Origin of the sequence: Streptomyces albiflavescens (assembly GCF_014645835.1) — a bacterium.
Taxonomy (GTDB): Bacteria; Actinomycetota; Actinomycetes; order Streptomycetales; family Streptomycetaceae; genus Streptomyces; species Streptomyces albiflavescens.
The window spans coordinates 1-56944 of record NZ_BMMM01000017.1; the positions used below are offsets into that span (position 1 = coordinate 1).

Annotated in this window: 52 protein-coding genes, 1 pseudogene and 1 riboswitch (1 of these 54 cut by a window edge); of the genes and pseudogenes, 19 read left to right on the forward strand and 34 right to left on the reverse strand. The window is 69.8% G+C overall.

Annotation, left to right across the window (positions count from 1 at the left end; all coding sequences use genetic code 11):
• Positions 1 to 301: 301 nt before the first annotated feature.
• The 3 genes from pknB to IEY95_RS36115 all read left to right on the forward strand — a co-directional run bounded on the left by pknB (position 302) and on the right by IEY95_RS36115 (position 4013).
• Positions 302 to 2245: a Stk1 family PASTA domain-containing Ser/Thr kinase gene (pknB, locus tag IEY95_RS36105; protein ID WP_189190414.1), complete on the forward strand. Its 1944-nt coding sequence runs from the start codon at positions 302 to 304 to the stop codon at positions 2243 to 2245.
• Between the two features lie 234 nt (positions 2246 to 2479).
• Positions 2480 to 3349, forward strand: coding sequence for a deoxyribonuclease IV (locus IEY95_RS36110; protein ID WP_189190415.1), 870 nt, complete (start codon positions 2480 to 2482; stop codon positions 3347 to 3349).
• 88 nt (positions 3350 to 3437) lie between these two features.
• Positions 3438 to 4013, forward strand: a complete 576-nt coding sequence (locus IEY95_RS36115) for a DUF4396 domain-containing protein (protein WP_189190416.1) — start codon at positions 3438 to 3440, stop codon at positions 4011 to 4013.
• Between the two features lie 19 nt (positions 4014 to 4032).
• Here the strand turns inward: IEY95_RS36115 and IEY95_RS36120 are convergent, their stop codons facing one another.
• Positions 4033 to 4665: a sulfite oxidase-like oxidoreductase gene (locus IEY95_RS36120; RefSeq protein WP_189190417.1), complete on the reverse strand. Its 633-nt coding sequence runs from the start codon at positions 4663 to 4665 to the stop codon at positions 4033 to 4035.
• A 155-nt stretch (positions 4666 to 4820) separates the two neighbouring features.
• Between IEY95_RS36120 and bfr the strand changes: the two genes are divergently transcribed.
• A complete protein-coding gene (gene bfr / locus IEY95_RS36125) occupies positions 4821 to 5300 on the forward strand; it encodes a bacterioferritin (protein ID WP_189190418.1) in 480 nt (159 codons plus the stop codon).
• Here bfr and IEY95_RS36130 read toward each other — a convergent pair.
• The 3 genes from IEY95_RS36130 to IEY95_RS36140 all read right to left on the reverse strand — a co-directional run bounded on the left by IEY95_RS36130 (position 5297) and on the right by IEY95_RS36140 (position 8441).
• On the reverse strand, positions 5297 to 5551 hold the full coding sequence (locus tag IEY95_RS36130; RefSeq protein WP_189190419.1) for a (2Fe-2S)-binding protein: 255 nt from the start codon (positions 5549 to 5551) through the stop codon (positions 5297 to 5299). The genes bfr and IEY95_RS36130 overlap by 4 nt on opposite strands.
• A 150-nt stretch (positions 5552 to 5701) precedes the next feature.
• Positions 5702 to 7054, reverse strand: coding sequence for a class II 3-deoxy-7-phosphoheptulonate synthase (locus IEY95_RS36135; protein ID WP_189190420.1), 1353 nt, complete (start codon positions 7052 to 7054; stop codon positions 5702 to 5704).
• Between the two features lie 130 nt (positions 7055 to 7184).
• Positions 7185 to 8441, reverse strand: a complete 1257-nt coding sequence (locus tag IEY95_RS36140) for a glycoside hydrolase domain-containing protein (RefSeq protein ID WP_189190421.1) — start codon at positions 8439 to 8441, stop codon at positions 7185 to 7187.
• 148 nt (positions 8442 to 8589) lie between these two features.
• Here IEY95_RS36140 and IEY95_RS50865 point away from each other — a divergent pair, with 148 nt between their 5' ends.
• Positions 8590 to 8646: a trp operon leader peptide gene (locus IEY95_RS50865; protein ID WP_076973970.1), complete on the forward strand. Its 57-nt coding sequence runs from the start codon at positions 8590 to 8592 to the stop codon at positions 8644 to 8646.
• 95 nt (positions 8647 to 8741) lie between these two features.
• The gene (locus IEY95_RS36150) at positions 8742 to 10679 is read left to right on the forward strand and encodes an anthranilate synthase family protein (RefSeq protein ID WP_189190423.1); all 1938 of its coding nucleotides are present in this window, start codon (positions 8742 to 8744) and stop codon (positions 10677 to 10679) included.
• Here IEY95_RS36150 and IEY95_RS36155 read toward each other — a convergent pair.
• The 5 genes from IEY95_RS36155 to IEY95_RS36175 all read right to left on the reverse strand — a co-directional run bounded on the left by IEY95_RS36155 (position 10631) and on the right by IEY95_RS36175 (position 15812).
• Positions 10631 to 11626 carry a 2-hydroxyacid dehydrogenase gene (locus IEY95_RS36155; RefSeq protein WP_189190424.1) on the reverse strand — a complete coding sequence of 332 codons (996 nt, stop codon included), beginning with the start codon at positions 11624 to 11626 and terminating at the stop codon, positions 10631 to 10633. The two genes, IEY95_RS36150 and IEY95_RS36155, sit on opposite strands and share 49 nt — an antisense overlap.
• Before the next feature lie 71 nt (positions 11627 to 11697).
• Complete coding sequence (locus IEY95_RS36160) at positions 11698 to 12726, reverse strand: 6-phosphofructokinase (protein ID WP_189190425.1); 1029 nt, start codon at positions 12724 to 12726, stop codon at positions 11698 to 11700.
• A 143-nt stretch (positions 12727 to 12869) separates the two neighbouring features.
• A complete protein-coding gene (locus IEY95_RS36165) occupies positions 12870 to 13517 on the reverse strand; it encodes a response regulator (protein WP_189190613.1) in 648 nt (215 codons plus the stop codon).
• A 242-nt stretch (positions 13518 to 13759) separates the two neighbouring features.
• The gene (gene macS, locus IEY95_RS36170) at positions 13760 to 14962 is read right to left on the reverse strand and encodes a MacS family sensor histidine kinase (RefSeq protein WP_189190426.1); all 1203 of its coding nucleotides are present in this window, start codon (positions 14960 to 14962) and stop codon (positions 13760 to 13762) included.
• 43 nt (positions 14963 to 15005) lie between these two features.
• Positions 15006 to 15812: a lysophospholipid acyltransferase family protein gene (locus IEY95_RS36175; RefSeq protein ID WP_189190427.1), complete on the reverse strand. Its 807-nt coding sequence runs from the start codon at positions 15810 to 15812 to the stop codon at positions 15006 to 15008.
• A gap of 172 nt (positions 15813 to 15984) precedes the next feature.
• Here IEY95_RS36175 and IEY95_RS36180 point away from each other — a divergent pair, with 172 nt between their 5' ends.
• The gene (locus IEY95_RS36180) at positions 15985 to 16794 is read left to right on the forward strand and encodes an alpha/beta hydrolase (RefSeq protein WP_189190428.1); all 810 of its coding nucleotides are present in this window, start codon (positions 15985 to 15987) and stop codon (positions 16792 to 16794) included.
• Complete coding sequence (locus tag IEY95_RS36185; RefSeq protein ID WP_189190429.1) at positions 16787 to 17440, forward strand: hypothetical protein; 654 nt, start codon at positions 16787 to 16789, stop codon at positions 17438 to 17440. The genes IEY95_RS36180 and IEY95_RS36185 overlap by 8 nt, the downstream gene beginning before the upstream one ends.
• A gap of 7 nt (positions 17441 to 17447) precedes the next feature.
• Here the strand turns inward: IEY95_RS36185 and IEY95_RS36190 are convergent, their stop codons facing one another.
• From IEY95_RS36190 to IEY95_RS36215, 6 genes are all read right to left on the reverse strand, one after another.
• A complete protein-coding gene (locus IEY95_RS36190) occupies positions 17448 to 18212 on the reverse strand; it encodes an endonuclease/exonuclease/phosphatase family protein (protein ID WP_189190430.1) in 765 nt (254 codons plus the stop codon).
• Between the two features lie 161 nt (positions 18213 to 18373).
• Positions 18374 to 19327: an ROK family glucokinase gene (locus tag IEY95_RS36195; protein WP_189190431.1), complete on the reverse strand. Its 954-nt coding sequence runs from the start codon at positions 19325 to 19327 to the stop codon at positions 18374 to 18376.
• 54 nt (positions 19328 to 19381) lie between these two features.
• A complete protein-coding gene (locus tag IEY95_RS36200) occupies positions 19382 to 19867 on the reverse strand; it encodes a DUF5304 domain-containing protein (RefSeq protein WP_189190432.1) in 486 nt (161 codons plus the stop codon).
• Between the two features lie 90 nt (positions 19868 to 19957).
• Positions 19958 to 21127, reverse strand: coding sequence for an ArsA family ATPase (locus IEY95_RS36205; RefSeq protein ID WP_189190433.1), 1170 nt, complete (start codon positions 21125 to 21127; stop codon positions 19958 to 19960).
• Positions 21128 to 21316: 189 nt separating this feature from the next.
• Entirely contained in the window at positions 21317 to 21760 is a 444-nt protein-coding gene (locus IEY95_RS36210; protein WP_189190434.1) for an SRPBCC family protein, read from the reverse strand.
• 125 nt (positions 21761 to 21885) lie between these two features.
• A complete protein-coding gene (locus tag IEY95_RS36215) occupies positions 21886 to 22683 on the reverse strand; it encodes a metallophosphoesterase family protein (RefSeq protein WP_189190435.1) in 798 nt (265 codons plus the stop codon).
• A 296-nt stretch (positions 22684 to 22979) separates the two neighbouring features.
• Here IEY95_RS36215 and IEY95_RS36220 point away from each other — a divergent pair, with 296 nt between their 5' ends.
• The gene (locus tag IEY95_RS36220) at positions 22980 to 24776 is read left to right on the forward strand and encodes an AMP-dependent synthetase/ligase (protein ID WP_189190436.1); all 1797 of its coding nucleotides are present in this window, start codon (positions 22980 to 22982) and stop codon (positions 24774 to 24776) included.
• A 171-nt stretch (positions 24777 to 24947) separates the two neighbouring features.
• Here the strand turns inward: IEY95_RS36220 and IEY95_RS36225 are convergent, their stop codons facing one another.
• Positions 24948 to 26090: a glycosyltransferase family 4 protein gene (locus IEY95_RS36225; protein ID WP_189190437.1), complete on the reverse strand. Its 1143-nt coding sequence runs from the start codon at positions 26088 to 26090 to the stop codon at positions 24948 to 24950.
• Positions 26091 to 26233: 143 nt separating this feature from the next.
• Here IEY95_RS36225 and IEY95_RS36230 point away from each other — a divergent pair, with 143 nt between their 5' ends.
• On the forward strand, positions 26234 to 27475 hold the full coding sequence (locus IEY95_RS36230; RefSeq protein WP_189190614.1) for a glycosyltransferase 87 family protein: 1242 nt from the start codon (positions 26234 to 26236) through the stop codon (positions 27473 to 27475).
• Here the strand turns inward: IEY95_RS36230 and IEY95_RS36235 are convergent.
• Complete coding sequence (locus IEY95_RS36235) at positions 27436 to 28746, reverse strand: MATE family efflux transporter (RefSeq protein ID WP_189190438.1); 1311 nt, start codon at positions 28744 to 28746, stop codon at positions 27436 to 27438. The genes IEY95_RS36230 and IEY95_RS36235 overlap by 40 nt on opposite strands.
• A 118-nt stretch (positions 28747 to 28864) precedes the next feature.
• Here IEY95_RS36235 and IEY95_RS36240 point away from each other — a divergent pair, with 118 nt between their 5' ends.
• Entirely contained in the window at positions 28865 to 29395 is a 531-nt protein-coding gene (locus tag IEY95_RS36240) for a PadR family transcriptional regulator (RefSeq protein ID WP_189190439.1), read from the forward strand.
• A gap of 22 nt (positions 29396 to 29417) precedes the next feature.
• On the opposite strand, the gene IEY95_RS36245 is transcribed toward IEY95_RS36240, so the two are convergent.
• The 5 genes from IEY95_RS36245 to IEY95_RS36265 all read right to left on the reverse strand — a co-directional run bounded on the left by IEY95_RS36245 (position 29418) and on the right by IEY95_RS36265 (position 34846).
• Positions 29418 to 30614 carry a hypothetical protein gene (locus tag IEY95_RS36245; protein WP_189190440.1) on the reverse strand — a complete coding sequence of 399 codons (1197 nt, stop codon included), beginning with the start codon at positions 30612 to 30614 and terminating at the stop codon, positions 29418 to 29420.
• Between the two features lie 32 nt (positions 30615 to 30646).
• The gene (locus tag IEY95_RS36250; protein WP_189190441.1) at positions 30647 to 31669 is read right to left on the reverse strand and encodes a C40 family peptidase; all 1023 of its coding nucleotides are present in this window, start codon (positions 31667 to 31669) and stop codon (positions 30647 to 30649) included.
• 216 nt (positions 31670 to 31885) lie between these two features.
• A complete protein-coding gene (locus IEY95_RS36255) occupies positions 31886 to 32917 on the reverse strand; it encodes a C40 family peptidase (RefSeq protein WP_189190442.1) in 1032 nt (343 codons plus the stop codon).
• Positions 32918 to 33222: 305 nt separating this feature from the next.
• Positions 33223 to 34572: an NYN domain-containing protein gene (locus IEY95_RS36260; RefSeq protein ID WP_189190443.1), complete on the reverse strand. Its 1350-nt coding sequence runs from the start codon at positions 34570 to 34572 to the stop codon at positions 33223 to 33225.
• 34 nt (positions 34573 to 34606) lie between these two features.
• On the reverse strand, positions 34607 to 34846 hold the full coding sequence (locus IEY95_RS36265) for a hypothetical protein (protein ID WP_037624014.1): 240 nt from the start codon (positions 34844 to 34846) through the stop codon (positions 34607 to 34609).
• Between the two features lie 154 nt (positions 34847 to 35000).
• Between IEY95_RS36265 and IEY95_RS36270 the strand changes: the two are divergent.
• A pseudogene (locus IEY95_RS36270) lies at positions 35001 to 35799 on the forward strand (rhomboid family intramembrane serine protease).
• Complete coding sequence (locus tag IEY95_RS36275; protein ID WP_189190445.1) at positions 35796 to 36077, forward strand: Lrp/AsnC family transcriptional regulator; 282 nt, start codon at positions 35796 to 35798, stop codon at positions 36075 to 36077. Before IEY95_RS36270 ends, IEY95_RS36275 begins: the two are co-directional and overlap by 4 nt.
• Positions 36078 to 36191: 114 nt before the next feature.
• Here the strand turns inward: IEY95_RS36275 and IEY95_RS36280 are convergent, their stop codons facing one another.
• The 6 genes from IEY95_RS36280 to ctaE all read right to left on the reverse strand — a co-directional run bounded on the left by IEY95_RS36280 (position 36192) and on the right by ctaE (position 43380).
• Complete coding sequence (locus IEY95_RS36280) at positions 36192 to 37553, reverse strand: aminotransferase class V-fold PLP-dependent enzyme (protein WP_189190446.1); 1362 nt, start codon at positions 37551 to 37553, stop codon at positions 36192 to 36194.
• A gap of 190 nt (positions 37554 to 37743) precedes the next feature.
• A riboswitch (SAM riboswitch) is annotated at positions 37744 to 37860 on the reverse strand.
• Positions 37861 to 37987: 127 nt separating this feature from the next.
• Complete coding sequence (gene trpD / locus IEY95_RS36285) at positions 37988 to 39052, reverse strand: anthranilate phosphoribosyltransferase (protein ID WP_189190447.1); 1065 nt, start codon at positions 39050 to 39052, stop codon at positions 37988 to 37990.
• A gap of 140 nt (positions 39053 to 39192) precedes the next feature.
• Positions 39193 to 40830: a cytochrome bc1 complex cytochrome b subunit gene (gene qcrB, locus IEY95_RS36290; RefSeq protein WP_189190448.1), complete on the reverse strand. Its 1638-nt coding sequence runs from the start codon at positions 40828 to 40830 to the stop codon at positions 39193 to 39195.
• A complete protein-coding gene (gene qcrA / locus IEY95_RS36295) occupies positions 40827 to 41891 on the reverse strand; it encodes a cytochrome bc1 complex Rieske iron-sulfur subunit (RefSeq protein WP_189190449.1) in 1065 nt (354 codons plus the stop codon). The genes qcrB and qcrA overlap by 4 nt, the downstream gene beginning before the upstream one ends.
• Positions 41888 to 42697 carry a cytochrome bc1 complex diheme cytochrome c subunit gene (qcrC, locus tag IEY95_RS36300; protein ID WP_189190450.1) on the reverse strand — a complete coding sequence of 270 codons (810 nt, stop codon included), beginning with the start codon at positions 42695 to 42697 and terminating at the stop codon, positions 41888 to 41890. The genes qcrA and qcrC overlap by 4 nt, the downstream gene beginning before the upstream one ends.
• Before the next feature lie 62 nt (positions 42698 to 42759).
• Complete coding sequence (gene ctaE / locus IEY95_RS36305; RefSeq protein WP_189190451.1) at positions 42760 to 43380, reverse strand: aa3-type cytochrome oxidase subunit III; 621 nt, start codon at positions 43378 to 43380, stop codon at positions 42760 to 42762.
• Between the two features lie 178 nt (positions 43381 to 43558).
• Between ctaE and IEY95_RS36310 the strand changes: the two genes are divergently transcribed.
• The gene (locus IEY95_RS36310) at positions 43559 to 43960 is read left to right on the forward strand and encodes a response regulator (protein WP_189190452.1); all 402 of its coding nucleotides are present in this window, start codon (positions 43559 to 43561) and stop codon (positions 43958 to 43960) included.
• A 130-nt stretch (positions 43961 to 44090) separates the two neighbouring features.
• On the opposite strand, the gene IEY95_RS36315 is transcribed toward IEY95_RS36310, so the two are convergent.
• The 4 genes from IEY95_RS36315 to ctaC all read right to left on the reverse strand — a co-directional run bounded on the left by IEY95_RS36315 (position 44091) and on the right by ctaC (position 48574).
• Positions 44091 to 45350 (reverse strand): L,D-transpeptidase, encoded by a 1260-nt coding sequence (locus tag IEY95_RS36315; protein ID WP_189190453.1) that lies wholly within the window; start codon positions 45348 to 45350, stop codon positions 44091 to 44093.
• Positions 45351 to 45480: 130 nt separating this feature from the next.
• Entirely contained in the window at positions 45481 to 45879 is a 399-nt protein-coding gene (locus IEY95_RS36320) for a cytochrome c oxidase subunit 4 (protein ID WP_189190454.1), read from the reverse strand.
• Positions 45876 to 47612, reverse strand: coding sequence for an aa3-type cytochrome oxidase subunit I (gene ctaD / locus IEY95_RS36325; protein ID WP_189190455.1), 1737 nt, complete (start codon positions 47610 to 47612; stop codon positions 45876 to 45878). The genes IEY95_RS36320 and ctaD overlap by 4 nt, the downstream gene beginning before the upstream one ends.
• Positions 47609 to 48574, reverse strand: a complete 966-nt coding sequence (ctaC, locus tag IEY95_RS36330) for an aa3-type cytochrome oxidase subunit II (protein WP_189190456.1) — start codon at positions 48572 to 48574, stop codon at positions 47609 to 47611. Before ctaC ends, ctaD begins: the two co-directional genes overlap by 4 nt.
• Positions 48575 to 48932: 358 nt before the next feature.
• Between ctaC and IEY95_RS36335 the strand changes: the two genes are divergently transcribed.
• A complete protein-coding gene (locus tag IEY95_RS36335) occupies positions 48933 to 50315 on the forward strand; it encodes a cysteine desulfurase/sulfurtransferase TusA family protein (protein ID WP_189190457.1) in 1383 nt (460 codons plus the stop codon).
• Positions 50316 to 50426: 111 nt separating this feature from the next.
• Here IEY95_RS36335 and IEY95_RS36340 read toward each other — a convergent pair whose 3' ends face one another.
• Positions 50427 to 51401, reverse strand: a complete 975-nt coding sequence (locus IEY95_RS36340) for a carbohydrate kinase family protein (RefSeq protein WP_189190458.1) — start codon at positions 51399 to 51401, stop codon at positions 50427 to 50429.
• Between the two features lie 134 nt (positions 51402 to 51535).
• Here IEY95_RS36340 and IEY95_RS36345 point away from each other — a divergent pair, with 134 nt between their 5' ends.
• The 3 genes from IEY95_RS36345 (at position 51536) to IEY95_RS36355 (ending at position 54952) form a co-directional block, all read left to right on the forward strand.
• Positions 51536 to 51745, forward strand: a complete 210-nt coding sequence (locus tag IEY95_RS36345) for a hypothetical protein (protein ID WP_189190459.1) — start codon at positions 51536 to 51538, stop codon at positions 51743 to 51745.
• Between the two features lie 184 nt (positions 51746 to 51929).
• Complete coding sequence (locus IEY95_RS36350; RefSeq protein ID WP_229703595.1) at positions 51930 to 53549, forward strand: hypothetical protein; 1620 nt, start codon at positions 51930 to 51932, stop codon at positions 53547 to 53549.
• Between the two features lie 248 nt (positions 53550 to 53797).
• Positions 53798 to 54952 carry a hypothetical protein gene (locus tag IEY95_RS36355; RefSeq protein ID WP_189190460.1) on the forward strand — a complete coding sequence of 385 codons (1155 nt, stop codon included), beginning with the start codon at positions 53798 to 53800 and terminating at the stop codon, positions 54950 to 54952.
• A gap of 121 nt (positions 54953 to 55073) precedes the next feature.
• Here IEY95_RS36355 and IEY95_RS36360 read toward each other — a convergent pair whose 3' ends face one another.
• Complete coding sequence (locus tag IEY95_RS36360) at positions 55074 to 55430, reverse strand: iron-sulfur cluster assembly accessory protein (RefSeq protein WP_028805207.1); 357 nt, start codon at positions 55428 to 55430, stop codon at positions 55074 to 55076.
• Between the two features lie 348 nt (positions 55431 to 55778).
• Here IEY95_RS36360 and nadA point away from each other — a divergent pair, with 348 nt between their 5' ends.
• Positions 55779 to 56944: the 5' portion of a quinolinate synthase NadA gene (nadA, locus tag IEY95_RS36365; RefSeq protein WP_189190461.1), read on the forward strand. The gene runs 19 nt beyond the window's last position; 1166 of the gene's 1185 nt are visible here — the first part of the coding sequence; the start codon lies at positions 55779 to 55781; its stop codon lies beyond the right edge, outside the window.

The following is a 56944-nucleotide window of genomic DNA, read 5'->3' on the forward strand; positions in this document are numbered from 1 at the left end:
AACGATCTTGGACGCCCTGTCTGCGTTGCCGGACACACCGTCAGCATTCGGAATGACTCGTCTAGGTATCCGCCGCCGTGGGGCTCTTCCGCCCCGCCACCACCCGTTTCCGGTTGGCCGAGAAGTGCCGGTCTCCCGCGGGGCGATCTCGCCGTGCGCGACCGCGGCCGGGCTCGCGGCAGCCGGGCCTCTGTCCGGCGTCCGCGCATGCGTGCGATGTGCGTCACAGGTCGGCTGCAGTCGCGCTCCGGTATCGGCCGAACGGGGCGGCGTGACGGTGGCGGCTCGTACACTCACCTGCGTGGATACGACCCTTCAGGACCCGCTTGTCGGGCAGGTGCTCGACGGCCGCTATCGCGTTGACGCACGGATCGCGGTCGGCGGGATGGCCACGGTCTACAGGGCCCTGGACACCCGCCTCGACCGCGTGCTCGCGCTCAAGGTGATGCACCCGACGCTGGCCGCCGACGGCTCGTTCGTCGAGCGTTTCATCCGCGAGGCCAAGTCGGTGGCCCGGCTCGCGCACCCCAATGTGGTGCAGGTCTTCGACCAGGGGACGGACGGGTCGTACGTCTATCTGGCCATGGAGTACATCGCCGGGTGCACCCTGCGCGACGTACTGCGTGACCGCGGCGCCCTGCAGCCGCGGGCCGCGCTCGACATCCTGGAGCCGGTGCTCGCCGCCCTCGGCGCCGCGCACCGCGCCGGGTTCGTGCACCGCGACATGAAGCCGGAGAACGTCCTCATAGGGGACGACGGCCGGGTCAAGGTGGCGGACTTCGGTCTCGTACGGGCCGTGGACACCGTGACGAACACGACGGGGGCCGTCCTCGGCACCGTCTCGTATCTCGCCCCCGAGCAGATCGAGCACGGCACCGCCGACACTCGCGTCGACGTCTACGCATGCGGGGTCGTCCTCTACGAAATGCTCACCGGCGACAAGCCGCACTCCGGTGACTCCCCCGCCCAAGTGCTCTACCAGCACCTGCACGCGGACGTGCCGCCGCCGTCGGCCGCCGTGCCCGGGCTGCCCTACGCGCTCGACGAGCTGGTCAGCACGGCGACCGCCCGCAATCCCGAGATGCGCCCGCACGACGCGGCGGCGCTGCTCGGCCAGGTGCTGGAGGCACGCGCCGGGCTCACCGCCGAGCAGCTCGACGCCGTCCCGCCGGGAGCCCTCACCCTGGGCCACGACAACGCCGAGGACCGTACGAGTGTGATCCCGCGCTCGCTGTCCGTGCCGCGACTGCTGCCCGTGAACGAGGACGACGAGGGCGCCGCCCTCAACCGGACCAGCCGGTTCGAGCAGACCAGCCGGTTCGCGTCCGGCCCGGCCGCTCCGTCCCGGGGTGCCACGCGGCCCCGGCGCACCATGCTGGCGGTCGTCGCCGCCATCGTGCTGGTGCTGGGCCTCGGCGCCGGCGTCTGGTACATCAACTCCGGTCAGTTCACCAAGGTCCCGCCGATCCTCGCGAAGACCCAGGCCGAGGCCAAGGACCGGCTGACGCAGGCCGGGCTCGACGTCGGTCAGATCAAGCATCAGTACAGCGACACCGTGAAGCGGGGCACCGTCATCAGCACCGACCCGGAGATCGGCGCCCGGATCCGTGACAACGACTCCGTGACGCTGACCATCTCCGACGGCCCGGAGACGGTGAAGGTGCCCGACCTGAAGGGCCTCGCCCTGTTCAAGGCGAAGGAAGTGCTGAAGGGCGACGGCCTCGCCGCGGGCATGGTCACCCGGAAGTTCAGCGAGGACGTGACCAAGGGCTTTGTGATCAGCTCGGATCCGGAAGCGGGGACCAAACGCCACGCGGGTTCGGCCATCGCGCTCGTCGTCAGTAAGGGCAGCCCGGTGGAGGTGCCCGAGGTCACCGGCGCGTCGGTGGAGGACGCCACGGCGGAGCTCGAGGACTCGGGTCTGAAGGTGAAGATCTCCTCGGAGCGGGTCAACTCGGAGTTCGACAAGGGCCAGATCGCCGAACAGTCCCCGGCGGCAGGTCGCGAGGCCGCCTCCGGCGACACGGTGACGCTGACGATCTCCAAGGGCCCCGAGTTGGTCGAGGTCCCGGACGTCATGGGCGACAGCGTGGACGACGCGAGGAAGGCGCTGGAGGACGCCGGGTTCAAGGTCAACGAGGACCGCGGCCTGCTCGGGATCTTCGGGGACCACGTCAAGAGCCAGTCGGTGGACGGTGGCGAGACGGCGCCCAAGGGGTCGACGATCACCATCGAGATCCGCTGAGTCTGCGATTCTGCACGGCTTCGAGGTCCGCCGGGTCCGAGGGATGCACGGCTCCGCGATCCGCCGAACCCCAGGCATGCACGGCTTCGCGAACCGCCGAACCCCAGGCATGCACGGCTTCGCGATCTGCCGAGTGCGAGGTATTCGAAGCTTCGAGGTCCGCCAAGTCCAAGGCATGCACGGCTCCGAGGTCCGCCGCCGGAGCCCCCAGGAGCACGTGACACCCTGGTGGGTGTGACCAGCAAGCAGCTCCGCAACCCCGTCGGCGGCCATGTCCCGGTGGCCGGCGGCCTCAACTCCGTCGGCCTGACCTATGCCCGCGACCTGAAGGCCGAGACCGTCCAGGTCTTCGTCGCCAACCCGCGCGGCTGGGCGACACCCGCCGGAAACCCGAAGCAGGACGAGGAGTTCCGCGCGGCCTGCGCCGCCGAGTCGATCCCCGCGTACGTCCATGCCCCCTATCTGATCAACTTCGGCTCGCACACCGAGGCGACGGTCGAGAAGTCGGTGGAGTCGCTGCGGCACTCGCTGCAGCGCGGGCGAGAGATCGGCGCGCTGGGTGTGGTCGTGCACACCGGAAGCGCCACGGGCGGCCGGGAGCGGTCCGTCGCCCTCAAGCAGGTGCGCGCGTACATGCTGCCGCTGCTCGACGAGCTGACCCACGACGACGACCCGTATCTGCTCCTCGAGTCGACGGCCGGCCAGGGCGCCTCCCTGTGCTCCCGGACCTGGGACTTCGGGCCGTACTTCGAGGCGCTCGACGCCCACCCCAAGCTGGGCGTCTGTCTCGACACGTGCCACATCTTCGCGGCCGGCCACGACCTGACCGGGCCGAGCGGGATGCACCAGACCCTCGACCTGCTGGTGGACACGGTCGGCGAGGACCGGCTGAAGCTGATCCACGCCAATGATTCCAAGGACGTCGTCGGGGCCCACAAGGACCGCCACGAGAACATCGGATCCGGCCACATCGGCGAGGACCCGTTCCGTGCCCTGATGACCCACCCCGCCACCGAGGGCGTCCCCCTGATCATCGAGACGCCCGGCGGCAAGGAGGGGCACGCGGCGGATGTCGAGCGTCTGAAGAAGCTCCGCGACGACTGAGCTCGACAAAGCCCATTGAGGGAATACCCCCAGGGGGTATACGGTTCCTGCTCGTAGCAGGAACCGTTACTCGGCGTTGGGGGCCCTCATGCAGCACGACAAGCACGCGCAGCACGATCACGACACGCACGGACACACGCAGCACGAGCACGACACGCACACGCACACGCAGGCGCACACGCCCACGCATCACGAGGCACACGCGCACACGCACGACACGGGCGGCAGGGTCACCTGGTCCATGGCGGCCCAGGCCACCCTGCACTGCCTCACCGGCTGCGCCATCGGCGAGGTGCTGGGCATGGTGATCGGCACCGCGCTCGGCTGGGGCAACGTGCCGACGATGATCCTGGCGATCGCCCTCGCCTTCGTCTTCGGCTACTCGTTCACGCTGCGCGGAGTACTCAAGGCCGGCGTCGACTTCAGAACGGCGTTCCGGGTCGCGCTCGCCGCGGACACCCTGTCCATCGCGGTGATGGAGCTGATCGACAACGGCGTGATCGCCCTGTGGCCGGACGCGATGGACGCGCAACTGGCCGACCTGCTGTTCTGGGGCGCGCTGGCCGTCTCACTGGCCATTGCGTTCGTGGTCACGACGCCCGTCAACAAGTGGATGATCGGCCGCGGCAAGGGACACGCGGTGGTGCACCAGTACCACCACTGATCGGCAGCGGCAGCAGGAGTCAGAGCTCGGGGCCGTCCCCGGGCTCCTCCTGGTAGGAGTAGCGCTGTTCGCGCCAGGGGTCGCCGATGTTGTGGTAGCCGCGCTCCTCCCAGAAGCCGCGGCGGTCGGCCGTCATGTACTCGACGCCGCGGACCCACTTGGGGCCCTTCCAGGCATAGAGGTGGGGGACGATGAGGCGGAGCGGGAAGCCGTGCTCCGCCGTCAGCAGCTCACCGTCCTTGTGCGTGGCGAAGATGGTGCGGTCGGATGCGAAGTCCGACAGACGGAGGTTGGAGCTGAATCCGTACTCGGCCCAGACCATGACATGGGTGACGGTGGGCGCGGGCGGGGCGATCTCCAGGATCGTACGGGCGGGGATGCCACCCCATTCGGCCCCGAGCATGCTGAACTTCGTGACGCAGTGCAGATCGGCCACGACGGAGGCGTACGGCAGGGCCGTCAACTCCTCGTGGGTCCAGCAGTGCTTCTCACCGTCGGCGGTGGCGCCGAAGACCCTGAACTCCCAGCGTTCGGGGCGGAACTTGGGTACGGGCCCGTAGTGCGTGACCGGCCAGCCTCGCTGAAGTCGCTGCCCCGGCGGAAGCTCCGACTGCGCCGCTTCTCCAGATTCACGCTCCACCGGCTGCCCCATGGCTCCATCCTGACAGACCCGGGACAGTGCACATGACCAGCCCTGGTCGGATTCGGGCAACTCATACTAAGCATGCACTTACTGGACGACCCCCTGCGCCGGTGCAAAGATGCGGCGCAACCTGCCCAGTCCCCCGCTTGGAAGGAGTCTCTGCGATGCAGGGCGACCCCGAGGTCATCGAATTCCTCAACGAGCAGCTGACCGGCGAGCTGACGGCAATCAATCAGTACTTCCTGCACGCGAAGATGCAGGAGAACTTCGGCTGGACGAAGCTCGCGAAGTACACGCGGCACGAGTCGTTCGACGAGATGAAGCACGCCGAGGTGCTCACCGATCGGATCCTCTTCCTGGAGGGCCTGCCGAACTACCAGCGACTGTTCCACGTTCGCGTGGGCCAGACCGTCAAGGAGATGTTCGAGGCCGACCGGCAGGTGGAGGTCGAGGCGATCGACCGGCTCAGGCGCGGGATCGAGGTGATGCGCGCGAAGGGCGACATCACGTCCGCGAACATCTTCGAGTCGATCCTCGCGGACGAGGAGCACCACATCGACTATCTGGACACCCAGCTGGAGCTGGTCGAGAAGCTCGGCGAGGCGCTGTACATCGCGCAGGTGATCGAGCAGCCGGACAGCTAGGCCGCGTCCTTCAGCACCCGGACGTCCCCCAGGACCTCGGAGAGCACCGGCCGGCCCTCGTCGGCGAGCTCCCGGCGCGGGCACGCGCCACGGCCGAGGAGCGCCTGGATCCGGCGTACGCACGAACCGCAGTCCGTGCCCGCCTTGCAGGCGGAGGCTATCTGGCGGGGGGTGCAGGCACCGTCCTCCGCGTGCTTCTTCACCTGCTGCTCGGTGATCCCGAAGCAACTGCAGACGTACACGCGGTTCACCTCCCGACGGGATCGATAAGTGGTGCCGTCCCGATTAATCGGTGAGGCTAACCTAACCTTACCCGGCCCGCCGGACCCGCAAAAGTGGGTCGGGGCGCGGATCGTATGTGATCCGCGCCCCATCTCACGTACCGGTAACAACCGAAGCCGCTACTGGTCCCTGTACATCTCGGCGACCAGGAAGGCCAGGTCAAGGGACTGGCTGCGGTTCAGGCGCGGGTCGCAGGCCGTCTCGTAGCGCTGGTGCAGATCGTCGACGAAGATCTCGTCGCCGCCGCCCACGCACTCGGTGACGTCGTCACCGGTGAGCTCGACATGGATGCCGCCCGGGTGCGTCCCCAGACCCTTGTGGACCTCGAAGAAGCCCTTGACCTCGTCGAGCACGTCGTCGAAGCGGCGAGTCTTGTGGCCCGAGGCCGCCTCGAAGGTGTTGCCGTGCATCGGGTCGGTCACCCAGGCCACGGTCGCACCCGAGGCGGTGACCTTGTCGACGAGCTCGGGCAGCTTGTCGCGGACCTTGTCCGCGCCCATCCGCACGATGAAGGTGAGGCGGCCCGGCTCGCGCTCCGGGTCCAGGCGCTCGATGTAGTGCAGCGCCTCCTCGGCCGTCGTCGTCGGGCCCAGCTTGATCCCGATCGGGTTGCGGATCTTCGACGCGAACTCGATGTGCGCGCCGTCCAGCTGACGGGTGCGCTCACCGACCCACACCATGTGGCCCGAGACGTCGTACAGATGGCCCGTACGCGAGTCGACCCTGGTCAGCGCCGACTCGTAGTCGAGGAGCAGCGCCTCGTGGGAGGAGTAGAACTCGACGGTCTTGAACTCCTCCGGGTCGGTCCCGCAGGCCCGCATGAAGTTCATCGCGTTGTCGATCTCGCGCGCCAGCTGCTCGTAGCGCTGGCCGGAGGGGGACGACTTCACGAAGTCCTGGTTCCAGGCGTGCACCTGGCGCAGGTCGGCGTAGCCGCCGGTGGTGAAGGCGCGCACCAGGTTGAGCGTGGAGGCGGACGCGTTGTACATCCGCTTCAGGCGCTCGGGGTCCGGGATGCGGGCCTCTTCGGTGAAGTCGAAGCCGTTGACGGAGTCGCCGCGGTAGGTCGGCAGGGTCACGCCGTCGCGGGTCTCGGTCGGCTTGGAACGCGGCTTGGAGTACTGGCCGGCGATACGGCCGACCTTCACGACCGGCACCGAGGCGGCGTACGTGAGCACGGCGCCCATCTGGAGCAGGGTCTTGAGCTTGTTACGGATGTGGTCGGCGGACACGGCGTCGAAGGCCTCGGCGCAGTCGCCGCCCTGGAGCAGGAACGCCTCGCCCTTGGCGACGGCTCCCATCCGGGCGCGCAGCTGGTCGCACTCGCCCGCGAAGACGAGCGGCGGATACGACTCGAGGTCCGCGATCACGTCGCGCAGAGCCTCGGCATCGGGGTACTCGGGCTGCTGCGCCGCGGGCAGGTTTCGCCAGGTGTTGCCAGCGCTCGCGCTGGACTTAGCGTTCACGGTCACCTCCACAACATTACGGGGTCGTGTCGGGCGTCCATTCACGTGCTCATCAATTGAGACGCGGCGTGCTCGATCGGGGGTGCTCCGGGCGGCCGTACGACAGGTCTCCACGGCCGCCCGGAGCGGGGGTCGGCTAGTCCACGTCGAGCCGGTCGCGGTCGATGGAGATCGTCACGTCGCCGTGAGTCTCGGTGGTGTCGCCGGCGTACTGGTGGATGCGCCGGTGGTTGGCCCACAGGTCCGCGGGGATCGTCGGGTCGGACGTGGTCGACGTGTAGTTCCAGCGGGCGAAGTGGATCACGTCGGGCAGGGTGACGTCGCTCCGGTGGGCCACCAGGTCGGCGACCAGGGACGAGGTGTTGCCGTACGCGCCGGAGCGGTAGCCCAGTTCGTGCAGGCGCTTGGTGTAGGCCTCGAGGTAGCCGAGCACCTGGTCCGTCACGGCTCCTCCGGGGGCGTAGTTCTCCAGGTCGCTGTAGAGCACCGTGCCCTTGCCGAAGCCGAGGGCTGCGGCCTGCCGGGCCGCGTCGGCGGCGTCCGCGGTGCCCTGCGGCTCCGGGTCGGTGATCGGCGCGCAGTCGCCCTGACAGCTGCCGCCGTCGGAGGAGGGCTGCCGGCCGACGTACAGCGGGAAGAACCGCCAGCCGGTGTCGTACTGCTTGCGCACCCACGAGGCCGTGAGCTTCGGCTGGGCGCAGGCGCGGTTGATCCCGCCGATGTAGACGCCGACGGCGCCGTAGTCCGAGGCGTCCCGCCAGGCGTCCATGGCCGACTGGCTCGGGGCCGTGCAGGCGTCGAAGCCCTCGCCCCGAAAGGACGTGGCGTCCTTGGGGAGGGGCGCCGCGGCGGGTGTCCCGGCGCCCGGCGTGGCGGTGACGGGCAGGCCGGCGCCGCGGAGGATGTCCTGGATCCGCGTACGGTCGTCCCCGTACGCGGCGGTCACGGCGATGCGGTCCGCGGTGACCTGGTACGTACCGGCCGTTCGGTTCTCGGTGACGTCACTCCCGACCGTGACGTCACTCCCGACCGTGTCGGGGCTCCCGACCGTGACGGGGCTCCCGGCGGTGGTCACGGTGCTCTCGGCTGCGGTGGTGGGCTGGATCAGGAGCGCCTCCGTGCGTCCCCGCACGCGTGCCGGGCAGTCCTGCCGTTCGCCCGGCGTACCGAGGTACACGGCGTGACGGTCGAAGCGGACACAGGCCTCCGGGTTCTTCTCCAGGTCCACGACCCACCAGGAGGCGGGCACGGTGAAGACGTGGCCCCGGTAGGTCACCCGGGTGGTGTCGTCGGAGGCGCTCGGGGCCGACTGGGCGGAGCCGGGCAGGCCGGCGGCGAGGGCCGCGGCCGCGGCACACACGGCGAGGGCGCGTGCGCCGCTCCGGCGAGGCATGGGTGAACGAGCTGCGTGAATGACTCTCTCCTCGGTCGGATCGGTCGGGCTACCTGGCCATGAATGGCCGGTGCGCGAGCGGTCCGAACCCTGTACGCGAACGGTTCACGCTGTTGCCGGGCCCCACACGTCGGGTAGGGTGCGGCGCATGTTCGCGCATTCGATCCAGAACTGGTGGTGGACCGCTCATCCGGCGGCCCACTGACTGCGCGTACGCAAGACTTCGCGAAGGCCGCCCGAGGGGCGGCCTTCGGCGTTTCCGGAGCCCGTTCCCTCTCTGAGTGAGAAGGAACAGGACCGATGAACCTGCTCGACCTCCTGGACGATCCACGTCCGTTCGCCCTGCTGCGCCGCCGCACCCCCGGTCACGCCCCTGACGTGGTCGAGGTGCTGCTCGGCCGGGTCACCACCCACGACCGCCTCGCCGACATCCCCGACGAGGGCCTCGCGCTCATCCCCTACCGCCAGATCCGGGAGCGCGGCTTCGACGTCCGCGACGACGGCACGCCTCTCGCGGTGCTCACCGCCGAGGAGACGTACGAACTGCCCCTGGAACACGCCCTGTCCCAGCTGCCGTCGCACAAGGTGCGCGTCGAGGGCGGGGGCTTCGACGTCGCCGACGAGGAGTACGCCGGGATCGTCGGGCGGGTGCTGCGCGAGGAGATCGGGCGGGGCGAGGGTGCGAACTTCGTGATCCGGCGTACGTACGAGGGGGAGATCCCGGGGTTCGGGAGGGCCGACGCCCTCGCCCTGTTCCGTCGGCTCCTCGTCGGTGAGCGGGGCGCGTACTGGACGTTCGTCGTGCACACCGGGGACCGGACGCTGGTCGGCGCGAGCCCCGAGGTGCACGTCCGGATGTCGGGGGGAAGGGGCGGGCGCGAAGCGCTCTCGGTTGAGGGTGCTGGTGGGAGGCGGGCGGGCGGGACCGTCGTGATGAACCCGATCAGCGGCACGTACCGCTACCCGGCCGAGGGCCCGACCCCCGAGGATCTGCTGGCCTTCCTCGCCGACGGCAAGGAGATCGAGGAGCTCTCGATGGTGGTCGACGAGGAGCTCAAGATGATGTGCACGGTCGGCGACATGGGCGGGGTGGTGATCGGTCCACGGCTGAAGGAGATGGCCCATCTCGCGCACACCGAGTACGAGTTGCGGGGGCGGTCCTCGCTGGACGTGCGGGACGTGCTGCGCGAGACCATGTTCGCGGCGACGGTCACGGGATCGCCGGTGCAGAACGCCTGCCGGGTCATCGAGCGGCACGAAGTCGGCGGGCGCGGGTACTACGCGGGCGCGCTGGCCCTCGTGGGGCGGGACGCCGGCGGGGCGCAGACCCTCGACTCCCCCATCCTCATCCGAACCGCCGACATCGACGCGGACGGACGGCTGCGGGTCCCGGTCGGCGCCACCCTTGTACGGGGGTCGGACCCGGTGAGCGAGGTCGCGGAGACACACGCGAAGGCGGCAGGGGTGCTGGCGGCGCTGGGAGTCCTTGAGGCGCGTCCGCGTACGGAGCACGTGGGGCCGCGGCTGGCGGACGATCCCCGGGTGCAGGCGGCGCTCGACGGGCGGCGGACCTCGCTCGCGCCGTTCTGGCTGCGGATGCAGGAGCGGGGCGACGGGCTCGACGGGCACGCCCTGGTCGTGGACGGCGAGGACACCTTCACGGCGATGCTGGCGCATCTGCTCCGCTCGTCGGGGCTCGGGGTGACGGTGCGGCGCTACGACGAGCCGGGGCTGCGGGAGGCGGCCCTCGCGCACGAGGGGCCGCTCGTGCTGGGCCCCGGTCCGGGCGATCCGGGCGATGTCCGGGACCCGAAGATGCGCTTCCTGCGCGGGCTCACCGCCGAGGTGATCCGGGGGCACCGGCACGGAGTCCTGGGCGTCTGCCTGGGCCACGAGCTGATCGCGGCCGAACTGGGCCTGGAGATCGTCCGCAAGGAGGTGCCGTACCAGGGGGCGCAGACCGCGGTCGACCTCTTCGGGCGGACGGAGACGGTCGGTTTCTACAACAGCTTCGTGGCACGCTGCGACGACGACGCCCTCGCCGAGTTCTCCGCGCACGGCATCGAGGTCAGCCGCAACGACAGCGGTGAGGTGCACGCGATGCGCGGTCCCGGGTTCGCGGGGGTCCAGTTCCACCCGGAGTCGGTGCTGACGCTGAACGGCACGGCGGTCGTGCGCGAGCTGATCGATCAGCTGCGGGGCACCAGCACATTGTCCGAACGGCGGCCCGCCGTGTAGTCGAGGACGTTCTTGACCGTGGCGTCGACGATCTGGCCGACGGCGTCCTCGGTGTAGTACGCCTGGTGGGACGTGACCAGCACATTCGGGAACGTGACGAGGCGGGCCAGGATGTCGTCCTCGATGGCCTCCAGGGACTTGTCGAGGAAGAAGAGGCCGGCCTCCGCCTCGTACACATCGAGACCGACGCCCGTGAAGCGGCCCTCACGCAGCTCGGTGACGAGGGCCTGGGTGTCGATCAGGCCGCCGCGGCTGGAGTTCACCAGGATCGCGTCGTCCTTCATCGCGCGCAGCGCGGCGGCGTCGATCAGGCGCTGGGTCTCCGGCATCAGCGGGACATGCAGGCTGATCAGGTCGGACTCGGCGAGGAGCTGCTCCTTGGGGACGTACTTCATGCCGAGTTCGACGCAGGCCGGGTTCTCCGCGACGTCCCAGCCGAGCAGGTTCATGCCGAAGCCGCGGGCGATCCTGGTGAACGCCTCGCCGATCTTGCCGGTGCCGAGGACACCCGCGGTGCGGCCGTGCATGTCGCGGCCCATCAGCCCGTCGAGGCGGAAGTCGAAGTCGCGGGTGCGGGTGGCGGCGCGCACGATGCGGCGGTTGACGGCCATGCCGAGGGTCCAGGCGAACTCGGCGACGGAGTACGGCGAGTAGTACGAGACTCGGGCGACCGTCATGCCGAGGCGCTCGGCGACCTCGAGGTCGATGTTGTTGAAGCCCGTGGAGCGCTGGGCGACCAGCTGGGTGCCGCCGGTCGCCAGGGTCTGCAGGACTCGGTGACCGAGGCCGCAGTTGACGCTGGTGGAGATGGCCTCGTAGCCGGCCGCGATGCGAGCGGTGTCCTCGGTCAGGAAGACGTCGAGACAGTGGACCTGGTGGGGTCCCGCGAAGGCCTTCTCGAGCAGGGGCTTCTCGTCGGCCTGGACGCCGAAGGCGAGGATCTCCACAATTCCTCCCGTTCTACGGGGTTATGGGACGAATGTACGGCCCATAACCCCGGTACGCCGGGCCGCCTCCGTCAGCCGAAGAAGACCCCGACCTCCTCGTAGAGCTTCGGGTCGACGGTCTTGAGCTTGGCCGTGGCCTCCGCGATCGGAACGCGGACGATGTCCGTGCCGCGCAGGGCGACCATCTTGCCGAAGTCGCCGTCGCGGACGGCCTCGATGGCGTGCAGCCCGAAGCGGGTGGCGAGCCAGCGGTCGAAGGCGCTGGGGGTGCCGCCGCGCTGGATGTGCCCGAGGACCGTGGTGCGGGCCTCCTTGCCGGTGCGCTTCTCGATCTGCTTGGCCAGCCATTCGCCGACCCCGGAGAGGCGGACGTGCCCGAAGGAGTCGAGGGACTCGTCCTTGAGGACCATGTCGCCGTCCTTGGGCATCGCCCCCTCGGCGACGACCACGATCGGCGCGTACGAGGCCTTGAACCGCGAGGTCACCCAAGCACACACCTGGTCGACGTCGAAGCGCTGCTCGGGAATGAGGATGACGTTGGCGCCGCCGGCCAGACCCGAGTGGATGGCGATCCAGCCCGCGTGCCGGCCCATCACCTCGCAGACGAGGACGCGCATGTGCGACTCGGCGGTGGTGTGCAGACGGTCGATCGCCTCGGTCGCGATGCCGACGGCGGTGTCGAAACCGAAGGTGTAGTCGGTGGCGGACAGGTCGTTGTCGATGGTCTTCGGTACGCCGACGACAGGGACGCCGTACTCGTCGGTGAGGCGTGCGGCGACACCGAGGGTGTCCTCACCGCCGATCGCGATGAGCGCCTCGACCTCCAGCTTGGCGAGGTTGTCCTTGATCCGGCGGATGCCGTTCTCCTGCTTGAGCGGATTGGTCCGCGAGGAGCCGAGGATGGTGCCGCCGCGGGGCAGGATGCCGCGCACGGCGGGGATGTCGAGGCGGACGGTGTCGCCTTCCAGTGGTCCCCGCCAGCCGTCCCGGAAGCCGACGAAGTCATAGCCGTACTCCTGCACGCCCTTGCGGACGATGCCCCGGATGACGGCGTTGAGCCCGGGGCAGTCGCCGCCTCCGGTCAGTACTCCGACCCGCATGGAAAGTCCCTTCGCCACGGTTGCCTGATGGACTCACGCTAATAGTGATGCAGGTCACTTCGGCATGGTGCGGAAGGTCAATTCCGATGAATTGTACGGGTGTTGATCAATCGCGTTCACTCGAAGGTGTGGGTGCGTCAGATTTACGCCTCGTCAAGACCGCGTTCTATGGCGTACCGCACCAGCTCCACGCGGTTGTGGAGCTGCAGCTTGCCCAGGGTGTTCTGCACATGGTTCTGGACCGTGCGGTGGGAGATGACGAGGCGCTCGGCTATCTGCTTGTAGCTCAGGCCCTTGGCAACCAGCCGGAGCACCTCGGTCTCGCGATCGGTGAGTTGCGGGGCCTTGGGCTCGTCGACGCCCGCGGCGGGGGCCGGTTCGGAGGCCAGCCGGCGGTACTCGCCGAGGACCAGACCCGCGAGGCCCGGGGTGAACACCGGGTCACCGACCGCCGTACGGCGCACCGCGTCGATCAGCTCCTCCGTGGACGCCGACTTGAGCAGATAGCCGGTGGCGCCGGACTTCACCGCCTCCAGGACATCGGCGTGCTCGCCGCTGGCCGACAGAACGAGGACGCGCAGCGCCGGGTTGGCGCCGACCAGCTCCTTGCAGACCTGGACGCCGGGCTTGGCCGGCAGGTTCAGGTCGAGCACGAGGACGTCGGGCGCGGCAGCCTGGGCGCGGCGCACGGCCTGCTCGCCGTCACCCGCGGTGGCGACCACGTCGAAGCCGGCCTCGGCCAGGTCGCGGGCGACGGCGTCGCGCCACATGGGATGGTCGTCGACCACCATCACCTTGATCGGGCCCTGCCGCCGCACGTCCTTCGCCTCCGTCGTCCCCGTCATCACCGCTCCGCCGTCATCGTCGTCGCCGTCGTCCCCGTCATCACCGCTCCGCCGTCATGTCGTCATCACCGCTCCGCCGTCGCCGTCGCCCCGTCATCACCGCTCCGCCGTCATCGCCGTCGCCGTCGTCCCCGTCATCACCGCTCCGCCGTCATCGCCGTCCCGCGTCTGCGTCATCGCCGTTCCGCCTACCCCCGTGAAACCTTCGGTACCTTCAGCTCGACTTCCGTGCCCTGGCCCGGGACCGAGATCAGCTCGGCCGTACCGCCCAGGTCGCGCAGTCGGCCGCGGATCGACAGAGCGACCCCGAGCCGCCCCTCGCCCTCGGCCTGGGCGAGCCGGCCCTCCGGGATGCCGGGGCCGTCGTCGCGGACGGTCACGATCACCGCGTCCGGTTCGTCCTCGACCAGGATCCAGGCACGGGCGTCCGCGCCGGCGTGCTTGCGGACATTGTCCAGGGCGGCACCGACAGCGGCGGCCAGCTCCCTGGCTGCAGCCGCGGCGAGCGGTACGGGCGCGCCGGGCTCGGAGAGGGTCACGCGTGCGGTGGCGTACGGGGCGAGCAGTGAGCGCAGGTCGAGGGGGCCTTCTTCGTCGTCCGGTTCGTCGACGGCTCGTACGACGGCACCGAGCGCGGCGTCCTCCGACACCCTGGACACGGGCACCAGGCCGCCCGAGACCAGCGTGCGCAGCGCCACCTCCTGCTCGCCGGCCATCCGGCCCAGCTCCGCCGCCTCGCCGCCGAGCGCGGACGCGCGCCGCTGCACCATGGCGAGGACTTGAAGGACGCCGTCGTGGATGTCGCGGGCCAGCCGCTCCCGCTCCCGCGTGGCGGCCTCGATCTCCAGGGCGCGGGCGAGGGTGCGCTCGGAGGCGCGGGCGACCTCGACGACGTATCCGATGGCGATGGAGGCGACCCAGACGAGGATCACGTTGTGGACGGTGTCGCGGGTCGGAGCGCCGCGCTCGACGATGTTGACGGCCGCGACCAGCGTGGAGGCGAAGGCCGCCCAGCGCCAGCCGCCCTTGATCGCGAAGGCCAGGACGGATCCCGCGGTCCATATCGACGGCAGGGTGGGGCCGCCGGTCTCGATCCGCGAGGAGGCGTCGGCGACCCGGGTGAGCAGGATGCCGGCGAGCGCGATGGTGAGGTCGGCGGCGAGGAACCGCTTGGTGCAACTGGCCGCGTTCGCGACCCTGGGGAGGGTCGCGAACGTCCACACGAACAGCAGCGCGTAGAACGCGACGGCCACCCAGGGGCGGGCGAACTTGTCGTACGCCGTGGCGAAGAGACCGATCGCGTACAGCATCGTCAGGACGCGGTACGCGGAGAGCGCACGCCACAGCGGCTGCTCGACCGACATCCTCATCACGCGCTCGCGCTTGGCCATCTCCCCCACCCCACCCCACCCCCGCACGTCCTGACGGACGCGTCTAGGAGCCGGACCGTTCCCTGTCCGCCTGCCCCGCTTCCTTGGCGGCCCGCTTCTCGGCCTGTTCCTTGGCCGCCTGCTTCTCGGCCTGTGCGAGGGCGGCCTTCGCCGCCTTCTCGGCGTCCTTCTCGGCCTTCGCCGCCTCCGCGATCTGCCGCTTGGCGGCCGTCGCGTAGATGTCGACGTACTCCTGGCCGGAGAGCTTCATGATTTCGTACATGACCTCGTCGGTCACCGCGCGGAGCACGAAACGGTCGTGCTCCATGCCGCCGTACCGGCTGAAGTCCAGCGGCTTGCCGATGCGGATGCCCGGCCGCATCAGCTTGGGCATTACCTTGCCCGGCGGCTGGATCTTCTCGGTGTCGATCATCGCGACCGGGATGACGGGCGCGCCGGTGGCGAGCGCCACGCGCGCGAGACCGCCGGGCTTTCCGCGATAGAGGCGGCCGTCGGGCGAGCGCGTGCCCTCCGGGTAGATACCGAACAGCTCACCGCGCTCGATGACGTCGATACCGCTCTTGACGGCCGCCTCGCCCGCGCCGCGCGCTCCGGAGCGGTCCACGGGGAGCTGGCCGACGCCCTTGAAGAAGGCGGCGGTCATCCGGCCCTTGAGGCCGGGCGTCGTGAAGTACTCGGCCTTCGCGATGAAGGTCACCTTGCGGTCGAGGACCGCGGGCAGGAAGAACGAGTCCGAGAACGACAGATGATTGCTCGCCAGGATGGCGGGGCCGTCGGCGGGAATGTTCTCGAGGCCTTCCACCCAGGGTCTGAAGGCAAGCTTCAGCGGCCCTCCGATGGAAAACTTCATTGCGCCGTAGATCAACCGAATGCCTCCTGTGTCGTCGATCAGACCTTAACCCGGAGCACTGTCGAAGGACCCGACGACCCTGGTCGGTGTCAGTGCGGTCGCGTACGGTGAAGTACGCCTCGAAGCCTCGGGGGGTTCCGTTTCGCCCGCCTCTATGAACAGGAGACCGAAGGTGCCGGTCCTTCCTGGAGCCGAGCCGTTCCGCCGCGAGGGCGGAGAGGTCGGCGTCCTTCTCTGCCACGGCTTCACCGGGTCCCCGCAGTCGCTGCGGCCCTGGGCGGAGTATCTGGCCGAGCGCGGCCTGACCGTCACGCTGCCGCTGCTGCCGGGGCACGGGACGCGCTGGGAGGACATGCAGCTCACCGGCTGGCAGGACTGGTACGCGGAGGTGGACCGGGAGCTGCGCGCGCTGCGGGACCGGTGCGCTCAGGTGTTCGTCTTCGGCCTCTCCATGGGCGCCGCACTGGCGCTGCGCCTCGCGGCCAAGCACGGTGACGAGATCAGCGGCGTCGTGGTCGTCAACCCGCTGAACAGGGTGCACGGCCCGTCGGCGCGCGCCCTCCCGGTGCTCCGGCACTTCGTTCCGTCCGTGAAGGGCATCGTGAGCGACATCGCCAAGGAGGGGTCGCAGGAGCTCGGGTACGACCGGGTGCCGTTGCACGCCGCGCACTCGATGCGGAATTTCTGCCGCATCGTCGACGGCGAGCTGCCGCAGGTCACCCAGCCGATGGTGCTGCTGCACAGCCCCCAGGACCACGTCGTGTCCCCCGCCGACTCGGCGCGCGTCCTCGGCCGGGTGTCGTCCACGGACGTGTCGGAGATCTTGCTGGAACAGAGCTACCACGTTGCGACGTTGGACCACGACGCGGACCGGATCTTCGAGGAGAGCTACGCGTTCATCGCCCGGCTCGCGCCCAGTGTCGGCAAGGGGTCCGACGCGGGTCAGGTGGGTCAGCAGGAAGGGACGGCCTCCGGTGGCTGAGCACGACGCGGAACGCGGCGATTCCGAGGAGAAGGGCGTGCCCCTCGACGGGCCTCTTGGTGAGCCCCTCGGCGAGGAGCAGAGCGTGCCCTTCGACGAGGACGCCGCGTGGCAGGCGATCGTCGCCGGGTACGGCGAGGAGCCGCCGGACCCGCCCGGCGTGAAGCCGTTCAAGTCGGTCGAGGACCTGGCGCTCCTGGAGCCGGAGACGAACGACGGCGACGCGAGCGACACCGAGTCCGACACCGGATCTGGATCTGGATCCGGGTCCGGGTCCGGGGACAAGCCCTCCGCGGCCCAGCCCCTCGGCAGCTCGGTCGCCTTCGCACCCGGTGTCGGCGGCCCGCGCGACTACAAGGCGCCCGAGCCCAGCGACGACGACTTCGACGAGGACGACGAGGGCCACTTCGTACCGCCCGAGCCGCCCCCGCTGCCCTCCGCCGACACCACCGCCAAGTTCGCCTGGCTCGCGGTCACCGGCGGCCCCGTCCTGCTCCTGCTGGCCGTCCTCCTCGGCTGGGACATGACCTGGTGGCTCACCACCCTCGGCATCGGCGGCTTCCTCGGCGGCTTCGCCACCCTGGTGACGCGCATGAAGACCGACGACGAGGACGGAGACGATCCCGGGCGGGGCGCGGTGGTCTGACCTCACTTCAGGACGCGGGCACTCTGAGGGCGGCCAGCACGGGCAAGTGGTCCGTGGCCGCCCTCAGGTCTGCCTCCGTCACGCCGGGGAGACCCAGCGGCACCCCGCAGCCCAGGACCTCCACGCCCTCCGTGGCGAAGATCGCGTCGATGCGCTGGTGGGGGTCGGTGGGGGTGGAGGTGTACTCCGCACCCCACGGGCGGGTCGCCCAGGCGTCCTGAAGGGCGCCGGCCAGGCGCTTGAAGGTGGGGCCGTCGGGGCGTTCGTTGAGGTCGCCGCCCGCGATCATGTGCGGAGCGTCGAGGCCTGCGAGGCGGTCGAGAAGCATGCCGCCCTGCTCGTACCGCTCGTCCTTCTGGAGCGAGAGATGGCAGCTCAGGACGCCGAGCCGGGCGCCACCGAACCGTACGACGGCGGTGGCGAAGCCGCGGCGGTGCAGGCCGGGCGTGAGGGGGAGCAGAACATCCTCGGTGCGCTCGACGGTCGCCCGGAGGGAGCAGAGGAGCGCCGGTCCGGACGCCGGGGCACCGCCCGAGAGGATCATCTGCCCGGACGCCGCCGCGAGCCGGGCCAATTTCTTTCGCCAGCGGAAGAAGCGCGGGGCCTCCTGGATGAGGACCAGGTCGGGTGCGCAGGCACTGATCACCCGCGCGAGAGCGGCGGTGTCGTCGCGCATCGACCGAATGTTGTAACTGAGCACGCGAATGACGGCCGAACCGTCGGCTTCGGTGCGGGAGTTGGGCAGCGGACTGGCTGAGGGGCTGGTCGGCATGGCGATCAAGATACGACAGCCGGAGCACACGCGGGACTACCCGCACTCGCCCACGCACAGAAGCAGCCGTGCCGGTACATCGAATGCCAGCATCCGGACAGGGCACGGCACGCGGTACGGCGGCGCCCGCCGTACCGCGTGCCGTGCCGGCTGCCGACGGGTCACATGATCGGGTCGGGCTCCCGGGCCAGGTCGGCGGCGCCCACCAGACCCGCCTTGTTGCCCAGCTGGGCCACGATGACGTCGGCCACCGGGCGCCAGTTGCCACCCACCAGCCAGCGCTTGTACGACTTGCGGATCGGGTCGAGGACCAGCTCGCCCTCGTCCGAGAGGCCGCCGCCGACGATGAAGGCGGACGGGTCGAAGAGTGAGGCCAGGTCGGCGAGGCCGGCGCCGGCCCAGCGGGCCAGCTCGCGGTAGGAGTCCACCGCGACCAGGTCGCCCTGGCGCGCGGCGACCGAGATGTGCTTGCCCTCGATGCCGTCGGGGGTGCCGTTGCCCAGCGCGAGAAGGATCTCCGCGTTCTCCGGGGTCGCGTTGGCGCGCTGCTTGGCGTAGCGGACGAGGGCGCGCCCGGACGCGTACTGCTCCCAGCAGCCCTGCGAGCCGCAGCCGCACAGCAGCCCGTCCGGCACCATGCGGATGTGTCCGAACTCGGCGGCCACGCCGAAGTGCCCGCGGCGCAGCTTGTTGCCGATGATGATGCCGCCGCCGAGGCCTGTGCCCAGGGTGATGCAGATGACGTTCCGGTGGCCCTTGCCCGCGCCGAACTTGTACTCGCCCCACGCCGCCGCGTTCGCGTCGTTCTCGACGACGACCGGCAGCCCCACACGCGCCTCGACCTCGGCCTTGAGGGGCTCCTGTCGCCAGTCGATGTTCGGCGCGAAGTAGACCGTGGAACGCTGGCGGTTCACGTATCCGGCGGCACCGATGCCCACGCCGACGATGTCGTGGCCTGCGCGCGCGCCCTCGACGGCAGCGGCGATGGCATCCACGATGGCCTGCGGCGTGGTGGGGGTCGGCACCTTGTGGGTCGAGAGGATGTTGCCTTCCTCGTCGACCACACCGGCCGCGATCTTCGTGCCGCCGATATCGACGCCGATGGTGAGTCCCATGAATCCCTCAGTTTCGGTCGAGCCCCGCTACGGCCAACCGTACCCGAGGGGCCTTCAGTCCAAGTCGATGTGTTCCCCTGGACCGGTCCCCTCGTCGTGGGGGCCCTTGTCCCGGGTGGTCCAGCGTCGTTCCTGTGCCTCGACCGCCGAGCGATAGGCCGCGAGCAGCTCGGAGCCGGCGGCCGCGAGGTGGTCGAACACGTCCGGGTTGCGCTCGATCACCGGCTCGACGGCGGCCTTGGCCTGCTGCACGACCTGGTTGACCATCTGCTGGGCCGTGCCGGAGGCGACCGCGCCGAAGAGCGGCGAGTTGAGCCCGGACAGCTTGTCGGCGACGGCGTCGACGAGCTTGCGCAGCTCCTCGGCGGCCGAGCCCGGCGGTGTGCCGTACGCGGCGCGGCGGCGGGCCTTCTCCGCCGCGAGGTCCTCGGCACAGGCCTTCGCCCAGGCGTCGGCGTCGGTCGCGCGCGCCTCTTCGGCACGCACCTCGTCGCCCGCTTCCTCCTGAGCGGCGTCGGATGTGGGGCGCTCTTCGCTCATGGCGGACTCCTGCCTACGGTTCGTGCCTTCGACGTTACCCGAACGGGGTACACCGTTCAGCGTGTCCGCCCCGAGGAGGGGACGGCTCGGTCATCTTGTACGCGGCCACAGATCCGGATCCGGCGCGAAGCGGACCCTGAGCTCGCCCTCGCGCAGCGCGGCACCGGCCACGGTGCAGCGACGCAGGGCCGACGGGAGTGGAACGATACGGCGGAACTGCCCTGCCGTGACCACGAGTTCGTCGCCGCGCCGGATGAGGTCCAGTTCCTCGCGTATCGCGCCGGGCAGCGGGATGTGCCACACGAGCACGCCGTCGTCGGCGAGCTGGTCGATGACGGGCCACTCGACCGGGGTCGGTGCCTGGTTGACCCCGGGCACGGGCAGCGCGGCGAGATCGTGGATGCCGCGCGGGTCGTGGCCGAGGTGCGGGACCTCATGGAGTGCGTACGTCTCCTGCCACTCGTCCAGTGCCTTGCGCTGCTGGGCGGCGAGGGCCGCCAGCCAGGTGTCGTGCGTGGCGCCCGGCAGGACGCGGCTCGCGATCAGGGCGTCGACGGACAGGCCGCGCAGGGCGAGGGCCGTGGCGGCGGTGCGTACGGCGTCGGTGCCGGCCGGGCCCGGCTCGGCGACCAGTCGTACGGTCGTGGCGCGGTCCTCGACGACCGCCTCCACCGCGGCCAGCTCGATGTCCCAGCGCGCCGAGGTCTCGTACAGCCACTCCGCGGGCATCGGGACGCCCGCGAGCCGGCCGAGCACGGGGCGCAGGGCGCGAGCCGCCTGGCGCTCCGGCGGGAGCAGGCGGCGCAGATAGCGGCGGAGTTCCTCGGGGAGGGCGAGGAGGGCGAGGGCCTGGGGGGCCGGGGGGAGGTCCACGACCAGAAGGTCGTACCGCTCCGACATCGCCGCGTCGCGCAGGGCGCGCAGCAGAGCGAGTTCCTCGGCACCGGGGAGGGGGGTGACCTCCTCGGCGTCCAGGCGGGAGGCGCCGAGCAGGTCCAGGGCGGTCTGAGCGCGCTGCTGGAAGGCGGTGAGGTCCTCGCGGAAGCGGGCCGCGGCGTCGGGGCGCCAGGCGGTGAGGCCCGGGGCCGCCTCCACGGGGGTCGCGCCGGTGGGCACGCCGAGGGCGGCACCGAGGCTGTCCGTGCGGTCGGCGCCGAGCACCAGGGTGCGGGTGCCCTCGCGGGCCGCCTTCAGCGCGGTGGCCGCGGCGACCGTCGTACGGCCGGTGCCGCCTTGGCCGGTGATCAGGATGGTGCGCATGGGGGTGAACGGTACCGGTGCCGGCGGGGCGCCTCGGCGGGGCCGGGGTCCAGGCCATGGGCCGAGTACCCGGGGCCGGGGCTGGGGTGGGGTGGGCGTGACCGGCACCTGCGGGGTGCCGCTGTGCCCACCCGTGCCGCCGCCGGCGGACGCATGCCCGCAGCGGCGACGGGAGACCCCCTGCTTCTCCTACTTCTCCCCAGACTCCACGCGCTTCTTCAAGCCCGCCAGTGCCCGGTCGATGATGACCTTCTCGGCCTTGCGCTTGATCATGCCGAGCATGGGGATCTTGACGTCGACGGTCAGCTGGTAGGTGACCTCGGTGGCGCCGGCGCCCGCGGGCTTGAGGATGTAGGAGCCGTCCAGGGAGCGGAGCATCTGGGACTTGACCAGGGTCCAGGAGACCTCGTGGTCGCCGGTCCAGGTGTAGCCGAGGGTCTGGTCGTCCTTGATGGCGCCGGCGTCCATGACGAGGCGCACCTGCTCGGCGCGGCCCTGCTCGTCGGTGGCGAGTACCTCCGCCTCCTTCACCTCGCCGGTCCAGTCCGGGTAGCGGGCGAAGTCGGCGATCACCGCCATCACGTCTGCCGGTGCCGCCTCGATCGTGATGCTCGAGCTGGTGTGTTCCGCCATCGCCGTGGCTCCTCCAGATGCGGTCCGGTGAGGGAGGGTGGTGCGCACGTGTGTGCAGCGTGAAGGCTACCGCGCACCGAACGGCGTGCCGTCACCGCGTCCGGCCCGGGCGCGGGCCGGGACCGTCACCACTCCAGCGCCCACGGCCTTCCCGACCCCGCGAAGTGCCCCACGTTCACGCATTCCGTCGCCCCGATCCGCATCCTCGGCGCCAGCGGCTGGTGAACATGGCCGAAGAGCGAGTAGCGAGGGCGCGTGCGCCGGATCGCGTCCAGAAGTGCGCGGGAGCCGCGCTCGAAGCGGCGCGCCACCGTGTCGTACACCAGCTCCGGCACCTCCGGCGGAATGTGCGTGCACAGCACGTCGACCTCGCCGAGCGCCTCGATCTTGGCCGCGTACTCCTCGTCGCCGATCTCGTACGGCGTCCGCATGGGGGTCCTGAGGCCGCCGCCCACGAAGCCGAAGACCCAGCCGCCGATCTCCACGCGCTCGCCGTCGAGCACGGTCGTGCCGGGGCCTGCGTACTCCGGCCACAGGGTCGGCATGTCGACATTGCCGTAAGTCGCGTACGTCGGTGTCGGGAAGGCCGCGAACATCTCGGCGTACTGCTTGCGCACCGCCTTCTCGATGGCGGCGGCCCGGTCGGTGCCGATGCCGGACCACAGCCGGGCGCCGAACTCGCGCGCTTCCTCGTAGCGGCGGGCGGTGCGCAGCTCGACGATGCGGTCCGCGTTCTCCTTGCCGAACAGGTCCGGGAAGATACCGCGCGAGTGGTCGGCGTAGTCGAGGAAGAGGACCAGGTCACCGAGGCAGATCAGGGCGTCCGCGCCGTCACCGGCTCTGGCCAGGTCCCGGGCGTTGCCGTGCACGTCACTGACCACATGAACGCGCGTCCTCGGGTTACCGACCGGTGTGGGTGCCATGGCGATCAAGCGTAGGCCTGTGGGGCAAACGTGAATAGAGGTGGTCGGACCTGCGGTTACTGGCTAGTCAGGAAGGGCGTGGACTACTGTGCGCGAAGGAACGCCAATCTGTGTGACGCAGGGAACATCTCGCCGGGACCCCCTATCGAAACAGCCGTACCGGTGGGTAACGTCCGGGCCGTCCAGTCGTACTCAGGATTTCAACAAGTGATCTCTTGAGTACCTGCCCGAGCCTTGGACCGCACCGTCGCATCACACAGAGTCGTGGCGCCGGCGCCCTATGAGGAGCAGCAGTCTTGCGCGAGTTCAGCCTTCCGGCTTTGTACGAGGTCCCTGCAGACGGCAATCTGACCGACATCGTCCGCAGAAACGCCGCGCAGCATCCCGACGTAGCTGTCATCGCCCGCAAGGTGGGCGGTACGTGGACGGATGTCACCGCCACCACCTTCCTCGCCGAGGTGCGGGAAGCCGCCAAGGGCCTGATCGCCTCCGGTGTCCAGCCGGGCGACCGGGTCGGCCTGATGTCCCGTACCCGCTACGAGTGGACGCTGCTCGACTTCGCGATCTGGAGCGCGGGCGCGATCACCGTGCCGGTGTACGAGACCAGCTCCCCCGAGCAGGTGCAGTGGATCCTCGGCGACTCGGGCGCGACCGCCTGCATCGTCGAGCTGGACACGCACGCGGCCTCCGTGGAGTCGGTGCGCGACCGGCTGCCCGCCCTCAAGCACGTCTGGCAGATCGAGGCCGGCGGTGTGGAGGAGCTGGGACGCCTCGGCAAGGACGTCAGCGACGCCACCGTCGAGGAGCGCAGCTCGCTCGCCAAGGCCGACGACCCGGCGACCATCGTCTACACGAGCGGCACGACCGGCCGCCCCAAGGGCTGCGTTCTCACCCACCGCGCCTTCTTCGCGGAGTGCGGCAACATCGTGGAGCGGCTGCGCCCGCTCTTCCGCACGGGCGAGTGTTCCGTCCTGCTCTTCCTGCCGCTCGCGCACGTCTTCGGGCGGCTCGTGCAGGTCGCGCCGATGATGGCGCCGATCAAGCTGGGCTGTGTCCCGGACATCAAGAACCTCACCGACGAGCTGGCCGCGTTCCGGCCGACGCTGATCCTCGGTGTGCCGCGCGTCTTCGAGAAGGTCTACAACTCGGCGCGCGCCAAGGCGCAGGCGGACGGCAAGGGCAAGATCTTCGACAAGGCGGCGGACACGGCGATCGCGTACAGCCGCGCCCTGGACACCCCCTCCGGCCCGTCGCTCGGCCTGAAGATCAAGTACAAGACCTTCGACAAGCTCGTCTACAGCAAGCTGCGCGCGGTGCTGGGCGGTCGCGGCGAGTACGCGATCTCCGGCGGCGCCCCGCTCGGCGAGCGGCTCGGCCACTTCTTCCGCGGCATCGGCTTCACGGTCCTGGAGGGCTACGGCCTGACCGAGTCCTGCGCCGCCACCGCCTTCAACCCCTGGGACCGTACGAAGATCGGCACGGTCGGCCAGCCGCTGCCCGGTTCCGTGATCCGCATCGCGGACGACGGCGAGGTGCTGCTGCACGGCGAGCACCTGTTCCAGGGGTACTGGAACAACGAGGCCGCGACCGCCGAGGCCCTCGCCGACGGCTGGTTCCACACCGGCGACATCGGCACCCTCGACGAGGACGGCTACCTCCGCATCACCGGCCGCAAGAAGGAGATCATCGTCACCGCGGGCGGCAAGAACGTCGCCCCGGCCGTGATCGAGGACCGCATCCGCGCGCACGCGCTGGTCGCGGAGTGCATGGTGGTCGGCGACGGGCGCCCGTTCGTCGGCGCACTGGTCACCATCGACGAGGAGTTCCTGGGCCGCTGGGCCGAGGAGCACGGGAAGCCGGCCGGCTCGACCGCGGCGTCGCTGCGCGAGGACGCGGATCTGATCGCCGCGATCCAGGACGCGATCGACGACGGCAACGCGGCGGTGTCCAAGGCGGAGTCGGTCCGCAAGTTCCGCATCCTCGCCTCCCAGTTCACCGAGGAGTCGGGGCACATCACGCCGTCGCTGAAGCTCAAGCGCAGTGTGGTGGCCAAGGACTACGCCGGCGAGATCGAGGCGATTTATCGGGGCTGATGCCCCAGCGGCCGGCCTCCCGCCCTAGCGGCGGGGGCATCAGCTCTGCCGACCGGCCGTGCGTGGTTGATCGCGCGGTTCCTCGCGCCCCTGACGGGGCGGGGAACCGCGCGGTCGGCCCACGACAACCCGCGATCGCCGAAAGCCCCGAAGCGGCACCCCACCTGACGGCTAGAGCAGCTCCTTCAGGCGCTCCGCCAGCAGGTCCCAGCGCCACTTCTCCTCCACCCACTCGCGCCCCCGCTCCCCCATCCGGCGGCGCAGCTCGGAGTCTCCGAGGAGGGTGATGATGCGGTCGGCCGACTCATCGGGCGACCCGCCGCGTACCACCCAGCCGGTCTCACCGTCGAGGACGGCGTCCGGCGCCCCACCCGAGTCGCCGGCGACAACGGGCAGCCCGGTCGCGGACGCCTCCAGGTACACGATCCCGAGCCCCTCCACGTCGAGGCCGCCCCGGCGCGTCCGGCAGGGCATCGCGAACACATCACCCGCGCCGTAGTGCGCGGGCAGCTCCGACCAGGGCACCGCCCCGGTGAAGCGGACGGACTGAGCGACCCCGGTGTCGTACGCAAGCGTGCGCAGCTCCTTCTCGTACGCCCCGCCGCCGACGATCAGCAGCACCGCGTCCGGCTCCTTGGCCAGGATGCGCGGCATGGCGAGGATCAAGGTGTCCTGGCCCTTGCGCGGGACCAGGCGGGAGACGCAGACCACCACCGGGCGATCCGTCAGGCCGAGGCGGGCGCGGATCCCGTCACCGCCGGAGCCGGGGTGGAAGGTCCTCTCGTCGACGCCGGGCGGCAGTTGGACCATGCGGGACACGGCCTCGGGGGTCAGCGCGGAGGCGATCCGCGAGCGCGTGTACTCCCCGAGATACGTGATCGTGTCCGTGGACTCGCCGATGCGGCGCAGCAGCCCGCGCGCGGCCGGCAGTTGGGCCCAGCCGGCCTCATGGCCGTGCGTGGTCGCCACAAGGCGTCGCGCGCCCGCCCGGCGCAGCGCGGGCGCCATCAGGCCGAGCGGTGCCGCCGCCCCGAACCACACGGATGTACAGCCGTGTTCGCGCAGCAGCCCCACGGCACGCCGGGTGGCGCCCGGAGTCGGCAGCAGCATCGTCGTGCGGTCCCGTACGACGGTGAAGGGCTGCTCGGCGTCGAAGGCGGCGGTCGCCTCGGCGCCCTCACGGCCACGCTTCCATGTGGAGGCGTAGACGACGAGCTGCTCGGGGTCCAGGCGCAGCGCCATGTTGTGCAGGAACGCCTGGATGCCGCCGGGGCGGGGCGGGAAGTCGTTCGTCACGATCAGGGTCTTGTGCATCGTGTTCGACAGTATCGAACCTATACTCACAGGTCGGCACGGCCGTGCTTGATGGCTCGCGCACAGGGCGGAGCGCCATCATGGCTCCGCAGAAACACGGCAGCGAAGCACATGGGTTCGGGACGGACGAGGGCCAGGTGGGGATGACGGGCGCAAGGGGGGCCAGGTTCCCGTTCGGACTGCTCGCGCTCATGACAACCTGGGGCCTGACCAGGCTGGTGCTGCTGCTCTTCGTCTACAAGGTCTATGTCTTCCCCGGCCCGGACGTCACGAGCGACGTCTCCGTGATCTACCAGGGCTGGTACGAGGTCCTGCGACACGGCACCTTCCCGCTCGACGACGTCACCTGGCAGTACCCGCCGGCCGCCGCGCTCCCGATCCTCTCCCCCGCCCTGCTGCCCTTCCTCGACTACGCGCATGCCTTCTACCTGCTGGCCTTCCTCGCCGACTTCGTGGTGTTCGGGCTGCTCCAGTACGCGGGCCGGCGCTCCGGCAGGACCATGCGCGGCGCCTGGGTGTGGGTGATCGGCGTACCGCTGCTCGGGCCGACCGTGTACGCCCGCTACGACGTGATGGTGACGGCCGTAGCGGTCGCGGCGCTGCTCGCGGGGGCCCGCCATCCGCGGGTGATGGGGGTGCTGGTGGGCTTCGGCGCGATGCTGAAGGTGTGGCCGGTGCTGCTGCTCGTCGGGGCCGTCCGGCGTCGCGCGTGGGCCGCGGCGGCGGTGACCGCCGGGGGGATCGCGGTGCTCTTCGCCATGGCGATGCCCGGCGCCTTCTCCTTCCTGACCTTCCAGCGCAACCGCGGCACCGAGGTGGAGTCGCTCGGCTCCCTCGTCTTCCACGTGGCCCGGCAGCACGGCTGGAACGGCCAGGTGCTGCTCAATTACGGCTCCGTGGAGTTCCTCGGCCCGTACGTCGATGTGGTGAGCACGGCGGCCCTGGTGCTCACCGCGGTCGCCCTCGGCTGGCTGCTGCTGTGGCGGCTGTGCGCCAAGCGGTTCCTGCCGCACACGCTCGCCGACGCCGCGTTCGTGGGCGTGCTGATGTTCACGACCACCAGCCGGGTCATCAGCCCGCAGTACATGGTCTGGCTGGTCGGGCTCGCCGCGGTCTGCCTGTGCTTCCGCGGCAGCCGGATGACCCTGTCCGTCGTTCTGGTGCTGGCCGCGTGCTTCGTGACCGTCCTGGAGTTCCCGCTCTGGTTCTCGCACGTCGTGTCCAGCGACACGCTCGGCGTCACCCTCCTCTTCGCGCGCAACGGCCTTCTGGTGATCGCCACGCTGCTCGCCGCCCTGGAGCTGTGGCGGGGCACGATCTCCGAACCGGCCGCGGTACTCCCCTCTCAGGCCACCCGCGCGAAGGAGCGCCTGGCGTCCTCGTGACGCCGGGCCCACACGACAAGCGCGGCGCACTGCACCGCCATGGACAGCGCCAGCGCGAGGCAGATCCCGGGCAGCCCGAGCCCCGACAGGGCAAGGGCGAGCGGGAGTTGGACCGCCGTACCGACCACGGTCACCCGTAGCAGCAGCGACGCTCCCCCGCTCCCGTCGAAGACCCCGCCGAGCGCGATGAAGCACGCCATCAGCAACAGGTAGGGCCCGACGCAACGCAGGAACAGCACACCCTCGTGCGCGACCCCCGGTCCGGCGCCGAAGGCACGCATGATCCACGGGGCGAGGAGACCGAGCAGCGAGGCGGCGAGCACGCCAACCGTTGCGGAGACGAGCACGGCCTGCCGCCCGATGGCGCCCCGCTCGTCCCCGCCGGCGCCCCGCGTGTGCGCGGTGTGGATCGCGGCGGCCTGCCGTACCGAGTAGAACGCCATGGTCGCGACGTACATGACCTTGTACGCGATGGAGTACCCGGCCACGGCCGTCACGCCGAGCCGAGCCACGATCGCGACCAGGACCAGCGCTCCGCCCTGCCGCACGGTGAAGTCGGCGGACATCGGCAGCCCGGTGGTGAGGGTCCGCCGCAGTGCCGCACCGGTGGCCTCCGAGGGCAGGACGACCGCCGCCTCCCGCAGCAGCGCGTTCCTGCGCAGTGCGCGCAGCCCCACGGCCAGGGCCGCACAGCGGCACAGCACCGTGGAGGCAGCGGCGCCCTCGACGCCGTACGCATGGATGAGCAGCGGGTCGAGCCCGAGGATCAGGCCGTTGGCCAGCAGGGCGAGGCGCATCGGCGTGCGGGTGTCACCGGTGCCCTTCAGGATCCCGTCGACGAGGTTCTGGGCGAAGAAGACGGCGATGCCCGGCAGGGAGATCGCGAAGTAGGTGACGGCGAGCGACAGGGCGCGCCCGTCGCCGCCCAGCACGAGCCGGGCCAGCGGCTCGCGCAGCAGATACCCGCCCACGGCGACCACCGGAGTGACCGCCGCGCACAGCGCCCATCCTCCGCGTACGGCCGCCCGGACCGCCCCGGGATCCCGTGCGCCCCTGGCGTGCGAGACCAGGACGGTCGTCCCGGAGGCGAAGACCAGGGCGACGCCGAGGAGCACGTTCTCGGTGTTGGTCGCGACGGCGACGGCGGCCACGGCGGCTCCGCCGAGGCGGGAGACCCAGACGGTGTTGATGATCCCGGCGGCGACGGAGGCGAGCAGAGAGAAGTAGACGGGGTGGGCGAGAGATATGAGCTGTTTTCGGTGGGCGTTCACGCATGACTCCCCAGGCACGAGTTCCACGACTGCCTCGCTTTGGATTACCTCGATTCGAGGTAGCTCGATAAGAGGTACCATGCGGTCAAGAGACCCGCAACCGCCACGGAGCCGCCGCATGCTGGAGCTGTCGATCCTCGGTTTCCTCTTCGAAGAGCCCCTGCACGGCTACGAGTTGAAGGAGCGCATCAAGGCCCTCAGCGGCCACGTCCGCCCGGTCAGCGACGGCGCGCTCTACCCCGCGATCACCCGCCTGGTCGCCGCGGGCAAGCTCGACCAGCACACCGAGCCGGGCAGCAGCGCGGCCCCGCGCCGCATCCTGTCGCTCACCGACAAGGGCCGCGAGGAGCTCCTGGAGCGGCTGCGCCACCCCAAGCAGGCCGAGATCACCGACCACGTGCGCTTCAACACGCTGCTGGCGTTCCTGCGCCACCTCCCCGACCCCCGGGAGCAGGCCGCGGTGCTACGCCGCCGCCAGGAGTTCCTGGACACGCCCGCGAGCTTCTTCTACCGGGACGGCAAGCCCGTACGGGCGGAGGAGACGGACGACCTCTTCCGGCAGGGCATGCTGCGGGTCGCACGGGCGACGGGCGAGGCGGAGCGGAAGTGGCTCACGGAAGCGATCGCCCAGCTCGATCAGCGGAGTTGATCCCTGCCCCTGTACAGCAGAATCAGCCGAGTTGAGCCCGGAGGTAGTCCCGCCACTGCGCGGTGAACTTCTCCGGCGTCGTGTGCAGCACGTCCCGCAGCGCGCCCTCGACTGCCCCGGCCCGCTTCTGGTGGTCGCCCACCGCCCGGTAGAAGTCGTTCAGCCGGACCTCGCCCCAGCGGTCGGCGATCAGCCGGCAGGCCATCCAGCCGCCCTCGTACGCCCGCGCCAGCCGCGCCGCGTCCCCGGAGAAGCCGAAGTCCTTGTCGTCCGGCAGCGCGGCCGGGACATGTCCGTCCACGACGGCACGCTCCAGCTCCGGCGCGACCTGCGCGGCCGTCCGCCCGCTGCCGCGGTAGCCGACCCAGTCCGCGTAGCCCTCGGAGAGCCACAGGGGCGTGCCGGCCGAAGTGTGGTTCCGGGTGGCGACATGCGTTGCCTCGTGCGTGAGCACGACCTGTTTGCCGAAGTCGCCCAGGACGCCGTAGGCGTCGGGGTTGACGATGATCCGGTCCGCGGGCGCCCGCGCCGAGCCACCCGCCTCGCCTGTGGTGACCGCCGCGATCCCCCGGTAGCCGGACGCCGGCGCCCCGAGCAACCCGGCCATGCCCTCCAGCGACTTCGGCACGAGCACGACGAGATGCCCCGACCAGTCCGTGCCCCACGCCTCCGACACGGCGGGCACGGCGCGGTCCGCGAGATCCGCGAACGCGCGCAGACGCTCACCGGTCTGCCCGACCCCCAGGACGAGGCTGTGCTCACCCCGTACGGCCGTCACGGCGCCCTGCTCCCACAGCTGCTCACTGGCCTTCTCGGCGGGCTCGTCGGAGGCGACGTGCCAGGTCCCCGCGCTACGGGTCAGGCGGAGAGCGCGGGCCGCGGTGACGGGCGCGGCGTCGTAGCCCTTGATGCGGTAGCGCAGCTCCGCGTCGGCCGTGGCCCGATCGCCCGAGCGGTGCAGGGAGGTGAGGTGGTACGACCAGGACGCCAGCGGGAGTTCGCGCAGATTCCCGAACTCGGCGTCGGTGCCGGCCGCCGGCCCGGTGGCCCGGTACGCCGACTCGTCCCGGTCGAGGACCGCCGTCGCCCGCTTGTCGAGCACGCGCTGCACCTCGGTCGTCACGGTGTCCGACGAGGCCCGGCCACCGCAGCCGACGAGCACGGCGAGCAGCAGCACCAGGGAGAGTCCCGCTCTCGACGCACGCCTTCGACCAGCCACGTTCCCGATCGTACGGCGGCTTCGCCCAGGGGTCAGACCCGCGTCACGGACGAGATCGGCATCATGCCCACCGGGTCGTAGCGGACCGGAGCGCCCGGGTAGGGCGCGTGGATCACCTGACCGTTGCCCATGTACATCGCGATGTGGCTCGCGTCCGAGCGGTAGGCGATCAGGTCGCCGGGTCGCGCCTGGGAGAGCGGTACCTGGTGTCCGGCGTACCGCTGGGCCTGCGAGGTGCGCGGCAGACCGACTCCGGCCTGCGCGTACGACCACTGCATGAGGCCGGAACAGTCGAAGCCTCCCGGCCCGTTGGCACCCCACACATACGGCCGGCCTAGCACCGAGCGGGCCGCGGCGACGGCGGCGGCCGCACGGGCCGAGGACGGGACGGCGCCCCCGAGGTCGGGCATGTCGGCGCGTCCGGAACGCGAGGCCCGGTCGTAGGCGGCGCGCACGGCGTCCGGCAGCGAGTTGAGCAGCTGCCGCGCCTTGGCGAGTTTCCGCTCGACGGTTCGCTTGTTCTGGGCGACGGCCTTGCGGCTGCGCTCCAGGTCGGCGAGCTTGCCGGCGGCCTCCTCGCGTTTCTGGGCGAGGTCGCGCATGGCGATCTGGAGGTCCTTGAGTTCACCGGCCTGGTGCGCGGTGATCCGGTCCAGGGCGGCGGCCCTGTCGAGGTAGTCGGCCGGGTCGTCGGAGAACAGCAGCGCGAGGGAGGGATCAAGGCCGCCGGAGCGGTACTGGGCCCCGGCGAGCGAACCGAGAGCATCCCGCATGGTGTTGATGCGCTCCTGCTGCCGGGCGATCTCGTCCTGTGCCGTGCCGACTTCCTCGCGCAGCGAGTCGGCGCGCTCGTCGGCCTTGTTGTACGCCTCGGTGGCCTTCTCCGCCTGTGCGTACAGGCGGTCCACCTCGGCCCGGGTGTCGTCCTGCGGTGCTGCGGCGGCCGGCAGGGCGCCGAGTGCCGCTGCCGTGGCGGACATCACGCAGACGGCGAAACCGGCGGCGCCGGCGCCCCGGTCGAAGCCGGACGGTGCAAGGCGGCGATGGGACCCCACGAGTAGCCGCTCTCCCTTCCGCTGACGGTCCCCCGGAGTTGGGGGAAACGCGCCAGACAGTAGCCCTGCGACTACGCACCGGCCAAAGTCCCCTGGAGGCGCACAACGTGACGCCCCGCCGGAGACGCAGGTCACCGACGGGGCGTGGGGTCAGCGGAAGCTGCCGCAATTCGCCCGTTTGGGCGGTGCGGCGAGGGCCGGCTCAGCGGGCGTGCGTCAGATCCGGACGCCGAACTGGAAGGGCATGTTGCCGATCGACTCGTAGCGGACGACCGCACCGGTGTGCGGGGCGTGCAGCACCTGGCCGTTGCCCGCGTACAGACCGACGTGATGGAGGTCGCCGTAGAACATGACGAGGTCACCGACCTGCAGAGCGCTCTGCGAGTAGATGCGCGTACCGGCGTTGGCCTGGGCCTCCGAGGTGCGCGGTATGGAGACACCGGCCTGGGCGTACGCCCATGAGGTGAGGCCCGAGCAGTCGAAGGAGCTGGGACCGGAGGCGCCGTAGACGTACGGCGAGCCGATCTTGCTCTGCGCGGCGGAGAAGGCGGCCCCGGCGCGCCCAGAGCCCTTGCTGTTGCCGAGGTCGACGCGCTCGCTGGCCCGGGTGGCGCGCTCCTGCTCGGCGGCCGCGAGCGCCGCCTTCTCCTGGGCCGTCAGGGTGTTGAGGAGCTTCTGGGCCGAGCCGAGCTTGGCCTGGACTTCCTTCTTCTTCTTGGCCAGCTCCGCCCGGGTGTCGGCGAGGTCCTTGAGCTTGTCGGAGGCTTCCTTGCGCTGCTGGGCGAGCGAACGCTGCTTCTCCTGGACCTTCTTGAGCGCCTCGACCTGCTGAGCGCTCAGCTGGTCCATCGTGGACGCCTTGTCGAGGTAGGTGTCCGGGTCGGAGGAGAGGAAGAGAGCCACGGAGGGGTCGATGCCTCCGGTGCGGTACTGGGCACTGGCCATCGAACCGAGGCCGTCGCGGAGCTCGTTGAGCTCCTCCTGGCCGCGGGCGACGTTGTCCTGCAGGGCGCTGATTTCCTTCTGCAGCTTCGCCTGCTTCTCCTTGGCCCCGTCGAGCTTCTCGGTGGCCTTCTCGGCCTCCTCGTAGAGCTTGTCGACCTTGGCCTTGACCTCGTCCTTGCTCGGCTTCTCGCTCGGCGCGGCGTTGGCGACGTTCGCGCTGAGGGCCACGGCAGCGGCGGCGGCGGTGGTGAGCACGGTCACACGGGTGCGGCTCGGCTGCTTGGGTCGACGGTGGGACGCCACGAAGGCGAGCTCCTTCTTCCTCCAGCCGCCTGCCGAATGCGCCGACGGGCGGTGCCCCTCCGCCGTCACTCCCAATGAGTGATCACCCGAGCGGAGGTTCGAGGCCTGACCCTAGTGACCTTCCTGTGATCAGTTCAAATCCTCATCGGAAAAATCTCGGTCACCGAGCGCATTCTTTGCCGACAACTCACATGCAGTAATGCGCGCCTGACACTACGTTGCGTGAAGGTTTCGCCAATTCGGGCATCTCGCCCGGACGTTACGCATGGGACTTACGTTGCCTATGAGGCGTACAGCCCAGATGGTCAACCGCGCGAAAAGCGCTTGAGAAGCACCACCGAGGCGACCGGCCGCGCACCCGCCTTGGCGATGCCGTCGGCCACCTCGCGGTCGGTGGAGACCACGATGACCGGCCGCCCGGGGGGCTCGGCGCGGACCAGCTGACGGATCAACTCGTCAGCGGTGACACCGGCCTTGGAGAACAGCACCCGCACCCCGCGCGGCGGCGCGAGGAGCACGGGAGCGGCCAGCTCGGCCCCGTCGAAGACACACGTCACCTCGGCGCCGGTCTGCGCGGCGAGCTGCGAGAGCTGCCCCAGCAGCCTCAGGCGCTGCTTCTCCAGCGGCATCTGCGGATAGCCGGTCTTGGTGACGTTGTAGCCGTCGACCACCAAATGCGCCTGCGGCAGCGCGAGCAGTTGGTCGAGGATCGCCGGGTCATGTTCGGACAGGGCGCGGGCGGCGATGTCTTTTGGTGTCATCCGTCCCGGTTCGACCGCATCGACGGTCTCCGCAGGCCGCACCGACACAGGCGGCAGGGCGAGTTCGCGCCGCAGCCCCTGAGTGGCCTCCAGCACGGTGTCGAGCAGCAGCCGCACTCGCATGTCCTCGACACTGCGGCCCTCGCGCGCCGCCCGCCGGGTCGCCTCCAGGGCCGCCTCGGCCTCCCCCAGGCGCGCCTTGAGCCGCCGGGTCTCGCTCTCGGCGGCGGAGACCTGAACCTGCCCCTCCGCCCGTACGGCGTCCATCTCGGCCTGGAGCTTGCGCAGCGCCGCCTCACCGCGCTTGACGTCACTGAGGGCGCCGCGCAGTTTGCGGTGAAGCGACTCGGCTTCCTTCTTCGCCGACTCCAGCTCCGTGCGCAGCCGTTCGGTCTCGACCTTCGTCTGGCCGCGGGCCTCCGCGAGCTCCTCGCGCAGCCGCTCCAGCTCGGCCCGGCTCTCCTCGCCGGCCCGCTCGGCGTCCGCCCGCAGGGCCTCCTCGCCCGCGGCGGTCACCAGCTTCACCCAGCCCGCGGGGCGCAGCACATAGGCCGCGGCCGCCACGTCCAGCGGATCCGCGGCCGGGGGCGGCGCGAGCGAGTCGAGGGCTCCGGCGAGCTCCGGTTGAGCCTCTCTCAGCTTCTCGGCGATGCGCTGCCTGAAGAGCGGGTCGGTCTCCAGGGCCGCGGCCATGGCGTTACCGGCGAACTTGGCCCGGCGATTGGGGGTGAACCGGGCGTACTGCCGCAATTGGGCAGGAAGTTCAGCGACGGTCAACCCACCGAACCCGTCGGAAACGATCTGTACGACTCTTCTCCGCACACCATCGGGCAGCGGACGATCGAGCACCTCAGCGGTGCCGTCGTCCGGCTCCCCGCCTGTGGTCTCCACCATCCGTCACCCCAATATCTGTGCGGGGCCCGCTCCCTCAGGAGCCGGCGCCCGGCCTGTCCACGAGTTCCACCTGGTCCACGGCGTTGCACCAGCGGCAGCGGACCGACTCGATGGTCTCACTGACCACCTCGCGCTCCTCGACCTTCGGCTCTCCGGCCAGGTCGAGATGCACATACTCGACGACCTTCGAGGAGCGGGTCACGTCAAAACGCGTGAGGTTGCCGCAGAGCGTGCAGCGCCAGCGAGTCTTGGCGTCCGGCAGGGGAACCGTCATGTGGCAGTCGCTTTCCTTCTAGTGTCCGTCCAGCGCCAGTCTCCCTGGTGCGTGTGGCTCGTAACCCTACGGCCTGGCGGGTACCCGACGCTCGGCCGTCCACGGCGGCGAGGCGATCTGTCGGCATGCCTCCCGTTACGCCATGCTCTGCACCATGATCAGCAACTGGAGTACGACGGTCGGCAGAGCGATTCGAGGACACTCGGCGCCGGTGACCTACGGCCTGATCGCCCTGTGCTGCCTGATCTTCGTGATCGGCCCGGCGGCGGGCTTCAACCCGACGTACGGCACCGGGGACGAACTGCTGGTCGCCCAGCGGGCCTACTTCCGGCGCTGGGGCGTCGTGCCCACCGAGCTCTTCGACGGCGCGCCCCGCGCGGCGCTCACCCCTGCCACCGCCCTGTTCATCCACGGCAGCTGGCTCCACCTCCTGGGCAACATGCTGTTCTTCTACGTCTTCGGGGCGATGGCCGAGGAACGCATGGGCCACGTGGAATTCGCCCTCTTCTACGTGGGCTGCGGTTACCTCGCCCTGCTCGGCTACGCGGCCGCCAACGCCGAGTCGCCGCAGTCCCTGGTCGGCGCCTCCGGGGCGATCTCCGCGGTCCTCGGCGCGTTCCTGTACCTGTTCCCCAAGGCCCGGGTGACCAGTCTCTTCCCGTTCCTCTTCTTCCTGCCGCTGCGCTTTCCCGCCTGGGTGGTGCTGCCGTTCTGGGCGGCCCTGCAGTGGCTCGCGGCCGGTCGCAGCACCTCGGGCCCCGGGGTGGCCTATCTGGCCCATCTGGTGGGCTTCTCCCTGGGGTTCGTCTACGCCTGGGTCCGATTCGGCCGTACGACCGCTACGCCTTCTCGGGGGGCAACCGCCGGACCCCCGGCAGAACAACCGGGCCAGCTGGACCGCGAGTAGGGTGAGAGCCTCAGCAGCGGCCCCCGAGGGAGAGAACCAGCCGTGATCACCGCGATCGTCCTCATCAAGACCAGCGTGGACCGGATCCCCGAGATCGCCGAGTCGATCGCCGCGCTGGACAGCGTCAGCGAGGTCTTCTCCGTCACCGGTACGTACGACTTGATCGCCATGGTCCGGGTGAAGGAGCACGAGGACCTGGCGGACGTCATCCCCGGCCGCATCAGCAAGATCCCGGGCGTCGAGGCGACGGACACGCACGTGGCGTTCCGTACGTACTCACAGCACGACCTGGAAGCGGCGTTCGCCATCGGCCTGGACGGCTAGGGGGTTTCTGGGGGCTGCGCCCCCGTAGGGGCGGGGCACCGCGCGACCGGCCCCCACCGGCCCGCAGCCGAAAGACAGATACGGGACAGGTAGGGGCGGCGGGGCGAGAGACCCTCAGACGGCCGGGACGCAGCGGCCGTCCTCCGTGCGGTACTGCCACTGCGCACCGTCCCGGACCAGTTCCTTCACGGCTCGCACGAAGCGCTCCACGTGCTCGTCTGGCGTCCCCGCCCCGAAGCTGACCCGGATGGCGTTGAGGGACTTCTCGCCGGGCGCGGCCTCGGGCGCACCGCACTCGCCCTGGGCCTGCGGATCGCTGCCGAGGAGCGTGCGCACCAGCGGGTGGGCGCAGAAGAGACCGTCGCGCACGCCGATGCCGTACTCGGCGGAGAGCGCGGCGGCGAAGTGCGAGCTGTTCCACCCCTCGACGACGAAGGAGATCACGCCGACGCGCGGGGCGTCGTCGCCGAAGAGGGAGAGGACTCGCACTTCGGGTACCTCGGCGAGCCCCGCGCGGACCGTGTCGATCAGGTGCCGCTCACGGGCGACCAGCGTGTCGAACCCGGCCTCGGTCAGCGCCTTGCAGGCAGAGGCGATCGAGTAGGCGCCGATGACGTTCGGAGACCCGGCCTCATGACGGGCGGCGCTCTCGTGCCACTCCACGTCCACTCCCCCGTCCTCGCGCCGGCTGACCTTGCGGCTGGCACCGCCGCCCGCCAGGTACGGCTCGGCCTCGCGCAGCCAGTCGGAGCGGCCTGCCAGGACGCCGGACCCGAAGGGCGCGTACAGCTTGTGACCGGAGAACGCGACCCAGTCCACGTCCAGGTCACGGACGGACACCGGGTGGTGCGGGGCCAGCTGCGCGGCGTCGAGGACGATGCGCGCGCCGTGCGCGTGGGCGGCCGCGGCGAGCTCACGCACCGGCCACAGTTCGCCGGTGACGTTGGACGCGCCCGTGACACAGACCAGCGCCGGACCGTACGGATCCCGGTCCGCGAGCGCGCGCTCCAGGGTCGCGACGGCCTCACCCGGCGTGCGCGGGGCGTTCAGGTACGTCACCCGGGCGTCCCGCCAGGGCAGCAGCGAGGCGTGGTGCTCGGTCTCGAAGACGAAGACCTGGCATGCGGCCGGAAGGGTGGCGGCGAGCAGGTTGAGCGAGTCGGTGGTGGAGCGGGTGAAGACGACCTGGTCGCCGTCCCGGCAGTCGAGGAAATCGGCGACGGTCCTGCGGGCGTTCTCGAAGAGGTCGGTGGACAGCTGCGAGAGGTAGCCGGCGCCGCGGTGGACGCTGCCGTAGTACGGGGCGTACGCGGCCACGTCGTCCCACACCCGCTGCAGGGCCGGGGCGCTGGCGGCGTAGTCGAGGGCGGCGTAGGTGACCTCGCCACCGGTGACGAGCGGGACGGTGACATCTCGGCCCAGAACGGGCAGCGGGGCACAAACGGTCTGGTCGGCGGCAGCAATGGAGACAGACATGGCGAGCTCCTGTGAGAGGCGCGGGGAATCACCGCGCGAGCGGGTACACGGAGGTACGGCTCAGCGCGGGAAAGGGTGAAAAGGGGTATGCGGAGGCGGGGCTCTACGCCCTATCGCATTCGCTTGCTCACAGAAGGCTCCCTCGAACGACCAGGACCCCTGGGCTGTATCCACTCAAAAGAGGGCGAGGGGTCCGCGCTTGCCGTAGACCTCGCTGCCTACGGCCTGGTCTTCACCCGGGGCACCCCGCCACGGACGGAGGGTTGCCGGACAGTCGGCCGGGGCCTCATGACTGTCGCTCATGACCTGGTACAGCATCTTGCCAGAAGATCTTCGACGCGCAAGGCGCAGTCCGGATCCTGGACTGCGCCTTGCATCACAGCGCGCGGCCCGCGGGCCGACCAGCACGCACGGCCCGCGAGCCGACGTACGGCTCAGGCGTTGCTGGCCGCCACCCACCGGTCGAGCGTCTTCTTCGCGGCGCCCGAGTCGATGGCCTGTGCCGCCTTCTCCATTCCGGCGCGGAGCTGCTCCGGGAGCGGTCCCTCGCCCGGCGACAGGGCCACCAGGGCCGCCGCCGCGTTGAGCAGCACCGCGTCCCGTACGGGCCCGGTCTCGCCGTTCAGCAGGCGACGGGCGACATCCGCGTTGTACGAGGCGTCGGCGCCACGCAGGGCCTCCACCGGGACGAGGTCGATGCCGACGTCGCGCGGGTCGAAGCGCTCCTCGGTCACCTTGCCGTCGCGGACGACCCAGACCCTGGAGGTCGAGGTGGTCGTCAGCTCGTCGAGGCCGTCGTCGCCGCGGAAGACCAGCGAGGAGTTCCCGCGCTCGGCGAAGACACCCGCCACGATCGGCGCCATCCGCGGATCCGCGACACCCACCGCCTGCGCCTTCACCCGCGCGGGGTTGGTGAGCGGACCGAGGACATTGAACGTCGTCCGGATCCCCAACTGGCCGCGCGCCGCCGCCACATGACGCAGCGCCGGATGGAACTTCACCGCGAAGCAGAAGGTGATCCCGGCCTCCTCGGCCACCTCTACGACCCGCGTCAGCGGCAGCTCGAGGTTGACACCGAGCTTCTCCAGGACGTCCGAGGAGCCGGACGCCGAGGACGCGGCCCGGTTGCCGTGCTTGACGACCTTGGCGCCGGTCCCGGCGACCACGATCGCCGACATGGTGGAGATATTGACGGTCTTCGCGCCGTCGCCGCCCGTACCGACGATGTCGACGGTCGGTCCCGGCACCTCGATCACATTCGCGTGCTCGTACATCGTCCGGACGAGTCCGGTGATCTCCTCGACGGTCTCGCCCTTGGCCCGCAGCGCCACCACGAACCCGGCGATCTGGGCGTCGGTCGCCTCGCCGCGCAGGATGCGGTCCATCGCCCAGGCGGTGTCGTCCGCACTCTGGTCACGTCCGTCGAGGAGGCCGTTCAGTACCACGGGCCAGGAACGGCCCGCCGCGATGTCGCCTCCAGCGGGGTTCACAGCGCTCATAAGCCGCTCCTGGGTCCGTCCCGGAAAGGGACTCCTGTAGATAGGAACACCCTATCCAGCCCGGGGGACGGCAAAGAGCCCCCGTCCAGGCAATGGACGAGGGCTCTTACCGTGGCGATCAATAAGGATCGGTCAGCAGATCAGTGGTGGCCGTGGCCGCTCGTGATCTCCTTGTACTCCTCGACCGTGGGCTTGGGGATCTGGTTGCCCTCCCCGTAGAAGCCCTTGCTGAACTTGGCGCGCAGTCGCTGCGTGCCCGGCACCTTGCGCTCGACACCGTTCTCGTCGACCATCGGGCCGATCTCGGCCGGCATGTACTGCTCGTGCGCGGTGAGGGTGTGCAGCCCGTCCTGGCTGAGCGGCTCGTGCACCTCGATGAACTCACCGTGCGGCAGGCGCTTGATGATGCCCGACTCACGGCCGTGCAGCACCTTGTCCCGGTCGCGGCGCTGGAGGCCGAGGCAGATCCGCTTGGTGGCGATGAACACCAGCACCGGCACGATGAAGAACGCGATCCGGACGAACCAGGTGATCGAGTTGATCGACAGATGGAAGTGCGTGGCCCAGATGTCGTTGCCACCACCGACGAGCAGGACGAAGTACCAGCTGATCCACGCCGCACCGAACGCCGTCCGGGTCGGGACGTTGCGCGGGCGGTCCAGGATGTGGTGCTCGCGCTTGTCGCCGGTGACCCAGGACTCGAGGAACGGGTAGACCGCGATCGCGACCAGGACCAGCGGGAAGATCACCAGCGGGATGAACACGCCCAGGACGAGCGTGTGGCCCCAGAGGTTGACCTCCCAGCCCGGCATGACACGGATCAGGCCCTCGGAGAAGCCCATGTACCAGTCGGGCTGGGCGCCCGTGGACACCTGGTCCGGACGGTAGGGGCCGATGGCCCAGATCGGGTTGATCTGGGCAACCGCCGAGATGGCCGCGACGACACCGAAGACCAGGAAGAAGAAGCCTCCGGCCTTGGCCATGTAGACCGGCAGCAGCGGCATGCCGACGACGTTGTTGTTGGTCTTGCCGGGGCCCGCGAACTGCGTGTGCTTGTGGTAGAAGACCAGGATCAGGTGCCCCACCACGAGGCCGAGCATGATGCCCGGCAGCAGCAGGATGTGGACCGAGTAGAAGCGGGCCACGAAGTCGCCGCCCGGGAACTCGCCGCCGAAGAGGAAGAACGACAGGTACGTGCCCACGATCGGCACGGACAGGATCGCGCCCTCCATGAAGCGGACACCGGTGCCGGAGAGCAGGTCGTCCGGGAGCGAGTAACCGGTGAAGCCGGTGAACATGCCCAGGACGAACAGCAGGAAGCCGAAGACCCAGTTGACCTCACGCGGCTTGCGGAACGCGCCCGTGAAGAACACACGCATCATGTGCACGAACATGCCGGCGAGGAAGACCAGCGCCGCCCAGTGGTGGATCTGCCGGATCAGCAGACCACCGCGCACATCGAAGGAGATGTGCATGGTCGAGTTGAACGCCTCGGACATCAGCTGGCCCTGCAGCGGGACGTAGCTGCCGTTGTACTGCACTTCGTTCATCGACGGGTGGAAGAACAGCGTCAGGTACACACCCGTGAGGATGATGATGATGAAGCTGTAGAGGCAGACCTCACCCAACATGAACGACCAGTGGTCGGGGAAGATCTTGCGCATGTTGGCCTTGGCCAGGCTGTAGATCCCCAGGCGGCCGTCGGCCCAGTCGGCTACCCGCTCACCCGCGGGTGCCTTCTCGCGCGAGCGCGAGTCGGAGGTGGTGGTAGTGCTCATCCGCGCTCCCAGAATGCAGGACCGACGGGCACTTCGAAGTCGCCGAGCGCCTCGAGGTAACCCTCGTCGTTCACGCCGATGCGCAGCTGCGGCAGCGGGTGACCGGCCGGGCCGAAGATGACTCGGGCACCGTCGGAGAGGTCGAAGGTGGACTGGTGGCACGGGCACAGCGCGTGGTGCGTCTGCTGCTCGTACAGGGAGATCGGGCAACCGACGTGGGTGCAGATCTTCGAGTAGGCCACGATCCCGTTGTAGGACCACTCGAGTTCCTGCTTGTCCTTGATGTTGTCCGGCTGCAGCCGGACGATCATCAGGGCCGACTTGGCGATCTCCTTCTGGAAGTCCTCGTCGTGCTCCTCCAGGCCCTCGGGCATGGCGAAGGTGAGCGAACCGACGGCGACGTCCGCGGGACGCAGCGGCTCGTTCGTGTTCACGTTGACGAGCAGCTTGCCCTTGGACCAGAGCGTGTGGCGCAGCTTCGTGCCGGGCAGCGGACCGAGGTCGCGCAGCAGCATGACGCCGGAGAGCGGGAACAGGGCCAGCGCGCCGAACATCGTGTTGCGGATCAGCTTGCGGCGGCCGAGCGCGGACTCCTTGGCGCCCTGCTTGAAGTCGGCCAGAACCTTGGCCTTGACCTCGGGCTCCGCCTCGATCGGGTGACGCTCGTCGGCGATCTCCATGTCGGACATCAGGGTGCGGGCCCAGTGGACCGCGCCCGCGCCGATCGAGAACAGCGCCACGCCGAGGGTCAGCCCCAGCGCGAAGTTCAGCGCGTTGATGTGCCCGATCGGGAAGACGAAGATCGACTTGTCGTTCGGGATCGCCACGTACGAGGCGATGAAGGCGACGGTGGCCAGCATCGACAGCGTGAACAGCATGGCGACCATGCGCTCGGACCGCTTGGCGGCCCGCTCGTCGATGTCCTGGACACGGTGCTCGTGGGGCGGCAGCCCGGGGTCCGCGAACGGGTTCGTCTCGTCCGCGACGGCTACCGCGCGACCGTGCTCGTCGGTGGCCCGCTCAGCGGGCACGTTCTCTTCTGGAATCTCTTGGCTACTCATGACTTCTTGGCCTTTGCGGTCCGAGCGGCGACCCAGACGGCGACGGCGACCAGGGTGCCGAGGCCGAAGATCCAGCCGAACAGGCCTTCACTGACCGGCCCGAGGCCACCCAGTTCGAGACCGCCGGGGTTCTCGGTGTCGTCACCGTTGACCGCGTCGAGGTACGCGATGATGTCCTGCTTGTTCTTCGACGACAGCGTGGTGTCGGGGAAGGACGGCATGTTCTGCGGGCCGGTCTGCATGGCCTCGTAGATGTGCTTCGGGTCCACACCCTCGAGGCTCGGCGCGAACTTGCCGTGCGTCAACGCACCGCCCTTGCCGGTGAAGTTGTGGCACTGCGCGCAGTTGGTGCGGAAGAGTTCGCCACCCTTGGCGATGTCCGCGCCCTCGGGGCTGACCTGGCTCTTCGTCGGGATCGAGGGACCGGCGCCGAGCGAGGCGATGTACGCCGCGAGCTGGTCGATCTCGGCCTGCGAGTAGATGACCTTCTTCTTCGGGATCTGCGCGCCCGGCTGCTGGGCCGGCATACGGCCGGTGCCGACCTGGAAGTCGACCGCCGCTGCGCCGACGCCCACAAGGCTCGGCCCGTCGGAGGTCCCCTGACCGCCGGTGCCGTGGCAGCTGGCGCAGCCTACGGCGTAGAGCTTCTGGCCCTCGTCGATGGCGAGGGACTGGGCGGTTTCATCGGCCTGCGCCTTGCTCGCGGGCGCGAACACGGCGTACAGCCCCCCGGTGGCCGCCAGCGCGAGGAGTAGGACGACGACCGCCGCCAGCGGATGGCGTCGTCGTGCGGAGAGCTTTTTCACGGATTACCCCGGTGTCAGGATCTTCTGCGTCGGTGCTTCTGGATGTTCGGGCGTGGGCCCGATTACTTGATCAAGTAGATCGTGGCGAAGAGGCCGATCCAGACGACATCGACGAAGTGCCAGTAATAGGACACGACGATGGCGGCGGTCGCCTGCTCATGAGTGAACCTCCGGGCCGCGTAGGTGCGGCCGAGGACGAACAGGAAGGCGATCAGACCGCCCGTCACATGCAGTCCGTGGAAGCCGGTGGTCAGGTAGAACACCGAGCCGTACGGGTCGGAGGAGAGCGAGAGCCCGTCCTTCTTGACCAGTTCGGTGTACTCGAACACCTGACCGCCGATGAAGATCGCACCCATGATGAAGGTGACGATGAACCACATCCGGAGCTTCTTCACGTCCCCGCGCTCGGCGGCGAACACGCCGAGCTGGCAGGTCAGGGAGGAGAGCACCAGGATCGTGGTGTTCGTCGCCGAGAACGGAAGGTTCAGGCTGGACGCCATTTCCTTCCAGTGCTCCGGCCCGGTCACCGATCGCAGGGTGAAGTACATCGCGAAGAGGGCCGCGAAGAACATCAGCTCGGAACTCAGCCAGATGATGGTTCCGACGCTGGTGAGGTTCGGCCGATTGACCGACGGGTGCGCGTGCCCGGTTTCTACTGTCGTTGCTGTCGCCACGACCGACATTATGTCGGTCGCTTATCCCGCCCTCACCCCGGGGGGTGCCGTTCGGGGTGTTGACGGGGTGTGTCCAGCCCGTATGGCCCATCGAAGCCCTGTCCGAACCGGTGTTGACGAGCTGTTCAAGGGAGTAGCATCCGCGCCATCGGTACCAGTGGTTCCCGACCAAAGACGCGGAGGAACAATGCAGCCGACCGCCACGGTGCTCGTCTACAGCGACGACTCCAACACCCGCGAACAGGTGCGGCTGGCGACTGGGCGCAGGCCCGCTCCGGACGTTCCCTCCGTCGAGTTCATCGAGTGCGCGACCCCCGGCGCCGTCATCAAGGAGCTGGACAAGGGCGGGATCGACGTCTGTGTGCTGGACGGCGAAGCGGTGCCCATGGGCGGCATGGGGGTGTGCCGGCAGATCAAGGACGAGATCTTCAACTGCCCGCCCGTGCTGGTGCTCATCGGCCGGCCCCAGGACGCCTGGCTGGCCACGTGGAGCCGTGCGGATGCCGCTGTGACGCATCCGGTGGACCCCGTCGAGTTCGCCGCCGCTCTGGCCTCTCTGCTGCGGCGCAAGGCACTTCTCGGCGCCTGAGAACCCGGATGGCCGGATGGCCGGGTGCTCGGGCGACTGCGGGCCGTCCGTGGTTCGTCGCGCCCACGCGGCGGAGCCACTCATGTCACAGCCCCGCGCCCCTGACGGGGCGCGGTCGCACGCGTCGAACTCACACTGACTCGGGGCGCAGTCTGGCCCTGTCCTGCGGGGCCGGGCCGTCGGGAACCCCGCCGACCAGGGCGCTGCCCTGGCGCCAGGTCTTCCAGTTGAGATTCCAGTCGCCGAAGCCGTTGTCGAACGGGGCCATCGTGGCCCCGTTGGAGTTCTGGACCTTCACGATGTCGCCCTGGCGCACGTTGTTGAAGAACCACTCGGCGTTGCCGGTGCTCATCCCGGTGCAGCCGTGGCTGACGTTGGCATACCCCTGTTCGCCCACCGACCAGGGCGCCGCGTGCACGTACTCGCCGCTCCAGGTGACGCGGGTCGCGTAGTACACGGGCAGGTCGTAGGAGTCCGCGCTGCCCTCGGCGATGCCGACGGTGGTCCCGCGCATCCGTACGAAGTACTGCTTCTCCAGGACGACCTTGACACCGTTGCGGGTCTCGAAGCCGGGCTTGCCGGTGGTGACGGGGATCGTCTTGATCGGCTGGTCGTTGCGGTAGACCGTCATGGAGTGCGCGGCAGCGTCCGTGACGGCGATGAGGCGATCGCCCGTGGTGAGCGTCAGGGACTTGGCGTTGCCGCCCCAGAGACGGTCGGCGATCTTGATGCCCGCGAGGTTGCTGTGCGCCTGGATGGTGGCGTTCGCGGGCCAGTAGTCCTTGGGCCGGTAGTGCAGCATCTTGTCGTTCACCCAGTGCCAGGCGCCCTCCGCGGCGGGCACCGAGTCGACCTTGAGGGCGCGCTCGACGATCGTGCGGGCGGCCTTGTCCTTGACGGGGGCGCTGAGTTCGGCGGTGACGGGCTGGCCGACGCCGTACTTGCCCGCCTCGGGCCCGAACTTCACGTCCAACTGCTTCTTCGTCTTGGGCGTGGTGGTGTCGAAGTCGAGGACCTTGCGGCCGGGAGCGCCGCTGCCGTCCTCAGTGCTCACGCGCACCGTGTAGTGGGCCCCTGCGGCCAGCGGTGAGGTGCTGTGCCAGCGGCTGCCGTCGGCGGCCAGTTCGCCCACCACGTAGCGGCCCGAGGCGTCCGTGGCCGTGACGTCGGTGATACGCCCGTCTTCGGTCAGGGAGACGATTTCCAGGGGCTTGTCGGGGTCGACCTTCTGGTTGCCGCTGCTGCCGTTGAAGGTGATCTGTCCCGCCGCGTCGTACGGCTTCGCCGAGAGCGGGTGGTCGTCAGCGCTGCAGGCGGCGACGCCAGTGCCGAGGGCGACCACCAGCGTGGTGCAGCTGACGACCGTGCGGATGCGCGGTGAGTGGCTCATGCCTCCACGCTATGAACGACCGTCAACCACGGCACGGCGAGTGACCCGCGTGAGGTACGTGACGCGTGGCAAACGAGTGAGCCCGGACACTCCTGGCGGAGTATCCGGGCTCCCGGCTGTTCGGCGCGTGCTACTGCGTGCGGTTCTCACCGTGGTAGTACTCGAAGACCCAGCCCCACAGGCCGATCAGGATGATCGGGGCCGAGAAGTACAGCAGCCACCAGCCGAAGACGACGCCCAGGAAGGCGAGCGCGCCACCGACACCGAGCGCGAGCGGCTGCCAGCTGTGCGGGCTGAAGAAGCCCACCTCGCCGGCCTCGTCCGCGACGTCCGCGTCCTTGTTGTCCTGCGCCAGCGCGTCGACCCGCCGGGCCGTGAAGGCCAGGTAGTAGCCGATCATCATGCTCAGGCCGAAGGCCAGGAAGAGCGCCGTGGTGCCGGCCGGCTCCTTCGACCACACGCCATAGACGATCGCCATGACGAGGATGAAGACGGCCAGCCAGATGAACATCTTGCCTTGGACCTTCACTTGCCGGCCTCCTTGCCACCAGACAGAGCCGACGTCCCGTGACCGGCGCTCTCGAGCTGTTCGAGAGCGGCGATCTCCGGGTGGTGCAGGTCGAACGCCGGGGATTCACTGCGAATCCGCGGCAGGGTGAGGAAGTTGTGCCGCGGCGGCGGGCAAGAGGTGGCCCACTCCAGCGAACGGCCGTAGCCCCACGGGTCGTCGACGCCGACCGGCTTGCCGTACTTGGCCGTCTTCCACACGTTGTAGAGGAACGGCAGGACCGACAGGCCGAGCAGGAACGAGCTGATCGTCGAGATCGTGTTCAGCGCCGTGAAGCCGTCGGCCGCGAGGTAGTCCGCGTACCGACGCGGCATGCCCTCCGCGCCCAGCCAGTGCTGGACGAGGAACGTGCCGTGGAAGCCCACGAACAGCGTCCAGAAGGTGATCTTGCCGAGGCGCTCGTCGAGCATCTTGCCCGTCATCTTCGGCCACCAGAAGTGGAAGCCGGAGAACATCGCGAACACCACGGTGCCGAAGACCACGTAGTGGAAGTGCGCCACCACGAAGTACGAGTCCGAGACGTGGAAGTCCATCGGCGGCGAGGCCAGGATGACACCGGTCAGACCACCGAACGTGAAGGTGATCAGGAAGCCGGTGGCCCAGAGCATCGGGGTCTCGAAACTCAGGGACCCCTTCCACATCGTTCCGATCCAGTTGAAGAACTTCACGCCCGTTGGCACGGCGATGAGGAACGTCATGAAGGAGAAGAACGGCAGCAACACACCACCGGTGACGTACATGTGGTGGGCCCACACGGTCACGGACAGACCGGCGATGGAGATGGTGGCGGCGATGAGGCCCATGTAGCCGAACATCGGCTTGCGTGAGAACACTGGGATGACTTCGGAAATGATTCCGAAGAATGGCAAGGCGATGATGTACACCTCTGGATGGCCGAAGAACCAGAAGAGGTGTTGCCAGAGTAGGGCTCCGCCATTTGCCGCGTCGAAGATGTGGGCACCGAACTTGCGGTCCGCCTCCAGGGCGAACAGCGCGGCCGCGAGGACCGGGAAGGCCAGCAGGACCAGCACACCGGTCAGCAGCACGTTCCACACGAAGATCGGCATGCGGAACATCGTCATGCCCGGAGCGCGCATGCAGATGATGGTGGTGATGAAGTTGACCGAGCCGAGGATCGTGCCGAAGCCGGAGAAGGCCAGACCCATGATCCACATGTCGGCGCCGATGCCCGGCGAGCGGACCGCGTCCGACAGCGGGCTGTAGGCGAACCAGCCGAAGTCGGCCGCGCCCTGCGGGGTGAGGAAGCCACCGACCGCGATGAGCGAGCCGAACAGGTAGAGCCAGTAGGCGAACATGTTCAGCCGCGGGAACGCCACGTCGGGCGCGCCGATCTGCAGCGGCATGATCCAGTTCGCGAAACCGGCGAACAGCGGCGTCGCGAACATCAGCAGCATGATCGTGCCGTGCATCGTGAACGCCTGGTTGAACTGCTCGTTCGACATGATCTGCAGACCAGGCCGGGCGAGCTCGGCGCGCATGAGCAGCGCCATGACGCCGCCGATGCAGAAGAACGCGAACGACGTGACCAGATACAGCGTGCCGATCGTCTTGTGGTCAGTGGTGGTGAGCCACTTGATCACGACGTTGCCGGGCTGCTTGCGCCGTACCGGCAGCTCGTTCTCGTACGAGTCTTCGGCTTCGGCGGCACCCTGGGGTTCGTTGAGGATGCTCACAGGTTGTTCGTCTCCCGGTTCTTCTCGTGGCCCGTCTGCTCAATGCCGGCCGGGACGTAACCGGTCTGTCCCTTCGCCGCGAGCTCCTTGAGGTGGGCCTCGTAGCGCTCGGGGGAGACGACCTTCACGTTGAAGAGCATCCGGGAGTGGTCGACGCCGCACAGCTCGGCGCACTTACCCAGGAAGGTGCCCTCACGGTTGGGGGTCACCTGGAAGGAGTTGGTGTGGCCCGGGATGACGTCCTGCTTCATGAGGAACGGCACCACCCAGAAGGAGTGGATGACGTCACGCGAAGTGAGGACGAAGCGGACCGTCTTGCCCTTGGGGAGCCAGAGGGTCGGACCCGGGTTGCCGGTCTGCGGGTTCCGCGTACCGGGCGTGCCGACGTCGTAGACACCGCCGGCGTTCGCCGGGAAGTCGTTCTTGAACCGGTCCGGAATGGCAGCCAGGTTCTTGTCGGTCTTCGCGTTCCCGGTGGAACCGGGGACGTCCGCGATGTAGTTGAAGCCCCAGCTCCACTGGAAGCCGACGACGTTCACAGTGACGTCGGGCTTCGGCTTGAGGCTGAGGAGCTTCGTCTCGTCACGGGCGGTGAAGTAGAACAGCACCGAGACGATGATGAGCGGGACCACCGTGTACAGCGCCTCGATGGGCATGTTGTACCGGGTCTGCGGAGGAACCTCCACCTTGGTGCGGCTGCGCCGGTGGAACATGGCCGCCCACAGGATCAGGCCCCACACCAGCACGCCAACGGCGAGCGCGGCCGCCCAGGACCCCTGCCACAGCGAGAGGATCCGCGGAGCCTCTTCCGTGACCGGGGTGGGCATACCAAGGCGGGGGAAGTCTTCCCAGTTGTACGAGCAACCGGTGGCTGTCGCCAGGACCAGGCCCGCAGTCATTGCCTGCAGCAGCTTCCGCCGCATCGGGCGCCGCGGCGAGCGGTCGGAGCCGTTGGGACTCACGTAGCGCCTTCCCGAGAGTCTCGCCCGCGCTACTGGCTGCGGCCTTCTCGCTGGTCGGTCGCCGCCCTGCGTCGGGCAGGGGTTTGGATGTTTATGCGGACCAAACCCTACTGGACGCTATTTGGGGTCGCGCGGGGAGGGTGCCCAACGCGCCGCCAGGCACCCCGAAGGGGTGGAATGCCCGGCTCCGGGTGCCTTCTGACGGGGGGTTCGGGGCGCTCCATGGCTCGGGGGCGGGGCATCTACGGCGACCGCGGGCCCGTCGGTGGCTTGTCGCGCCCACGCGGCGGAGCCGCCTGATGTCATCGCCTCGCTCCCCCGCGCGCAATGCCCTGGCCGGAGGATTTAGCGTTGAGGTGTGGCCTACTTCGATGCTGCTTCCGCTGCTCCTCTCCACCCCGTCGCCCGGCAGGCCCTGCAGGCCTCGCTCGACGAGGGGTGGGCCGATCCCGCCCGCCTGTACCGGGAGGGACGGCGGGCGCGGCTGCTGCTCGACGCCGCGCGTGAGGCGGCGGCCGAGGCGGTGGGCTGTCGCCCGGACGAGCTGGTCTTCACCTCGTCCGGTACGCGGGCGGTGCACACCGGGATCGAGGGCGCGCTGGCCGGCCGGCGCCGCGTCGGACGCCACCTGATCGTGTCAGCCGTCGAACACTCGTCGGTGCTTCATTCGGCAGATGTCCACGAGGCGGCGGGTGGTTCGGTGACACAGATCCCGGTCGACCGTGCGGGCAGGGTGTCCCCTTCCGTGTACGCGGAGGCCCTGCGCCCCGACACCGCTCTCGCCTGTCTGCAGTCCGCCAACCACGAGGTGGGGACGGAGCAGCCGGTCGCCGCGGTGGCCGAGGCGTGCCGCGCGGCAGGGGTCCCGCTGCTGGTCGACGCGGCGCAGTCGCTGGGCTGGGCGCGCGTCGAGGGCGACTGGTCCTTGTTGACGGCAAGTGCCCATAAATGGGGTGGACCTTCGGGCGTCGGGCTGCTCGTCGTACGGAAGGGGACACGGTTCTCGCCCCAAGGGCCCCCGGACGAGCGGGAGTCGGGACGGGCGGCCGGGTTCGAGAACATCCCCGCCGTGGTGGCCGCGGCGGCCTCGCTGCGCGCCGTACGCGCGGAGGCGGCCGTGGAGGCCGGGCGGCTGCGGGAGCTGACGGACCGGATCCGCGGGCGAGTCCCCGAACTGGTCCCGGACGTGGAGGTGGTCGGCGACGCGATCCACCGGCTGCCGGGGATCGTCACCTTCTCCTGTCTCTATGTCGACGGAGAGACACTGCTGCACGAACTGGACCGGGCGGGCTTCTCGGTCTCCTCCGGTTCGTCCTGCACCAGCAGCACGCTGACGCCCAGCCACGTCCTGAAGGCCATGGGCGTTCTGAGCGAGGGCAACGTTCGCGTGTCGTTGCCGCCGGGCACGGCGGAAGAGGACGTCGACCGCTTCCTGTCGGTCCTGCCCGGTGGCGTCTCCGCGGTCCGCGAGAAGCTGGGGGCCCCGACGGCGCCGGCGAAGACGTCCGCGGCCGCCGACACCCTCGTCGTGGACTCGCTGGGCAAGCGGTGCCCGATCCCGGTGATCGAGCTGGCGAAGGTCATCGGGGACGTTCCGGTCGGCGGGACCGTGCGTGTCCTCTCCGACGACGAGGCGGCCCGGCTCGACATCCCGGCGTGGTGCGAGATGCGGGGGCAGGAGTACGTGGGTGAGGAGCCGATGGAGAAGGGGACGGCCTACGTGGTGCGGCGGCTGGCCTAGGCACGCCCGGAGTGAGGCTGACCTGGGCACGCCCGGAGTGAAGCTGACCCGGGCACGCCCGGAGTGAAGGGGTACGGGTACCCCTTCACTCGAAAAGGGCGGGCGAGTGGGTCAGGCGAGGTGCGCCTGGACCTCGGCGGCGGCGTCATGGCCGTACGCCTTGGTGAAGCGGTCCATGAAGTGGACGCGGCGGAGCTGGTACTCCTGGGTGCCGACCGTCTCGATGACCAGCGTGGCGAGCATGCAGCCGACCTGGGCGGCGCGCTCCAGCGGGACGCCCCAGGCGAGGCCGGAGAGGAAGCCCGCGCGGAACGCGTCGCCGACGCCCGTGGGGTCGGCCTTGCGCTCCTCCTCCGGGCAGCCGACCTCGATGGTCTCCTCGCCCGCCTGCTCGATGCGTACGCCCTGCGCGCCGAGGGTCGTCACGCGGTAGCCGACCTTGCCCAGGATCTCCTCGTCCGTCCAGCCGGTCTTGGACTCGATGAGCCCCTTCTCGTACTCGTTCGAGAAGAGGTACGTCGCCCCGTCCAGCAGTATCCGGATCTCGTCGCCGTTCATCCGGGCGATCTGCTGCGAGAAGTCGGCGGCGAAGGGAATCGTGCGGGAGCGGCACTCCTCGGTGTGGCGGAGCATCGCCTCGGGGTCGTCCGCGCCGATCAGGACCAGGTCGAGGCCGCCGACCCGGTCCGCGACGGCCTTCAGCTCGATGAGGCGGGCCTCGCTCATCGCACCCGTGTAGAACGAGCCGATCTGGTTGTGGTCGGCGTCGGTGGTGCACACGAAGCGCGCGGTGTGCAGGACCTCGGAGATGCGGACCGAGTCGGTGTCGACGCCGTGGCGGTCGAGCCAGGCGCGGTATTCGTCGAAGTCGGAACCCGCCGCCCCGACCAGGATCGGCCGGGTGCCGAGCTGGCCCATTCCGAAGGCGATGTTCGCGCCGACCCCGCCCCGGCGCACGTCGAGGTTGTCGACCAGGAAGGAGAGGGAGACCGTGTGCAGCTGATCCGCGACGAGCTGGTCGGCGAAACGGCCGGGGAAGGTCATGAGGTGGTCGGTGGCGATGGAGCCGGTGACTGCGATACGCACGGCTAGGACACGCTCCTGCGAGGGGAGGGGATTGACAGTTCACGCTACCCGGTCCGCGCGGTCCCGCTGAAGCGGGCAAAACTACCCGATAGTAGATCTTTCTTCGTGACAGGATCGGTGCTTACGGTTCCGGTATGACGAACCTCAAGGTCCACGGCTCCGCTCCGCTCGACCTCGAAGGCGATCTGGCGTCGCTTCGCGGCGACTGCGCCCGGATGGCCGCTCACTGGTCGGCTCCCGCCACGGTCACTTCCCTCCCGGTGTCTCCTTCACGCATCCACGGGGTGACCGTGCCGCCGACTTCCGCACGGCTGCTGGACGCGATGTCCGACTACGGCGACTGATCCGCGTACGGCCGAACGGGCGACGCCGAACGGGGGAATTCGGTGAGCGCTCGCAGGGAACCGCGCGCTCCCCCGGTGCGTCCCATCGCTGTCCCCCGTAAAGGGGATGCGGTATACGACCCTCAGTGCCCCTGTGTGACAGGGCCGGGTCAAGGGACAGCAGTGGAGCCGAAGGAGCGATGCGGTGAGCACCGAGCGACCCGACAACGACGCGAGCGAACCCGTCGAGGGTGCCGCCGTGGGTCCTGCCGAGGGTCTGCGCGAGGGTCCGGGCGAGGGTCCCTCCGAGGGCGCCGAGCCAGCCGCACCGCGCCGTCGGCATTCCCCGGTGGTCGTCGCCTCGGTCGCGGCAGCGGTGCTGCTGGTCGGGGGCGGCGGGGCGTACTTCGCGGCCACCGCGTCCGGCGGGAACGGCCGCGGCGGCTCGGGGGCCCCCGGCGGCGACGGCACTCCCCCGACGCTCGCCCTCGACGGCTACTCCGAGGCCACCACGAGCGGTACGGGCGACACGAACGGCATCGCGCCCGGCGAGCCCAACCCGTACGGCACGACCTACCACGCGGACGGCAAGCTGCCGGGCGGCCCGGACTCGGCGCCCGTGTACTGGGCGAAGGGCGAGGTGACGAAGGCCGAGGTGGCCCGGCTGGCGAAGGCCCTCGGCCTGGCGGGCACACCGAGGCTGGTCGGGGACGGCTGGACGGTCGGCGCCACGAAGGACGGCTCGGAACCGAACCTGCGGGTGAACCTGAACGCGCCCGGGACCTGGACCTTCAGCTCGTATCTGCCGGGGACCGACAACTGCCCCAAGGGCAAGCGCTGTGTCCCCGTCGGGTCCAGTGGCCTGGCTGGACTGCGCCCCGGGGCGGTGAGCGAGGAGGAGGCCAAGAAGGCGGCCGCTCCCGTGCTGAAGGCGGTCGGCCAGGACGACGCGAAGCTGGACGCGAGCCAGCTCATGAACGACGACCGGGTACGTGTGGTGAACGCGGACCCGGTGGTCGGCGGGCTGCCGACCTACGGCTGGACCACCGGTCTCCAGGTCGACTCCGAGGGCAAGGTCTTCGGCGGCAGCGGCCAGATGAAGGCGCCGGTGAAGGGGGACACGTACCCCGTGATCAGCGCGCGCAAGACCCTGGACCTGATGAACGGGTCGGCGTCCGCGGCGGGCGGCGGACGCAAGGGCATCGGCGGCTGCGCCAGCCCCGTACCGCTGAAGGACCGGGACGAGATGCCGTGCGAGCATGCGACGGTGACGCCGACGCCTCAGGCGGTGACCGTCGAGAAGGCCACCTTCGGGCTGGCGACGCACTATGCGAACGGGCGGCAGACGCTGGTGCCGTCCTGGCTGTTCCAGGTACGGACGCAGGGGGCGGACGACAGCTTCACGGTGACGCATCCGGCCGTCGAGCCGCGGTATCTGACCGCACCGACGGCCCCCGGGCAGCCGTCCGTCCAACCGAGCCCCACGCCGACCGCACCGGGCGACGAACCGACCGCAGCGCCGACCACGCGCGATGTCAGGGTGCAGGGCTACACGGTCGACGGGCAGGACCTGACGGTCAGCTTCACGGGCGGGGTGTGCGCGGACTACTCGGCCTCGGCGAGCGAGAGCTCGGACAAGGTGACGGTCACGGTGACCGAGAAGCCCTGGCCGGACAAGATCTGCATCCTGATCGCCAAGATCTACGAGAAGACGGTGCACTTGGACAAGCCGCTCGGTGACCGCAAAGTCGTGGGGTCGGACGGCAAGGAGATCCCGGAGGGGAAGATGACCGTCCCCGAAGCGAGGTCGGCGCAGCCGCAGTAGGCGCGGTAGCCGCGTTTCGGCAACGCGGCATGGAGGTCCCCCGCGCGAGCGAAGCCGAGCGCAGTGCATGCCAGGACGAGCGTGGGGCAGTGCGTGCCGGGACGGGCGGTTACGTGTCGGGCGCCTCTCCGAGGTTCGCGCAGGGACGCTCTCTCCGTGAACGGGCTCTCCGCTCCATTGACGTCCGCCCCAAGGAACCTGTGGGATACGGCGGTTGCGGGGCGGACGGATGAGCGGAGGGTGAAACGGTGGATGCCGGTGGGGGCGTACCGGGCTCGGGGGACGACGAGCCTCGGCACGGCGGCGACTTGGGCCCGGTGGATGACGTACTGGGCGCGGGAGACGACAGGCGGGGTGGGCGGAGTGCGTCCGGCGGTCGGTGGTCGGCGCGGGCGGTCCTTCTGATCGCCGCGGCGGCGCTGCTGCTCCTGGGCGGTGGGACGTACGGACTGCTCCGGGCGTCCGACGGCGGCACGAAGCACGTGGCGCGGACCGTGGAAGGCGTCGGCACTGCCGAGCCCTCGCCGACCGTCGAACCCAGTTTCCCGCCACTCGGGATCAGGGGCGGACCACCCGTGGCGGTCGAGACCCCCACTCCCTTCCCCGACGTCACCTATCGGGCGATCGCTCCTCTCCCGAAGGCGAACGGCTCGGCTCCGATCTACCGGGCGAAGGGGGCGGTCACCGCCGCGGAGGCGGCGCACCTGGCGGACGTGCTCGGCATCGAGGACCTGCGGGCCACGGAGGACGGGTGGACGACCGGGGTCCGCAAGGACGGCAGGACACCGGAGCTCAGCATGCACAGGACCGCGCCGGGGACCTGGGTCCTTCAGACACGGGCGCTCGGAGGCCCGGACCGCTGCAAGCCAAGCACCAGGTGCTCCTCTACGGGCACGCCGAAGCTGCCGAGCGATCGGGTCGCGAAGGCGGTCGCGCTGCCCGTGCTCAAGAAACTGGGAGTGGTGAACCCCGAGGTGACCTTGGAGCACTGGGAGTCGGAGGGCGTGACACAGGTGTGGGCCGACCCGGTGATCGACGGGCTGGCGACCTCCGGCTGGGAAACGACACTGCAGGTCGATGGGGACGGGCGCATCGTGGGCGGTGGCGGGTCGCTGCGACTGCCCGTGAAGGGCAAGGGCGCCGCATACCCGCTGATCGACGCGGACGAGGCGCTGAAACAGCTCAACGCGGCCCAGCCCGCCCACAGCGCGACGTCGGGGAAGCCGCTGGTCGAGGTGTCGGTGATCGGGGGGCATCTTCAGCTGGTGCGCGTCTCCTCGACCGACGACCTGGCCCTCGCACCGTTCTGGGCCCTCGAAGTCACGAGCGCGGACGGTCGGAACTCCATCGCGATGCCTCCGGCGCTCTCACCCGAAGATCAGTCCCGCCTCATGCGCCGGTGAACACGGCGAAGGCGGCGTCCCTGTCGGAGGGGGACGCCGCCTTCGTACGCGTTCAGCCTTACGCGTTCGGCCATACGTGCTCAGCCGTGCGCCGCGGGCTCGGCGCCGGCGAGCTAGGGGCCTAGCTGAAGGAGTCGCCGCAGGCGCAGGAGCCCGTCGCGTTCGGGTTGTCGATCGTGAAGCCCTGCTTCTCGATGGTGTCCACGAAGTCGATGGACGCGCCGCCCAGGTACGGAGCGCTCATGCGGTCGGTGACGACCTTGACGCCGCCGAAGTCCTTGACGACATCGCCGTCGAGAGAGCGCTCGTCGAAGAAGAGCTGGTAGCGCAGGCCGGAGCAGCCGCCGGGCTGAACGGCGACGCGCAGCGCCAGATCGTCGCGGCCTTCCTGGTCGAGCAGGGCCTTGACCTTGGCCGCGGCGGCGTCGGAAAGGATGATGCCGTCGCTCACGGTGGTGGTCTCGTCCGATACGGACATCTGCTTCTCTCCCGGGTTGTACGGAGACTGCTTGCCGACGGTTGCAACCGGCGGGGCCGCGGATTCATTCCGGGCCGAGCGCTTGTCTTTTGCCTTCGCTCTTCATGCTCGCACATGCGCCCAGGCAGGAGCACCGACCTGTGGACAACCGCACGGACAACCCGGCTGACACCTGGATGTCATCTGCCGTAGAGGCGACCGGGATTCACGTCACATCGACGCTATGGACATCGTCAACGTGACGTGAAGCGGTTATGATAGATAGCGTCAATTCGACGAAAAGGCATCGTTCCGCCGGGCCCGCTCCCTACGAGCCCGGCGAGCCGCAGAACAGAAAGGGTGCGTGTCGTGACCACCGCCCAGACCCAGGAGCTCGACGTACAGCCGACGCCCCTCGCCCTGCTGCTGCTCGGCCGCGAGGCCGACCCGAGGAGCGAGCGGGGCGTCGAGTGTCCCGGCGACCTGCCCTCGCCGTCCGACCCGGACCTGGTGGAGCGCGCCCGCGCGGCCAAGGAGAAGCTCGGGGACAAGGTCTTCGTGCTCGGCCACCACTACCAGCGCGACGAGGTCATCCAGTTCGCGGACGTCACGGGCGACTCCTTCAAGCTGGCCCGGGACGCGGCCGCGCGCCCGGAGGCCGAGTACATCGTGTTCTGCGGTGTGCACTTCATGGCGGAGTCGGCCGACATCCTGACGGGCGACGACCAGAAGGTCGTGCTGCCGGACCTCGCCGCGGGCTGCTCGATGGCCGACATGGCCACCGCCGAGCAGGTCGCCGAGTGCTGGGACGTGCTCACCGAGGCCGGGATAGCCGAGCAGGTCGTACCCGTCTCGTACATGAACTCGTCCGCGGACATCAAGGCGTTCACGGGCAAGCACGGGGGCACGATCTGCACGTCGTCGAACGCCCAGCGGGCCCTTGAGTGGGCCTTCGAGCAGGGCTCGAAGGTGCTCTTCCTGCCCGACCAGCACCTGGGCCGCAACACGGCGGTCCGCGACATGGGCATGTCCCTCGACGACTGCGTCGTCTACAACCCGCACAAGCCGAACGGCGGGCTGACCGCGGAGCAGCTGCGGGACGCGAAGATGATCCTGTGGCGGGGTCACTGCTCGGTCCACGGCCGCTTCTCGATGGACTCGGTGAACGACGTCCGCGAGCGGATCCCCGGGGTGAACGTCCTCGTCCACCCCGAGTGCAAGCACGAGGTCGTCGCGGCGGCGGACTACGTGGGCTCCACGGAGTACATCATCAAGGCCCTGGAGGCGGCTCCGGCCGGCTCGAAGTGGGCGATCGGTACGGAGCTGAATCTCGTACGACGGCTCGCGAACCGTTTCGCGCCCGAGGACAAGGAGATCGTCTTCCTCGACAAGACGGTCTGCTTCTGCTCGACGATGAACCGCATCGACCTGCCGCACCTGGTGTGGACCCTGGAGTCGCTCGCCGAGGGCAACCTGGTCAACCGCATCGAGGTGGACCGCGAGACGGAGCAGTTCGCCAAGCTGGCGCTGGAGCG

Coding starts and splice junctions, on each gene's coding strand:
- IEY95_RS36265 (WP_037624014.1), bottom strand. CDS start 34,846: ATGACGGTTCCCCTGCCGGACGCCAAGACTCGCTGGCGCTGCACGCTC.
- trpD (WP_189190447.1), bottom strand. CDS start 39,052: ATGAGCGCTGTGAACCCCGCTGGAGGCGACATCGCGGCGGGCCGTTCC.
- IEY95_RS36160 (WP_189190425.1), bottom strand. CDS start 12,726: ATGCGGGTCGGAGTACTGACCGGAGGCGGCGACTGCCCCGGGCTCAAC.
- bfr (WP_189190418.1), top strand. CDS start 4,821: ATGCAGGGCGACCCCGAGGTCATCGAATTCCTCAACGAGCAGCTGACC.
- IEY95_RS36115 (WP_189190416.1), top strand. CDS start 3,438: ATGCAGCACGACAAGCACGCGCAGCACGATCACGACACGCACGGACAC.
- IEY95_RS36260 (WP_189190443.1), bottom strand. CDS start 34,572: ATGGTGGAGACCACAGGCGGGGAGCCGGACGACGGCACCGCTGAGGTG.
- qcrA (WP_189190449.1), bottom strand. CDS start 41,891: ATGAGTAGCCAAGAGATTCCAGAAGAGAACGTGCCCGCTGAGCGGGCC.
- qcrB (WP_189190448.1), bottom strand. CDS start 40,830: ATGAGCACTACCACCACCTCCGACTCGCGCTCGCGCGAGAAGGCACCC.
- IEY95_RS36315 (WP_189190453.1), bottom strand. CDS start 45,350: ATGAGCCACTCACCGCGCATCCGCACGGTCGTCAGCTGCACCACGCTG.
- IEY95_RS36360 (WP_028805207.1), bottom strand. CDS start 55,430: ATGTCCGTATCGGACGAGACCACCACCGTGAGCGACGGCATCATCCTT.
- IEY95_RS36230 (WP_189190614.1), top strand. CDS start 26,234: ATGACGGGCGCAAGGGGGGCCAGGTTCCCGTTCGGACTGCTCGCGCTC.
- IEY95_RS36120 (WP_189190417.1), bottom strand. CDS start 4,665: ATGGGGCAGCCGGTGGAGCGTGAATCTGGAGAAGCGGCGCAGTCGGAG.
- IEY95_RS36200 (WP_189190432.1), bottom strand. CDS start 19,867: ATGAGCGAAGAGCGCCCCACATCCGACGCCGCTCAGGAGGAAGCGGGC.
- IEY95_RS36280 (WP_189190446.1), bottom strand. CDS start 37,553: ATGTCTGTCTCCATTGCTGCCGCCGACCAGACCGTTTGTGCCCCGCTG.
- IEY95_RS36175 (WP_189190427.1), bottom strand. CDS start 15,812: ATGAAGTTTTCCATCGGAGGGCCGCTGAAGCTTGCCTTCAGACCCTGG.
- ctaE (WP_189190451.1), bottom strand. CDS start 43,380: ATGTCGGTCGTGGCGACAGCAACGACAGTAGAAACCGGGCACGCGCAC.
- IEY95_RS36310 (WP_189190452.1), top strand. CDS start 43,559: ATGCAGCCGACCGCCACGGTGCTCGTCTACAGCGACGACTCCAACACC.
- IEY95_RS36345 (WP_189190459.1), top strand. CDS start 51,536: ATGACGAACCTCAAGGTCCACGGCTCCGCTCCGCTCGACCTCGAAGGC.
- IEY95_RS36195 (WP_189190431.1), bottom strand. CDS start 19,327: ATGGGACTCACCATCGGCGTCGATATCGGCGGCACGAAGATCGCGGCC.
- IEY95_RS36150 (WP_189190423.1), top strand. CDS start 8,742: ATGAACCTGCTCGACCTCCTGGACGATCCACGTCCGTTCGCCCTGCTG.
- IEY95_RS36210 (WP_189190434.1), bottom strand. CDS start 21,760: ATGGCGGAACACACCAGCTCGAGCATCACGATCGAGGCGGCACCGGCA.
- IEY95_RS36225 (WP_189190437.1), bottom strand. CDS start 26,090: ATGCACAAGACCCTGATCGTGACGAACGACTTCCCGCCCCGCCCCGGC.
- IEY95_RS36190 (WP_189190430.1), bottom strand. CDS start 18,212: ATGCCGACCAGCCCCTCAGCCAGTCCGCTGCCCAACTCCCGCACCGAA.
- IEY95_RS36140 (WP_189190421.1), bottom strand. CDS start 8,441: ATGCCTCGCCGGAGCGGCGCACGCGCCCTCGCCGTGTGTGCCGCGGCC.
- IEY95_RS36205 (WP_189190433.1), bottom strand. CDS start 21,127: ATGCGCACCATCCTGATCACCGGCCAAGGCGGCACCGGCCGTACGACG.
- IEY95_RS36215 (WP_189190435.1), bottom strand. CDS start 22,683: ATGGCACCCACACCGGTCGGTAACCCGAGGACGCGCGTTCATGTGGTC.
- IEY95_RS36240 (WP_189190439.1), top strand. CDS start 28,865: ATGCTGGAGCTGTCGATCCTCGGTTTCCTCTTCGAAGAGCCCCTGCAC.
- macS (WP_189190426.1), bottom strand. CDS start 14,962: ATGGCCAAGCGCGAGCGCGTGATGAGGATGTCGGTCGAGCAGCCGCTG.
- IEY95_RS36165 (WP_189190613.1), bottom strand. CDS start 13,517: ATGGTGGTCGACGACCATCCCATGTGGCGCGACGCCGTCGCCCGCGAC.